53 protein-coding genes, 2 tRNA genes and 1 pseudogene (2 of these 56 cut by a window edge) are annotated in these 56,243 nt (G+C 67.9%); 22 read left to right on the top strand and 34 right to left on the bottom strand.

Annotated elements, in window-relative coordinates:
• The 6 genes in view from ACXYX3_RS16955 to ACXYX3_RS16980 are tightly spaced (at most 45 nt apart) and all read right to left on the bottom strand, a layout consistent with a single transcriptional unit that may run on beyond the window.
• On the bottom strand, window positions 1-228 hold the 5' portion of the coding sequence (locus tag ACXYX3_RS16955) for a DUF4233 domain-containing protein (RefSeq protein ID WP_241206025.1). Its footprint begins 168 nt before the window's first position; only the first 228 of its 396 coding nucleotides appear in the window; the start codon lies at window positions 226-228; its stop codon lies off the left edge, out of view.
• On the bottom strand, window positions 225-1,643 hold the full coding sequence (gene folC / locus ACXYX3_RS16960) for a bifunctional tetrahydrofolate synthase/dihydrofolate synthase (RefSeq protein WP_458608307.1): 1,419 nt from the start codon (window positions 1,641-1,643) through the stop codon (window positions 225-227). The genes ACXYX3_RS16955 and folC overlap by 4 nt, the downstream gene beginning before the upstream one ends.
• Window positions 1,640-4,306, bottom strand: coding sequence for a valine--tRNA ligase (locus tag ACXYX3_RS16965; RefSeq protein ID WP_458608308.1), 2,667 nt, complete (start codon window positions 4,304-4,306; stop codon window positions 1,640-1,642). Before ACXYX3_RS16965 ends, folC begins: the two co-directional genes overlap by 4 nt.
• A gap of 27 nt (window positions 4,307-4,333) precedes the next feature.
• Entirely contained in the window at window positions 4,334-4,921 is a 588-nt protein-coding gene (locus ACXYX3_RS16970; RefSeq protein WP_458608309.1) for a DUF937 domain-containing protein, read from the bottom strand.
• 45 nt (window positions 4,922-4,966) lie between these two features.
• Window positions 4,967-6,223: a saccharopine dehydrogenase family protein gene (locus ACXYX3_RS16975; protein WP_458608310.1), complete on the bottom strand. Its 1,257-nt coding sequence runs from the start codon at window positions 6,221-6,223 to the stop codon at window positions 4,967-4,969.
• Between the two features lie 11 nt (window positions 6,224-6,234).
• Window positions 6,235-8,205, bottom strand: a complete 1,971-nt coding sequence (locus tag ACXYX3_RS16980; RefSeq protein WP_458608311.1) for a S9 family peptidase — start codon at window positions 8,203-8,205, stop codon at window positions 6,235-6,237.
• A 39-nt stretch (window positions 8,206-8,244) separates the two neighbouring features.
• Between ACXYX3_RS16980 and ACXYX3_RS16985 the strand changes: the two genes are divergently transcribed.
• On the top strand, window positions 8,245-9,396 hold the full coding sequence (locus tag ACXYX3_RS16985; protein WP_458608312.1) for an FAD-dependent oxidoreductase: 1,152 nt from the start codon (window positions 8,245-8,247) through the stop codon (window positions 9,394-9,396).
• 6 nt (window positions 9,397-9,402) lie between these two features.
• Here the strand turns inward: ACXYX3_RS16985 and ACXYX3_RS16990 are convergent, their stop codons facing one another.
• The 6 genes and pseudogenes from ACXYX3_RS16990 to ACXYX3_RS17015 form a co-directional block, all read right to left on the bottom strand.
• Window positions 9,403-9,909, bottom strand: a complete 507-nt coding sequence (locus tag ACXYX3_RS16990; protein ID WP_374238388.1) for a transglycosylase family protein — start codon at window positions 9,907-9,909, stop codon at window positions 9,403-9,405.
• Between the two features lie 224 nt (window positions 9,910-10,133).
• Window positions 10,134-10,367 (bottom strand): annotated as a pseudogene (locus tag ACXYX3_RS16995) (transglycosylase family protein); the annotation flags it as partial.
• A gap of 947 nt (window positions 10,368-11,314) precedes the next feature.
• Window positions 11,315-11,929, bottom strand: a complete 615-nt coding sequence (gene mobA, locus ACXYX3_RS17000) for a molybdenum cofactor guanylyltransferase (protein WP_241206018.1) — start codon at window positions 11,927-11,929, stop codon at window positions 11,315-11,317.
• Between the two features lie 46 nt (window positions 11,930-11,975).
• Window positions 11,976-13,052, bottom strand: coding sequence for a 2-oxoacid:ferredoxin oxidoreductase subunit beta (locus ACXYX3_RS17005; protein ID WP_241206017.1), 1,077 nt, complete (start codon window positions 13,050-13,052; stop codon window positions 11,976-11,978).
• Window positions 13,049-14,989, bottom strand: a complete 1,941-nt coding sequence (locus ACXYX3_RS17010) for a 2-oxoacid:acceptor oxidoreductase subunit alpha (protein ID WP_458608313.1) — start codon at window positions 14,987-14,989, stop codon at window positions 13,049-13,051. Before ACXYX3_RS17010 ends, ACXYX3_RS17005 begins: the two co-directional genes overlap by 4 nt.
• A 344-nt stretch (window positions 14,990-15,333) precedes the next feature.
• The gene (locus ACXYX3_RS17015; RefSeq protein WP_241206015.1) at window positions 15,334-16,344 is read right to left on the bottom strand and encodes a LacI family DNA-binding transcriptional regulator; all 1,011 of its coding nucleotides are present in this window, start codon (window positions 16,342-16,344) and stop codon (window positions 15,334-15,336) included.
• 165 nt (window positions 16,345-16,509) lie between these two features.
• Between ACXYX3_RS17015 and ACXYX3_RS17020 the strand changes: the two genes are divergently transcribed.
• The 4 genes from ACXYX3_RS17020 to ACXYX3_RS17035 are packed head-to-tail and all read left to right on the top strand — an operon-like array spanning window position 16,510 to window position 20,505.
• Window positions 16,510-17,664 (top strand): phytanoyl-CoA dioxygenase family protein, encoded by a 1,155-nt coding sequence (locus ACXYX3_RS17020; protein ID WP_458608314.1) that lies wholly within the window; start codon window positions 16,510-16,512, stop codon window positions 17,662-17,664.
• Entirely contained in the window at window positions 17,661-18,677 is a 1,017-nt protein-coding gene (locus ACXYX3_RS17025) for a Gfo/Idh/MocA family protein (RefSeq protein WP_458608315.1), read from the top strand. The genes ACXYX3_RS17020 and ACXYX3_RS17025 overlap by 4 nt, the downstream gene beginning before the upstream one ends.
• The gene (locus ACXYX3_RS17030) at window positions 18,674-19,546 is read left to right on the top strand and encodes a sugar phosphate isomerase/epimerase family protein (RefSeq protein ID WP_458608316.1); all 873 of its coding nucleotides are present in this window, start codon (window positions 18,674-18,676) and stop codon (window positions 19,544-19,546) included. The genes ACXYX3_RS17025 and ACXYX3_RS17030 overlap by 4 nt, the downstream gene beginning before the upstream one ends.
• A complete protein-coding gene (locus tag ACXYX3_RS17035) occupies window positions 19,543-20,505 on the top strand; it encodes a Gfo/Idh/MocA family protein (RefSeq protein WP_458608317.1) in 963 nt (320 codons plus the stop codon). The genes ACXYX3_RS17030 and ACXYX3_RS17035 overlap by 4 nt, the downstream gene beginning before the upstream one ends.
• 10 nt (window positions 20,506-20,515) lie before the next feature.
• Here ACXYX3_RS17035 and ACXYX3_RS17040 read toward each other — a convergent pair whose 3' ends face one another.
• From ACXYX3_RS17040 to ACXYX3_RS17060, 5 genes are all read right to left on the bottom strand, one after another.
• Window positions 20,516-20,665, bottom strand: coding sequence for a hypothetical protein (locus ACXYX3_RS17040; RefSeq protein WP_241206010.1), 150 nt, complete (start codon window positions 20,663-20,665; stop codon window positions 20,516-20,518).
• A gap of 95 nt (window positions 20,666-20,760) precedes the next feature.
• Window positions 20,761-21,240: an SRPBCC family protein gene (locus ACXYX3_RS17045; RefSeq protein ID WP_458608318.1), complete on the bottom strand. Its 480-nt coding sequence runs from the start codon at window positions 21,238-21,240 to the stop codon at window positions 20,761-20,763.
• Between the two features lie 62 nt (window positions 21,241-21,302).
• Window positions 21,303-22,127: an ATP-binding cassette domain-containing protein gene (locus ACXYX3_RS17050; RefSeq protein WP_458608319.1), complete on the bottom strand. Its 825-nt coding sequence runs from the start codon at window positions 22,125-22,127 to the stop codon at window positions 21,303-21,305.
• Between the two features lie 4 nt (window positions 22,128-22,131).
• Entirely contained in the window at window positions 22,132-23,190 is a 1,059-nt protein-coding gene (locus ACXYX3_RS17055; protein ID WP_241206007.1) for an ABC transporter permease, read from the bottom strand.
• Entirely contained in the window at window positions 23,187-24,176 is a 990-nt protein-coding gene (locus ACXYX3_RS17060; RefSeq protein WP_241206006.1) for a substrate-binding domain-containing protein, read from the bottom strand. The genes ACXYX3_RS17055 and ACXYX3_RS17060 overlap by 4 nt, the downstream gene beginning before the upstream one ends.
• A 171-nt stretch (window positions 24,177-24,347) precedes the next feature.
• On the opposite strand from ACXYX3_RS17060, the gene ACXYX3_RS17065 reads away from it, so the two are divergent.
• Window positions 24,348-25,130, top strand: coding sequence for a TIM barrel protein (locus tag ACXYX3_RS17065; RefSeq protein WP_458612125.1), 783 nt, complete (start codon window positions 24,348-24,350; stop codon window positions 25,128-25,130).
• A 4-nt stretch (window positions 25,131-25,134) separates the two neighbouring features.
• Here ACXYX3_RS17065 and ACXYX3_RS17070 read toward each other — a convergent pair whose 3' ends face one another.
• On the bottom strand, window positions 25,135-25,866 hold the full coding sequence (locus ACXYX3_RS17070) for a GntR family transcriptional regulator (protein ID WP_241206043.1): 732 nt from the start codon (window positions 25,864-25,866) through the stop codon (window positions 25,135-25,137).
• Window positions 25,867-26,015: 149 nt separating this feature from the next.
• On the opposite strand from ACXYX3_RS17070, the gene iolC reads away from it, so the two are divergent.
• The 5 genes from iolC to ACXYX3_RS17095 are packed head-to-tail and all read left to right on the top strand — an operon-like array spanning window position 26,016 to window position 31,814.
• The gene (gene iolC, locus ACXYX3_RS17075) at window positions 26,016-26,981 is read left to right on the top strand and encodes a 5-dehydro-2-deoxygluconokinase (protein ID WP_458608320.1); all 966 of its coding nucleotides are present in this window, start codon (window positions 26,016-26,018) and stop codon (window positions 26,979-26,981) included.
• Window positions 26,974-27,858, top strand: coding sequence for a Cgl0159 family (beta/alpha)8-fold protein (locus ACXYX3_RS17080; protein ID WP_458608321.1), 885 nt, complete (start codon window positions 26,974-26,976; stop codon window positions 27,856-27,858). Before iolC ends, ACXYX3_RS17080 begins: the two co-directional genes overlap by 8 nt.
• Window positions 27,855-28,724, top strand: coding sequence for a 5-deoxy-glucuronate isomerase (gene iolB, locus ACXYX3_RS17085; RefSeq protein WP_458608322.1), 870 nt, complete (start codon window positions 27,855-27,857; stop codon window positions 28,722-28,724). Before ACXYX3_RS17080 ends, iolB begins: the two co-directional genes overlap by 4 nt.
• Before the next feature lie 2 nt (window positions 28,725-28,726).
• Complete coding sequence (gene iolD / locus ACXYX3_RS17090; RefSeq protein WP_458612126.1) at window positions 28,727-30,670, top strand: 3D-(3,5/4)-trihydroxycyclohexane-1,2-dione acylhydrolase (decyclizing); 1,944 nt, start codon at window positions 28,727-28,729, stop codon at window positions 30,668-30,670.
• 55 nt (window positions 30,671-30,725) lie between these two features.
• Window positions 30,726-31,814, top strand: a complete 1,089-nt coding sequence (locus ACXYX3_RS17095) for a YncE family protein (RefSeq protein WP_458608323.1) — start codon at window positions 30,726-30,728, stop codon at window positions 31,812-31,814.
• Between the two features lie 77 nt (window positions 31,815-31,891).
• On the opposite strand, the gene ACXYX3_RS17100 is transcribed toward ACXYX3_RS17095, so the two are convergent.
• A complete protein-coding gene (locus tag ACXYX3_RS17100) occupies window positions 31,892-34,069 on the bottom strand; it encodes a glutamine synthetase III family protein (RefSeq protein ID WP_458608324.1) in 2,178 nt (725 codons plus the stop codon).
• A gap of 192 nt (window positions 34,070-34,261) precedes the next feature.
• Here ACXYX3_RS17100 and fdhD point away from each other — a divergent pair, with 192 nt between their 5' ends.
• Window positions 34,262-35,086: a formate dehydrogenase accessory sulfurtransferase FdhD gene (fdhD, locus tag ACXYX3_RS17105; RefSeq protein WP_458608325.1), complete on the top strand. Its 825-nt coding sequence runs from the start codon at window positions 34,262-34,264 to the stop codon at window positions 35,084-35,086.
• Between the two features lie 40 nt (window positions 35,087-35,126).
• Here the strand turns inward: fdhD and ACXYX3_RS17110 are convergent, their stop codons facing one another.
• From ACXYX3_RS17110 to ACXYX3_RS17120, 3 genes are all read right to left on the bottom strand, one after another.
• The gene (locus ACXYX3_RS17110) at window positions 35,127-36,389 is read right to left on the bottom strand and encodes an IS30 family transposase (protein WP_458608326.1); all 1,263 of its coding nucleotides are present in this window, start codon (window positions 36,387-36,389) and stop codon (window positions 35,127-35,129) included.
• 94 nt (window positions 36,390-36,483) lie between these two features.
• Window positions 36,484-37,764, bottom strand: a complete 1,281-nt coding sequence (clpX, locus tag ACXYX3_RS17115) for an ATP-dependent Clp protease ATP-binding subunit ClpX (protein WP_241205998.1) — start codon at window positions 37,762-37,764, stop codon at window positions 36,484-36,486.
• 284 nt (window positions 37,765-38,048) lie between these two features.
• Window positions 38,049-38,324: a hypothetical protein gene (locus ACXYX3_RS17120; protein WP_458608327.1), complete on the bottom strand. Its 276-nt coding sequence runs from the start codon at window positions 38,322-38,324 to the stop codon at window positions 38,049-38,051.
• A gap of 93 nt (window positions 38,325-38,417) precedes the next feature.
• On the opposite strand from ACXYX3_RS17120, the gene ACXYX3_RS17125 reads away from it, so the two are divergent.
• Entirely contained in the window at window positions 38,418-38,861 is a 444-nt protein-coding gene (locus ACXYX3_RS17125; RefSeq protein ID WP_458608328.1) for a TIGR03618 family F420-dependent PPOX class oxidoreductase, read from the top strand.
• Window positions 38,862-38,864: 3 nt separating this feature from the next.
• Here the strand turns inward: ACXYX3_RS17125 and ACXYX3_RS17130 are convergent, their stop codons facing one another.
• The 4 genes from ACXYX3_RS17130 to ACXYX3_RS17145 all read right to left on the bottom strand — a co-directional run bounded on the left by ACXYX3_RS17130 (window position 38,865) and on the right by ACXYX3_RS17145 (window position 41,846).
• Window positions 38,865-39,545, bottom strand: a complete 681-nt coding sequence (locus tag ACXYX3_RS17130) for an ATP-dependent Clp protease proteolytic subunit (protein WP_241205995.1) — start codon at window positions 39,543-39,545, stop codon at window positions 38,865-38,867.
• Entirely contained in the window at window positions 39,542-40,144 is a 603-nt protein-coding gene (locus ACXYX3_RS17135; RefSeq protein WP_241206041.1) for an ATP-dependent Clp protease proteolytic subunit, read from the bottom strand. Before ACXYX3_RS17135 ends, ACXYX3_RS17130 begins: the two co-directional genes overlap by 4 nt.
• A gap of 124 nt (window positions 40,145-40,268) precedes the next feature.
• The gene (gene tig / locus ACXYX3_RS17140; RefSeq protein ID WP_458608329.1) at window positions 40,269-41,729 is read right to left on the bottom strand and encodes a trigger factor; all 1,461 of its coding nucleotides are present in this window, start codon (window positions 41,727-41,729) and stop codon (window positions 40,269-40,271) included.
• A 40-nt stretch (window positions 41,730-41,769) separates the two neighbouring features.
• Window positions 41,770-41,846: transfer RNA gene (locus ACXYX3_RS17145), tRNA-Pro, on the bottom strand.
• Between the two features lie 152 nt (window positions 41,847-41,998).
• Here ACXYX3_RS17145 and ACXYX3_RS17150 point away from each other — a divergent pair.
• A tRNA-Gly gene (locus tag ACXYX3_RS17150) sits at window positions 41,999-42,072 on the top strand.
• 17 nt (window positions 42,073-42,089) lie between these two features.
• Here ACXYX3_RS17150 and ACXYX3_RS17155 read toward each other — a convergent pair.
• Window positions 42,090-42,938 (bottom strand): NAD(P)-dependent oxidoreductase, encoded by an 849-nt coding sequence (locus ACXYX3_RS17155; RefSeq protein ID WP_458608330.1) that lies wholly within the window; start codon window positions 42,936-42,938, stop codon window positions 42,090-42,092.
• 116 nt (window positions 42,939-43,054) lie between these two features.
• Here ACXYX3_RS17155 and ACXYX3_RS17160 point away from each other — a divergent pair, with 116 nt between their 5' ends.
• From ACXYX3_RS17160 to ACXYX3_RS17190, 7 genes are all read left to right on the top strand, one after another.
• Window positions 43,055-43,969: an MBL fold metallo-hydrolase gene (locus ACXYX3_RS17160; protein WP_458608331.1), complete on the top strand. Its 915-nt coding sequence runs from the start codon at window positions 43,055-43,057 to the stop codon at window positions 43,967-43,969.
• A 64-nt stretch (window positions 43,970-44,033) separates the two neighbouring features.
• Entirely contained in the window at window positions 44,034-44,888 is an 855-nt protein-coding gene (locus ACXYX3_RS17165; protein ID WP_458608332.1) for a helix-turn-helix transcriptional regulator, read from the top strand.
• A gap of 114 nt (window positions 44,889-45,002) precedes the next feature.
• Entirely contained in the window at window positions 45,003-45,983 is a 981-nt protein-coding gene (locus ACXYX3_RS17170; RefSeq protein ID WP_458608333.1) for an SDR family oxidoreductase, read from the top strand.
• A 293-nt stretch (window positions 45,984-46,276) separates the two neighbouring features.
• On the top strand, window positions 46,277-47,380 hold the full coding sequence (locus tag ACXYX3_RS17175; RefSeq protein WP_458608334.1) for a hypothetical protein: 1,104 nt from the start codon (window positions 46,277-46,279) through the stop codon (window positions 47,378-47,380).
• A 112-nt stretch (window positions 47,381-47,492) separates the two neighbouring features.
• The gene (locus ACXYX3_RS17180) at window positions 47,493-48,185 is read left to right on the top strand and encodes a Crp/Fnr family transcriptional regulator (RefSeq protein WP_458608335.1); all 693 of its coding nucleotides are present in this window, start codon (window positions 47,493-47,495) and stop codon (window positions 48,183-48,185) included.
• A 149-nt stretch (window positions 48,186-48,334) separates the two neighbouring features.
• Window positions 48,335-48,568, top strand: coding sequence for a hypothetical protein (locus tag ACXYX3_RS17185; RefSeq protein WP_458608336.1), 234 nt, complete (start codon window positions 48,335-48,337; stop codon window positions 48,566-48,568).
• Window positions 48,569-48,675: 107 nt separating this feature from the next.
• On the top strand, window positions 48,676-49,476 hold the full coding sequence (locus ACXYX3_RS17190) for an MBL fold metallo-hydrolase (protein ID WP_458612127.1): 801 nt from the start codon (window positions 48,676-48,678) through the stop codon (window positions 49,474-49,476).
• Window positions 49,477-49,480: 4 nt separating this feature from the next.
• On the opposite strand, the gene ACXYX3_RS17195 is transcribed toward ACXYX3_RS17190, so the two are convergent.
• Window positions 49,481-49,936, bottom strand: a complete 456-nt coding sequence (locus ACXYX3_RS17195; protein WP_458608337.1) for a DUF4383 domain-containing protein — start codon at window positions 49,934-49,936, stop codon at window positions 49,481-49,483.
• A 126-nt stretch (window positions 49,937-50,062) separates the two neighbouring features.
• Between ACXYX3_RS17195 and ACXYX3_RS17200 the strand changes: the two genes are divergently transcribed.
• Window positions 50,063-50,890 carry a DUF1542 domain-containing protein gene (locus tag ACXYX3_RS17200; protein ID WP_458608338.1) on the top strand — a complete coding sequence of 276 codons (828 nt, stop codon included), beginning with the start codon at window positions 50,063-50,065 and terminating at the stop codon, window positions 50,888-50,890.
• On the opposite strand, the gene ACXYX3_RS17205 is transcribed toward ACXYX3_RS17200, so the two are convergent.
• The 6 genes from ACXYX3_RS17205 to ACXYX3_RS17230 form a co-directional block, all read right to left on the bottom strand.
• The gene (locus ACXYX3_RS17205) at window positions 50,887-52,575 is read right to left on the bottom strand and encodes a cation:proton antiporter (RefSeq protein WP_458608339.1); all 1,689 of its coding nucleotides are present in this window, start codon (window positions 52,573-52,575) and stop codon (window positions 50,887-50,889) included. The genes ACXYX3_RS17200 and ACXYX3_RS17205 overlap by 4 nt on opposite strands.
• Window positions 52,576-52,617: 42 nt before the next feature.
• Window positions 52,618-53,418, bottom strand: a complete 801-nt coding sequence (locus ACXYX3_RS17210; RefSeq protein ID WP_458608340.1) for an Fpg/Nei family DNA glycosylase — start codon at window positions 53,416-53,418, stop codon at window positions 52,618-52,620.
• Between the two features lie 102 nt (window positions 53,419-53,520).
• Entirely contained in the window at window positions 53,521-53,994 is a 474-nt protein-coding gene (locus tag ACXYX3_RS17215) for a ribose-5-phosphate isomerase (RefSeq protein ID WP_458608341.1), read from the bottom strand.
• Window positions 53,995-54,113: 119 nt separating this feature from the next.
• The gene (locus tag ACXYX3_RS17220) at window positions 54,114-55,073 is read right to left on the bottom strand and encodes an isopenicillin N synthase family dioxygenase (RefSeq protein WP_458608342.1); all 960 of its coding nucleotides are present in this window, start codon (window positions 55,071-55,073) and stop codon (window positions 54,114-54,116) included.
• Complete coding sequence (locus tag ACXYX3_RS17225; RefSeq protein WP_241206039.1) at window positions 55,070-55,507, bottom strand: nucleoside deaminase; 438 nt, start codon at window positions 55,505-55,507, stop codon at window positions 55,070-55,072. Before ACXYX3_RS17225 ends, ACXYX3_RS17220 begins: the two co-directional genes overlap by 4 nt.
• A 14-nt stretch (window positions 55,508-55,521) precedes the next feature.
• On the bottom strand, window positions 55,522-56,243 hold the 3' portion of the coding sequence (locus tag ACXYX3_RS17230) for a purine-cytosine permease family protein (protein WP_458608343.1). 670 nt of this gene lie beyond the right edge of the window; 722 of the gene's 1,392 nt are visible here — the last part of the coding sequence; its start codon lies beyond the right edge, outside the window — the gene reads right to left on this strand; its stop codon occupies window positions 55,522-55,524.

A 56,243-nucleotide genomic window follows, 5' to 3' on the forward strand; every position in this document is an offset into this window, starting at 1 on the left:
CACGCCGAGATTGGCCCAGATCGCCCACGGGCGGCCCTGCACGCCGGCCATCACCAGCAGCAGCACCGCCACCCCGACGACGTAGCCGATCGACACTCCGGTCAGGCCGCCGCCGACGGCGCCGACCACTGGAAGCGCGAGCAGCACCACGATGGCCTCGAGGATCAGCGTGCCGGCCATGACACCGCGGAAGCTCTTCCACGGATCGGGTGGCGTCGGGGCGCTCATGCCGGGTCCTTTCCGAACAGCGTGCGCGCGGCGCCTGCGGTCACGACCGAGCCGGTGATGACGATGCCCGCGCCGCTCATGCCCCCGGCGCCGTCGACGTCGCCGCCCGAGTCCTCGACGAGCGCGGTGGCCGTCTCGATCGCGTCGGGCAGCGTGGCCGCGGTGACGACCCGCTCGGGACCGAAGATCTCCTCGGCCTTGACGGCGAGGGCGTCGACCTCCAGGGCGCGCGGTGAGCCGTTGGTGGTGACCACGATCTGGTCGAACGCGGGCTCGAGGGCGGCCAGCACCCCGTCGACGTCCTTGTCGGCCATCACCGACACCACCCCCACGAGGAAACGGAAGTCGAACTCCTCGGCGAGTGCGGACGCGAGCGCCGCCGCCCCCGCCGGATTGTGCGCGGCATCGATGAAAACCGTTGGTGCGCTGCGCATCCGCTCCAACCGTCCGGGGGATGCGACGGACGCGAACCCGGCGCGCACGGCGTCGACGTCGAGTTGACGTTCCGCACCGGCGCCGAAGAACGCCTCGACGGCGGCGAGCGCCAGGACGGCGTTGTGGGCCTGATGTTCGCCGTGCAGCGGCAGGAAGATCTCCGAGTAGCGACCCCCGAGCCCCTGCAGTTCGAGCATCTGCCCACCGATCGCCACCTGGCGGTCGAGCACCGCGAACTCCGAGTCCTCGCGTGCGACGGCCGCGTCCGCGCGCACCGCGGCAGCCAGCAGCACCTCCATCGCCTCGGGCAGCTGTCGGCCGATCACGGCGACGGTGTCCGTGGGCACCAGGTCGTCGGCCTGACGGGTGATGATGCCCGCCTTCTCGCCGGCGATCTCGGCGATCGTGTCACCGAGGTAGTCGGTGTGGTCCAAGCCGATCGGCGTGATCACCGCGACGGGTGCGTTGACCACGTTCGTGGCGTCCCAACGTCCGCCGAGACCGACCTCGACGACCGCCACGTCGATCGGCGCGTCGGCGAACGCGGCGAATGCCATGGCGGTCACCACCTCGAACTTCGAGCAGCGCGGCCCTCCCCCGGCCTCGGACTGGCGATCGACCAGTTCCACGAAGGGCTCGATCTCCCGATAGGTGTCGACGTAGGTGGCCGGGCTGATCGGCCGGCCGTCGATCGAGATCCGTTCGACGGCCGACTGCAGGTGCGGGCTGGTGGTGCGCCCGGTGCGGCGGTGCAGCGCGGTCAGCAGCGCGTCGACCATCCGGGCGACCGACGTCTTGCCGTTCGTGCCGGCGATGTGGATCGACGGGTAACCCTTCTGCGGCGAGCCGAGAAGTTCGAGCAGCGCGGCGATCCGGGCCGTGCTGGGTTCGATCTTGGTCTCCGGCCAACGCTGGTCGAGCAGGTGCTCGACCTGCAGCAGGGCTGCGATCTCGTCGGGCGCGGGTTCGGTCGAGCTCACGTCAGGGCGGCCAACCGTGCCGAGATGCGGTCGACTTCTTCTCCTGCGAGCTGCTGGCGCGCCCGGATCTTGTCGACGACGTCCGTCGGGGCCTTGGCCAGGAACGCCTCGTTGCCCAATTTCGCCGAGGTCCCGGCCAGTTCCTTCTGGGCCGCCGCCAGATCCTTTTCCAGCCGGCGGCGTTCGGCGTCGACGTCGACGGTGCCCGACGTGTCGAGCTCGACTGCCACGGTGCCGCCGGAGAGCCGGACCTCCACTGACGCCGAGGCGGTGAAGTCGTCGGCCGGCGGGGTGAGCCAGGCCAGCGCCGTGACGGCGGGCACGTGGGCGGTCAGGCCCGCCGCGTCGACCTCGGACAGCCGCGCCGGTACCTTCTGCCGGTCGCCCAACCCCTGGTCGCTGCGGAAGCGGCGCACCTCGGTGATCAGCTTCTGGATATCGGCGATCCGTTGCGCCGCAGCATGATCGAGTTCCACCCCGCTGGCGGCCGGCCACTCGGCGATCACCAGTGACTCACCCCCGGTCAGGGTCTTCCACAGCACCTCGGTGACGAACGGCATCACCGGGTGCAGCAACTTGAGCAACGTGTCGAGGACGGCCGCGAGCACCGCCGTCGTGTGTGAAACACCCTCGCCGAGCTGGACTTTCGCCAGTTCCAGGTACCAGTCGCAGAATTCGTCCCACGCGAAGTGGTAGAGCGCCTCACACGCGCGGCTGAATTCGTAGGCGTCCAGCGCATCGTCGACGTCGGCGCGAACCTCCTCGAGCCTGCCGAGAATCCAGCGGTCGGCGTCGGTCAACTCGGCGACGGGCGGCAACGGAGCCGGGCTGGCCCCGTTGAGCAGTGCGAACCGCGTGGCGTTGAACAACTTGGTGGCGAAGTTGCGCGAGGCGCGGGCGTGGTCCTCGCCGATGGACAGGTCACCGCCGGGGCTCGCGCCCCGGGCCAGGGTGAACCGCAGCGCGTCGGCGCCGAACTTCTCCACCCAATCCAGCGGGTCGATGCCGTTGCCGCGGGACTTGCTCATCTTGCGGCCGTGCTCGTCGCGAATCAGGCCGTGCAGGAACACGTTCTCGAAGGGCACCGGGGCGCTCCGCGTGCCGTCCACCGTGATGGCGGGGTCGCCGGCGACAAAGGTGCCGAACATCATCATCCGGGCCACCCAGAAGAACAGGATGTCGTATCCGGTCACCAGAACGGTTGTCGGGTAGAACTTCTCGAGGTCGGGTGTGTGGTCGGGCCACCCCATGGTCGAGAACGGCCACAGCGCCGACGAGAACCACGTGTCGAGCACGTCGGGGTCCTGTTCCCAGCCCTCCGGCGGGGTCTCGTCGGGCCCGACGCAGACGGTCTCGCCGTTCGGACCGTGCCAGATCGGGATGCGGTGGCCCCACCAGAGTTGGCGCGAGATCGTCCAGTCGTGCATGTTGTCGACCCACGCGAACCAGCGCGGCTCGAGACTCGCCGGGTGGATCACGGTGTCGCCGCTCCGCACCGCGTCACCCGCGGCTTTGGCCAACGACTCCACCTTCACCCACCACTGCAGGCTCAGTCTCGGCTCGATCGGTTCGCCGCTGCGTTCGGAGTGGCCGACGCTGTGTAGGTACGGCCGCTTCTCCTCGACGATGCGGCCCTGTGCGGCCAGCGCCTCGCGCACCGCCACGCGGGCTTCGAAGCGATCCATCCCGTCGAACTGCGTTCCGGTGTCGGCGATTCGGCCCTTGGTGTCGAGCATCGTGGGCATCGGCAGCTGGTGCCGCAGGCCGATCTCGAAGTCGTTCGGGTCGTGCGCCGGGGTGACTTTGACCGCGCCCGTGCCGAATTCGGGGTCGACGTGGTGATCGGCGACGACGATGATCTGACGGTCCAGGAAGGGATGCGGCAGTGTCGTGCCGACGAGGTGGCGGTAGCGGTCGTCGTCGGGGTGCACGGCGATCGCGGTGTCCCCCAGCATCGTCTCGATGCGGGTGGTGGCCACCACCAGGTGCGGTTCGTCGTCGGACATCGACCCGTAGCGGAAGGAGACCAGTTCGCCCTCGATGTCTTCGTATTTGACCTCGAGGTCGGAGATCGCGGTCTCGAGCACCGGCGACCAGTTCACCAGGCGCTCGGCCTGGTAGATCAGCCCGGCGTCGAACAGCCGCTTGAAGATCGTGCGCACCGCTCGGGAGAGTCCCTCGTCCATGGTGAACCGGTCGCGGCTCCAGTCGACGCCGTCACCGAGGCGGCGCATCTGGCCACCGATGGTGCCGCCGGATTCGCGCTTCCAGTCCCACACCTTGTCGATGAACTGCTCGCGTCCGAGGTCCTCTTTGGTCATCCCGTCCGCGGCGAGCTGCTTCTCCACCATCGACTGGGTCGCGATGCCGGCATGGTCCATGCCCGGCAGCCACAGCACCTCGAAACCCTGCATGCGCTTGCGACGGGTCAGCGCGTCCATCAGCGTGTGGTCCAGCGCGTGCCCCATGTGCAGGCTGCCCGTCACGTTCGGCGGCGGCAGCACGATGGAGTAGGCGGGCTTGCCACTGGCGGGATCGGCGGTGAAGTACCCGGCATCCACCCAGCCCTGGTACAGATCACTCTCGACGGCCCCGGGGTCCCACGACTTGGGTAGGGCATCGAGCCCGGAGGGTCCGGCGTTGGCGAGCGGCTGGGAGGTCACCGAGCCATTCTAGGAAGACGGCGCGGGCTACTTCTTCCCGCCCAGAAGGCCGCCGAGGATGTCGCCCATCCCGCCGGGCTTGTCGCCGCCCAGCACGGAGCCCAGGATGCTGCCCAACGGGTTGTTCCCGCCGGGTGCTGAGCCGCCGCCGAGAATGCTGCCCAGGATGTCGCCGATGCCGCCACCGCCCGACTGCCCGGGTACCTGCCCGCCACCCGAGAGCCGCTTGCCGATGTAGGCGAGCACGATCGGCGTGAGGATCGGCAATAGTTTCTGGATCAGGTCACTGTTGCCGGCGCCACCCCCGGACAGCGCCGAGGCCACCTGCCCGGTGTCGTTGCCGCCGAAGATCTTCGCGACAGCGCGGGACCCGTCGGCTTCGTCGACCGCATCGACGCTGACCCCTCCGTCGAGCAGGCCGCTGCGGGCGTGCGAGTCGGCGGCCGAGGCGATGCCCTGTGCGGTGCCGGGATCCTCGGCGTTGCGCTGCAGGCCGCCGACCAGGACGGGCACCAGTGTCTTGACGGCGCCCTCGACCTCGCTCTCGTCGACTCCCAACCGGCCGGCGATCTGCTGGACGGGGATCTGGTTGTACAGGTCATCGAGGCCGCTCATGAGCGTCAGGGTAGACCCGGCACGCGCGGTCCGACCGGCGTTCGGTCAGGCCAGTTTCGTGACGTCCAGGCTCACCCCGGCGGCCGGGAACCGGCCCAGCAGCGCGTCACCCATCGCCGAGGCCGGGGTCAGCACGCCCCGCAGATCGGAGAGCTTGTCACGGTCGGTCGCCAGCGCCAGCGCACTCTCGGAGAGCAGCACCGACGTCGCCTTGTAGCCGGGGTCGCCCTGTTGCGACATCCGCGCCACGTAGCGGGCGCCCGACGAGGTGGTCGTGTAGGTCTCGACGGTGTAGTGGCCGTTCTCGCGGGTCTGCTCGCTGGGCCCGGTCCCGGGCTTGGGCAGGACGCGTTCCAGCGCGCTGCGCGGCACCCGGTTGAGGAACCGGCTGCCCAGCTCGACGACGGCGATGTTCCCGCCGGTGGCCATCGCCGCGGCCAGCGGCGCGAGCACGGACTTGCCGAGGCTCATCTGCTCGGCGTACTCGAATCGCCGGCCGTAGGCGTATTCGAGGAGAGCGTTGCTGCGCCGCACGATGCGGGAGTTGGGTACTGCCATCGCGAACGCGCCCACCCAGTAGCCGTCGAGCTCGGGGGCGATGTCGCGGCCCCGTCGCCAGCGCGCGTCGGGCTGACCGCCCAGCTCGGGTTCGGCGCCCCGGTCCGGGGACAGGGTGTAGGGATCGTTGAGCAGGCGGCGGCTTTCCGGGTCTTCGGCGGCTTCCCGGGCGAGCTCGGCCATCGAGGCGATGGTGCCCCCGGACATGCCGCCGGCGAAACGCCGCACCACGTAGTTGGTGTCACCGAGCTGGCCCGCGCCGTCCTTCTCGGCCTGCCGGTACAACGCGAACACCGTCAGGTCCGAGGGAATGGAGTCGAACCCGCAGGAGTGCACTATGCGGGCGCCGGTGTCGATCGCCTGCTTGTGGTACTCGTCGATCGCTCGGCGGATGAACAGCGGTTCGCCGGTGAGGTCGGTGTAGTCGGTGCCGGCGGCCGCGCAGGCGGCGACCAGAGGAAGTCCGTACCGCAGGTAGGGGCCCACGGTGCTGATCACGACGCGGGTGCTGGCGGCCATGGCTGCCAGCGATGACGGATCGGAGGCGTCGGCGGTGATCAGCGGCCACGACTGCGCCGAGGCCGGCAGCGTCTCGCGCACCGCGAGCAGCCGGTCCGCCGAGCGGCCCGCCAGCGCGATGCGGGCATCACCGGCCGCGGAGGCGAGGTAGAGGGCGGTCAGCTTGCCGACGAATCCTGTCGCGCCATAGAGGACGATGTCGTGGTCGCGGTCCGATGCGCTCATGTCGCCCGACGCTACCCGAGGGTTTCGGGCAGGTCGGTGTCCTGCCCGAGGACGTGACGGGACAGGAATGCGAACACCACCTCGTACCAGAGGGTGGCGTGCGACGGGCTCAACACCCAGTGGTTCTCCGACGGGAAATAAAGGAAGCGGTGCTCGGTGGTGCCGTCCTCGGCCGCGGGCAGACCCGACGAGCTGAGCAGCTCGTACCAGAGTCGCAGCGCCTCTCCGATGGGCACGCGATAGTCCCGATCGCCGTGGATGACCAGCATCGGCGTCACGATGTCGGAGACGAACCGGTGGGGCGAGTTCGCGGCGGTCATCTCCGGGGTCATCTCACGTGACCACCAGTAACCGCCGTCGGTGGTCCCGCCGAACTGGTCCAGTGCCCAGAGGCTGGCGTGAGTGACGATCGCGGCGAACCTGTCGGTGTGGCCGGCGATCCAGTTGGCCATGTACCCGCCGAAGGAACCGCCCATGGCCGCGGTCCGCGTCGCATCGACCCCGGGGTGCTCGCATGCGGCGTCGGTGGCCGCCATGAGGTCGGTGTACGGGGCGAATCCCCATGCTCCCCAGCCACGTTGGATGAAGTCTTGACCGTAGCCGGTGGACAGCGCGGGGTCGGGCAGCAGCACCGCGTAACCGCGGGCCACCATCAGCCACGGATTCCAGCGCCAGTGCCAGGCGTTCCAGCTCGCCAGCGGTCCGCCATGGATCCACAGCACCAACGGTGCTGCGTCCTCGCCGCGGGGCAGCGCCAGCCAGGATCGCACGGGTACCTCGTCCTGGGCGGTGGCGGTCACCTCGGTCAGGGTGCCCGGCAGCACCGGCAGCTCGACACAGGGCAGCACGGTCACGCTGCCGTCGGGGTCGATGCGCACCGGATGCGGCGGCGCGACATAGGAACTGCGCAGCGCGAACACCGCACCGGTCGTGGCCACCCGCACGTCGGTGTAGGTGAAGTCGTCGTCGACCAGTTGCTGGGTGGCGGAGGTCGACACGTCGACGGTGAAGATCGGTCCGCGCCCGGCCTGATCGGCCGTCACGATCAGCGCCGCGCCGTCGGGTGCCCACGCGACCGATGTCGGCCATCGGTCCCAGTCGCCGGTGAGTTCTGTCGGCGGCGACCCGAAGCGCAGCAGCCACAGCGTGATTCGCGGCGCCTGCGTCGGCGTCGAGAACGTCTCGCGGGTGAAAGCGACCGCCGAGCCGTCCGGTGAGATCGCCGGCATCCCGAGGTCGGCGTCGGGGTCATCGACCAGCGTGGTGCGTTCCCCGGTCGCGACGTCGATACGTACCAATGTCGTTCGCACCGCCGCTGCCGGCGCGGGGATCTGCCAGGTCGTGACGACGAAGGTGCCGTCCGCGCTGACGTCGATGTGCGCGTCGCGCAACGCATTCCCGGGGTCTGGAGTCAGGTCTCGGTTGTCGATGAACAGGTGAGGCTGGTCGGGTCCGAGGTCGTGATCCCAGTGGCGCACCGGATATCCGGCGTGCAGCACGGCCGAGATCTTGGCTGTCGTGCGCGCGTCGCGCAGTCTGCGGTCGTCGTCGACGTCTCGCGCGGAGCGCAGAACGGGTGCCGTGACGACGGTGGCATCGCCGCCACGTGCCACCGCCGCGGCATCGACTCCGCCGGGAAAGGCTGCGATCCGGGTCGCCTCTCCCCCGGCCACCGGCAGGCGCCACAGCGCCTTGGGCGGCTTGTCGTCCTTGGCGGTGTCCCTCGATGCGAGGAACAGCAGATCGCCGTCCGGGGTGAGCGCCGGCGCCGTTTCGCCGGTGCGGCCGCGGGTGATCCGGCGCGCCGGCGCGGTGCCGGCGGGGTCCAATTCCCAGATCGCCGAGACGAATTCGGTGCGATCGTCGCTGAGCTCGGACACCGTCGTGACGACGCGTGACCCGTCGGGCGTGATCGCCAGACCGCCCACTCGGGGCAGTGACAGATACGTGTCCAGATCGTCGAACGGCGAATCGGGGGCCATGCCCACTTTCGTAACACAGCCGGCGACTAGGGTCAGGTCGTGTCAGCGCGGTTCATCGTCGTCGGGGCCGGCATCGCCGGACTGGCGAGCGCCGTCGCGCTGAACCGCGACGGTCACGAGGTCCTGGTGCTCGAGCAGCGAACGGACGTCGGGGCCGGCACGGGAATCAGCATCTGGCCCAACGCGCTGGCCGCGTTCGACGACATCGGGATGGGCGACGCGGTTCGCGACGCGGGCGGCCGCGTCACCGCAGGCGCGATCCGCTGGCGCAGCGGGCGGTGGTTACGACGACCGGCCGGCGAGCGCATGGTCACCGCACTCGGGGAACCACTGGTCGTGGTGCGCAGGTCGACGCTGACCGGCCTGCTGGCCGCGGCACTGCCGGTGGGCGCGGTGGTGACCGGGGCATCGGTGATGACGGTGTCGACGACCGGGTCGGGCGTGCAGGTCGCGACGACCGACGGTGATGTCCTCGCCGCCGACGCGGTGATCGGCGCCGACGGCGTCCGCTCGGTGGTGGCGAGCACCCTCAACGGCGAACTGTCGAGCCGCTATGTCGGCTACACCGCGTGGCGGGGTGTCGCCGACATCCCGTTGGACCCGGATGTGGCCGGCGAGACGCTCGGGCCGGGCGTTCAGGTCGGTCACGTGCCGTTGGACACCGAGCACACGTATTGGTTCGCGACCGAGCGGACGCCGGAGGGCGGGCACGCCCCGGACGGTGAGCACGCCCATCTGGGCCGTCTGCTGTCGGGATGGGCCGCGCCGGTCCCGCAGCTGCTGGCGGCGACAGCGCCGGAGAATCTGCTTCGCAACGACCTCTACGACCGCGCGGCGCCGCGACACTGGTCCCGCGGGCCGGTGGTCATCGTCGGCGATGCGGCGCACCCGATGCGGCCGCATCTCGGGCAGGGCGGCTGTCAGGGAATCGAAGACGCGGCCGTGCTCGCGCGGTGCGTGGCACAGGAGTCGCATCTGGCGAGCGCGTTCAGCGCGTTCGCGGCGTTTCGCCGACGCCGGGTGCGCGCGCTGGTGTTCGAGGCGGCAGCCATCGGACGTGTGCTGAACGCGCGGCCCGCCGCGCTGGGCGCGGCCGCGAGCTGGGGTACGGCGCTGCTACCCGAGCGCTTCGTGAGCGCGCATCTGGCCTCGATCGCGGCGCGGTCGGCGTTCGCCGTACCGCTGAGGTGAGACGGCTCAGCGCCCTGCGCGCGGAGTGAGGAACGCCGAGCACATCTTCTGCAGGTTCAGGAAGCCGCCGAGGGCGGACGTCGGGAGGTTCGCGCAGCCTTTGGCCGCCACGGGCACGGTGGCCGGCGCAGCGGTGGCCGGCGCCGGGGTCTTGCCCCACACCTGCGCGGCCTGCATGCCCGCCGCACCGCACTTGGGCCACGCCGCCAGGCCCTGGCTCTGCAGCACGTTCTCCGCGACGCGGATCTGCTCGGCGCGCGACGCCGTCGCCGGGCTGCCGGTGCCGCCGTTGGAGCTCCAGGTGGCCTGCTTGAACTGCAGGCCGCCGTAGTGCCCGTTGCCCGTGTTGATGCTCCAGTTGCCGCCCGACTCGCATTGCGCGATGGCGTCCCAATTGACCGAGTCGGCGTGTGCCGTCGCGGTGGCGCCGTCGAGAGCCATCGGCACGGCGGCGAAGGCTCCGGAGAGCGCGGCGGCCATCAGGCCCTTGCTGACAAGCGAGCGAACGTTCATTTCTGCGGTCCTTCCCCGACCGTTGTGACTCAAGGCCCGCATGCGACGAAGGCGTCTCACGCTGCGGCTGTCTGGTCTGTCGGGTGACGAACATCACCTGTTACCGATGGGAATGAAGTTTTAGACGTTACTTAACTGGTGTAAGAGACCTGTGAGAAAGCTGAGAAAAACGAGGCGGTGTCGACCGAAGTCGACACCGCCTCGCGCGAAGCGTGCTAAAGGGGTCAGCCGCGGCGACCGCACACCGGCCACGCGCCGATGCCCTGCGAGCGCAGCACGTTCTCGGCCACGCGGATCTGCTCTTCGCGGCTGGCGCCGTGCGGCGAGCCGGTGCCGCCGTTGGCCTTCCAGGTGCTCATCGTGAACTGCAGGCCGCCGTAGTACCCGTTACCGGTGTTGATGGCCCAGTTGCCGCCCGACTCGCAGGCCGCGACGGCATCCCAGTTGACGCTGTCCGCATTCGCGGTTCCGGCCCCAAAGCCCGTGACTGCCGCCATGGGTGCCACGGCGAGCGCGCCGGCAATGCTGGCCAGCCCAAACGTCTTGCGGATGTTCTTCAACTTTCGTCCTTTCGCCTAGCGCGCGCCGAAACAGGCCATGCGGACGCACGGCCGTGCTGCCTGTTGCAGGCGGGGATTGTCGGGTCACACCGTCTCGGTCAGGTGCGACTGAAGGAGATCGGGTCGATCTCGCCGGAGATGTCCGGCGCCGGCGGAGGCTGATGCGCCTCTCGTGGCCCACACACGCTGGTTCGTGGTTTTGAGTTATGAGCTCCGTTCAGAAGCTGTTTGGGACCGTACAAAGACGGCTATGCAAAGTCATCTCGGGTGACGGCCGAATTGCCGTCAGATCACGAAACGATCACGACGCCATATTCGAGAGTCCGTGCTGGTCGCGGCGACGTTTGACGCCGGCGTCGGAGACTGCGCAAGAAGTCGTGCAGGTGAGCCAAATCACGGCGATTTTGTGACCCCCGACACCCCGGCTCGACCTCCCCTCCGGCAGCCGGCGTGCCCTATGGCGAGAGCACAGTGCGCGACCGCGCCTCGGCGTCTTCGCGCCGTGGCCGCGGCACGGATATGGCTGCGGCACAACCGAAAACGAGTTGAAGAGAAACCATTCTAGAGAGTCACGACTTTTACTCGAGATGACCGTGTCGGCAGGCAACGGCGGGCCGCCGGTGAGCGGGTACTTAGTGCACCTCAATAGTGGCCCACACAAGACACTTTCATCGGCTCCTACTGCAACATTGTTGCAGCACAACGCTTTTGGAGACAGCACCGCGAACGTCGCCGACGTCGTCAGATCGTGCCCATCGACGATGATCCCTACGCATTCGCTGAACTCAGCGTGCGAATTGCATACCGCGAATTCGTATTCTTGCCGAAATAATTGCGGGAATATCTCAGTGAATTCGCTGCGAGAATTTCGGCGGAACCAATGCCGACAGGTCGGCTTCGGTGTTGACGTTGGTCAGCGCCACCTGCTCGGCCATGACGATCCGCTGCGTGTCCACCGCATCGACGAGCGCACGCATGCTGCGCTGCCCGGACCTGATCAACTCATCGACCGCGTCGTGCAGCCCCGTCCGGTAGATGCCCGCCAGATAGTGGTCCCGACCGTCCCATGGCAGCACGACGTCGACACCGAGCCGCTGGGCGGGACCGGCGAGCGTGTCGATGATCGCGACCGTCAGCTCCGGCATGTCCACCGCGCACACGAACGCGTGCCCGAGGCCCGCCTCCGCCGCCGCCCGCAGGCCCCGCCCGGTGGCCAGCAGCGGGCCCACCCCGCGGACCTCGTCACGCACCACTGTGGCGTCCACCTCGGGCAACGCCTGACCCGGCGCGGCGATGACGAATACCGGTGCGCAACGGCTGCTCACGATCGACACCATGCGCTGCAGCAGCGTGGTCTCTCCGTCGGGACCGCTGACGGGAACGGCAGCCTTGTCCCGGCCCATGCGGCGGGACGCGCCCCCCGCGAGGATGACAGCGGCCAACGGCAGCGGTGACGTCACACCGCTGACGTTAGCTCAGCATGGCGGGCAGATGCCCGAAGAACGGTCAGTCGACCGACCAGGTGTCCTTACCGCGCAGCAGCGCCTGCAGCGCCGCGGTGTCGTGCGCGCGGGCCTCACGTGCAGCTGCGACCTGCTGGCGTGCGGCATCGTCATAGGTCGGCTTGCTGACCTTGCGGAAGATGCCCATCACCATGTGGTCGAGGTTCTGCTCGGACAGCCGCGACAGCGCGAACGCATACGCCGGGTCGTCGAGCTCCGCGTCGTGCACCACGATCTGATCGGCCGCGACATCGGCGGTCTTGGCGACCTCGAGCCCGAAGCCGGACTTGACCACGCAGTACTCGCCGTCGCTGCCGAACGTGATCGGCTCGCCGTGGCGCAGGTTGATCAGCCGCTCCTCCGCGCCCTCCTTCCGGAGAGCGTCGAAGGACCCGTCGTTGAAGATCGGGCAGTCCTGCATGATCTCGACCAGCGCCGCGCCCCGATGCTCGGCCGCACCGCGCAGCACCTCGGAGAGGCCCTTCCGGTCGGAGTCGAGAGCGCGCCCGACGAACGTGGCCTCCGCACCCAGCGCCAGCGACACGGGATTGAAGGGGTAGTCCAGCGAGCCCATCGGCGTCGACTTGGTGACCTTGCCGACCTCGGAGGTGGGCGAGTACTGGCCCTTGGTGAGGCCGTAGATCCGGTTGTTGAACAGCAGGATCGTCAGGTTGACGTTGCGGCGCAGCGCGTGGATCAGGTGATTGCCGCCGATGGACAGCGCGTCGCCGTCACCGGTGACCACCCAGACCGACAGGTCCTCGCGCGCCAGCGCCAGTCCGGTCGCGATCGTCGGCGCGCGGCCGTGGATCGAGTGGAATCCGTAGGTCTCCAGGTAGTACGGGAAGCGGCTAGAGCAGCCGATGCCGCTGACGAACGCGATGTTCTCGCGCTTGAGCCCCAGCTCGGGCAGGAAGTTGCGGATCGTGTTGAGGATGACGTAGTCGCCGCAGCCCGGGCACCAGCGCACTTCCTGGTCGCTGGTGAAGTCCTTGGCCTTCTGCGGCTGGTCCGTGGTCGGGACCAGGCTCATCTTGGTCAACGGTGTCAGTCCGAGGTCGGTGCCGATCACGTCGGTCATGCGTTCACTCCAGTCTCTACAGTGGCCGCCGCCAGCCGCGCGAACTTGGCCTTCTCGTCTTCCTTCTCGGCCAGTGTGCCGTCCAGCGCGGCGTCGATGATGCCTTCGACCTCGTCGGCGAGGAAGGCCATTCCCTCCACCTTCGTCACCGACTGCACGTCGACGAGGAACTGGCCCCGCAGCAGCAGCGCCAGCTGACCGAGGTTCATCTCGGGTACGACGACGCGGGAGTAGCGGCCCAGCACCTCGCCCAGATTGGCCGGGAACGGGTTGAGGTGACGCAGCTGCGCGTGGGCGACCTTGATGCCCTTGCGTCGGGCGCGCCGGCAGGCCTCACCGATCGGTCCGTAGCTGCTGCCCCACCCCAGCATCAGCAGGTCGGCGTCACCGGTCGGATCGTCGACCTCGAGGTCGGCGACGTCGATGCCGGCCACCTTCTCCTGCCGCAGCCGCACCATCAGGTCGTGGTTCTTGGGCTCGTAGGAGATGTTTCCCGACCCGTTGGCCGATTCCAGCCCGCCGATGCGGTGCGCCAGCCCCGGGGTGCCGGGGACCGCGAACTGGCGGGCCAGCGTCTCGGGATCGCGCGCGTAGGGCTGGAACGGTTCGCCTTCCTTGGCGAAGGTGTGCTCGATCGGCGTGAACGTACTCACGTCCGGGATGCGCCACGGCTCGGAGCCGTTGGCGATCGCGCCGTCGGACAGGATCATCACCGGCGTGTGGTAGTTGATCGCGATGCGCACCGCCTCCACCGCGATGTCGAAGCAGTCCGACGGCGAGCGGGGAGCCAGGATCGCCACCGGCGATTCACCGTTGCGACCGAACATGGCCTGCAGCAGGTCGGCCTGCTCGGTCTTGGTGGGCAGGCCGGTCGACGGGCCGCCGCGCTGGACGTCGATGACGATCAGCGGCAGTTCGGTCATCACGGCCAGGCCGATGGCTTCGGACTTCAACGAGATACCGGGGCCCGAGGTGCTGGTGACACCGATCGCGCCACCGTAGGACGCGCCGATCGCCGCTCCGATGCCGGCGATCTCGTCCTCGGCCTGGAATGTCAGGACATTGAAGTTCTTGTGCTTGGACAGCTCGTGCAGGATGTCCGAGGCCGGGGTGATCGGATAGGTGCCGAGCACCACCTGCAGATCGGACAGCTGGCCGGCGGCCACGATCCCGTACGCCAGCGCGGTGTTGCCCGAGATCTGCCGGTACTCACCGCTTTTCAGCTTCGCCGGCGCGACCTCGTAGGTGGTGCCGAACGCCTCGGTGGTCTCGCCGTAGTTCCAGCCGGCCTTGAGGGCCAGCACGTTGGCCTCGGCCACCTCGGGCTTGCGGGCGAACTTCTCCCGGATGAAGGCTTCGCTGTGTTCGAGCTCGCGGCCGTACATCCACGACAGCAGGCCGAGCGCGAACATGTTCTTTGCTCGCTGGCCGTCCTTCTTGCTGGCGCCGATCGACTCCACGGCGCCCAGGGTCAGCGTGGTCATCGCCACGGGCTGGACCACGTAGTCCGAGAGCTCGTCGGTCTCGAGCGGGTTGGCGTCATAGCCGACCTTCGCGAGGTTGCGCTTGGTGAACTCGTCGGAGTTGGCGATGATCAGACCACCGCGGGGCAGGTCGGAGACGTTGGCCTTGAGCGCGGCCGGGTTCATCGCCACCAGCACGTCGGGACGGTCCCCCGCGGTGAGGATGTCGTAGTCGGCGATCTGGATCTGGAACGACGAGACGCCGGGCAGTGTGCCCTGTGGGGCGCGGATTTCGGCGGGGTAGTTCGGTTGGGTGGCAAGGTCATTGCCGAACAGGGCCGCTTCCGAGGTGAATCTGTCGCCGGTGAGCTGCATACCGTCGCCGGAGTCGCCGGCGAAGCGGATGACGACCTTTTCGAGCTTCTGCCGGGGCGCGCCGGGCGCGCTCGCACTCACGGTGCCGTTGTCTGCCACTCGCTTGCCTTCCGTGTCGTTCTCGGTCCGTCTGTGCGCTCGCCGATCTCGCGTCCGGTGACGCTTCTGAGCGAATGCCCATCGCGTCGCCACCCATGCGGTGCGCCGTCAATGGACACCCGTCAAGAATTTGGTGTCACCGGCAGTACCGATTATGGCACTTCTCTTAGGGCCGCCTATACCAGGCCCGCAACCGACGCGCAGGTTGCGATTCGACGAACATCCAGTTCAGACACCGTCGGCCGGGCGGGGACCCGACACGAATGTGGTTTTCGTCACGTTAGGGGGGCCGCGCCGGGCCCCGGCGAGTCTCTTCGAAAAGGTTACCGATCAGTAGCGATCAGCTAGCACTGCGCGGGCAGGTTGAAGGGCGTGATGACCTGGATGGGTACTGGCCGAGCGACCTCGGCCGGCAAAGCACCGCGCTCGTGCAGGATCAGCCGAAGGGCCAGCCTGGCGTCGGCGCGCAGATCGTTGTGCAGGACCGCCGACAGCTTGCCTTCGCCCAGCAGGCGGCGATTGTCGGCGTCGAGATCGTGCGCGACGAAGACCCGGCAGCGGCGACCGAGCTTCTCGAACGCCGCGACCGTGGCGACGTTGCCGCCCCCGACGGAGTACACGGCCTCGATCCCGGGATTGGCCGTGAGCGCCTCCAGCACCAGCCGCTCGTTGCTCGCGTCGATGCCGTCGCTGCCGCTGACCTCCACGATGGTGCGGCCGGACGCACGCAGCGCCGACCGGAAGCCGACCTCACGCTCTCCCTCGCCGCGGAACACCGCGCGACTGAGCGTGATCAGCACGTCCGATGGCGATTCCCCGAGCCACTGTTCCATCAGGTAGGCCGCCGTGACCCCGGCGCCGTGGTTGTCGATGCCCACGTAGGCGCCGCGCGCGCTGGCGGGGATGTCGGTCGTGTAGGTGACGACCGGAACCCCCGACTCCACCAGCCGGTCCACCGCGTCGGCGACCTGAGGCTCGTCCTGCGCCTTGAGGATCACGCCGTGGCTGCCGCGAATCCGGCCCAGGGTGTCGACCATCTGCGCCGTGGAGCCGGCCTCCCAGAGATGGAAGCGGGCCCGCAGCATCGCGGGGGCGAAGGCCGGCAATTCGGCTTCGACGGCGGCGCGGAAGGCGTCGGAGAACCGCCGCGGGGTCTGCATGACGACGTCGACGAGGTAGCGGCGACCGTTCAACCGCAGCTGGGCGCGCTGCTTGTCCAGGTCCGCGATCGCCTGCTGGACCTCGGCGATGGTGGTTTCCCGGACCCCGGGCCGGCGGTTGAGCACGCGGTCGACGGTCGCTTCACTCAGACCGCTCTGCTGGGCGATCTCCCGGATCTTGTACCGATGCGCCACCGATGCGCCCCTGTTTCTCCCGGCTTCTCCCGGCGAACAGACGCGGACTCGAGTGATTCTCCCCGCGTGTCGCTCGAGTTCATGTCTGTTCGCGGGCTGTGGTGAGGTGTTTTTGATGGGTTTTTGCCGTTGATTGCGGTGCCGATCACAGCAAGACTAACCGGCATGGCCACCTCCCTGCACCCTGCCGCATGGCTCGGCGAAGCGGACTGCGATCTCGACGAGTTCCGGGCGCAGGTCGAGCAGCAGACCGATCCCGCCGACTACCCGCACGCCCGCGAGGTGCGCAGCAATGTCCTCGTGTACTCGACGGATGTCACCTCCGACGATCGGCGCGCACTGCAGGCCGAAGTGATCCGCGCCCTCACCGACGGTCCGGGGGTGGTGGTGTTCGCCGGGGCTTTCACTCATGAGGTGGTGACACGGGCCAACGACGCGTTCTTCGCCATCGTCGAACAGGAGCGCCGCGGCGACCGCACCGCAGGGGATCACTTCGGTGCGCCCGGCGCCAACGACCGCATCTGGAATGCAGCGCAGAAGCTGGCGCTGCGCGATCCGCGGACATATGCCGAGTACTACGCCAATGACACGCTGGCGCTGGTGTGCCAGGCGTGGCTGGGCCCCCGCTACCAGGTCACCTCACAGGTCAACATCGTCAATCCCGGTGGTGCAGCCCAGGTTCCGCACCGGGACTATCACCTTGGCTTCGTTCCCGTCGAGCACCTGGAGCAGTACCCGGCCCACCTGCACCGCATGTCGCCGGTGCTGACCCTGCAAGGCGCCGTCGCGCACTGCGACATGCCTGTGGCCAGCGGCCCGACGATGCTGCTGCCGTTCTCGCAGCGCTTCGCCGGCGGCTACCTCGCGTTCCATCGCCCCGAGTTCATCGACTACTTCGCCCAGCACCACGTGCAGATTCCGCTACAGACCGGCGACGCGGTGTTCTTCAACCCCGCCCTCTATCACGGTGCGGGAGCGAACATCTCGGACGACATCCGCCGCATCGCGAACCTGCTGCAGATCAGCTCCCCGTTCGGGCGCGCGATGGAGGCGGTCGACCGCGCCGCGATGGTGCGCGCCGTGTACCCGCAACTCCGCCAGATGCGCGCCGCCGGCCGATCCGCACACGAGGTGCGCAACGTCGTGATCGCCACGGCCGAGGGCTACGCCTTCCCGACCAACCTCGACCGCGATCCCCCGGTCGGGGCACTGGCGCCCCGCAGCCAGGTCGACATCGTCCTCGACGCCCTGCACGACGACCTCACCGACGAACAGCTCGAGACCGCGCTGAACGACTACCACGATCGGAGAATGCCATGACCACCCTGGGTCTGATCGGCCTCGGCCGCATCGGCGCCTTCCACGCCGAGACCTTGACGAACCTGCCGACTGTCGACCGTCTCGTCGTCACCGACGAGCGGCCGCATGTCGTCGCCGAGGTCGCCACCAAATACGGTGCCACACCCGCGGATTCGGTCGCCGACCTGCTGGCGTCAGGGGTGGACGGCGTCGTCGTCGCGGCGGCGACTCCGGCGCACGCCGAGCTGGCGTTGGCCGCCGTCGAGAAAAGCCTGCCGACGTTCTGCGAGAAGCCGATCGCATCGACGGCGACCGAGAGCGCCCGCGTGGCCGACATCATCGCGCGCTCCGGAGTACCGGTCCAGGTGGGCTACCAACGGCGCTTCGACGCCGCGTTCGCCGCGGTCAAGCACTCCGTCGACACCGGTTCGCTGGGACTGCTGCACACGGTTCGCAGCACCACGATGGACCCCGCTCCCCCGCCCATGGACTACATCCGCGGATCCGGCGGCATCTTCCGCGACTGCGCCGTCCACGATTTCGACGCGATCCGCTGGGTCACCGGCCAGGAGGTCGTCGAGGTCTACGCCACCGGAAGCGTCCAGGGCGATCCACTGTTCGCGGAGTGCGGCGACGTCGACACCGCGGTGATCACCGTGCGTTTCGACGGTGGCGCCCTCGGCGTGGTCTCCGCAGCCCGCTACAACGGTCGTGGATATGACTGCCGTCTCGAGGTGCACGGTTTCGAGGACACGATGGTCGCCGGCTGGGATGACGGCGTCCCGGTCGTCAACGGCGACCCCGGCACCGCGTTCCCGACCGGTCAGCCACACCACTTCTTCATGGACCGATTCACCCAGGCGTTCCGGGCCGAGCTCGGCGCGTTCGTCGACGTCGTCGGTGGCGCCCCGATCCGAGGCGCAACCGTCGCCGACGCGGTCGAGGTCGCATGGATCGCCGAGGCCGCCACCGAATCCCTGAGGCGAGGCGCCCCGGTCACCATCGACTCGATCAAAAAGGAGGCACAGCGATGAAGCTCGCGGGAGCTCCGATTTCGTGGGGAGTGTGTGAGGTACCCGGTTGGGGGTATCAGCTCCCCCCGGACCGGGTGCTGGCGGAGATGGCCGGTGTCGGGCTCACCGCGACCGAACTCGGCCCTGAGGGCTTCCTCCCTTCGGACACCGCGGGGCTGGTTGCGACGCTCGAACGTTTCGGGCTGCAGTGCGTGGGCGGGTTCGTGCCCGTGGTGCTGTTCGACGAGACCCACGATCCGGTGGACGATCTCTGCGGACCCCTCGAGTCCCTGGTGGCCGGCGAGGCGGGCGTGGTCGTTCTCGCCGCAGCCACGGGTGCCGACGGCTACGACAGCCGTCCGGAGTTGACGCAGCGGCAGTGGGAGACACTGCTGACCAACCTGGACCGGCTCGCCGAGGTGGTCGCCGAACGCGGATTGACCGCGGTGCTGCATCCTCACGTCGGCACCATGGTGGAGAACCGCGCCGAAGTCGATCGCGTGCTCGCCGGCTCGCGGATCCCGTTGTGTCTGGACACCGGACATCTGCTCATCGGCGGTACGGATCCGCTCCAGCTGGCGCGGGAGGTGCCCGAGCGCATCCAGCACACCCATTTGAAGGACGTGAACGCCGCGTTGGCGGCGCGGGTGCAGTCCGGCGAGCTGACCTACACCGACGCAGTCGCCGCCGGCATGTACGTGCCGCTGGGTCAGGGCGATGTCGACATCGCCGGGATCGTGACGGCGTTGCAGGACAGCGGGTTCGACGGGTGGTACGTGATGGAACAAGACACCATCCTGACCGGGGCACCCGAGGGCGACGGACCATTGGCCGACGTCCGTGCGAGCGTGGCCTTCGTGACGGAAGTCGTCGCGGGCGTCACGGCGTGAGCCTGCGGATCGGCGTTCTCGGCGCATCGCGCATCGCCGAGAACGCGATCGTCGGACCGGCCCGCGAACTGGGCCACCGTCTGGTCGCGGTCGCGGCCCGAGACCCGTTGCGCGCGCGCATCTTCGCCGAGAAGTACGGCGTCGAGCGGGTGCTCACGTCCTATCAGGAAGTGGTCGACGACCCCGAAGTGGACGTCATCTACAACCCGTTGGCGAATGCCCTGCACGCGCCGTGGAACCTGGCCGCAGTGGATGCGGGCAAGCCGGTGCTCACCGAGAAGCCGTTCGCCCGGGACCGTGCCGAGGCGGCCCGCGTGGCGGCGGCCGCAGAGGCGGCGGGCGTCACGGTCATGGAGGGCTTTCACTACCTGTTCCACCCGGTGATGCGCCGTGCACTCGAGCTGGCCCACGACGGGACCCTCGGTGAGCTCAGGCGCATCGAGGTCGCCATGGGGATGCCCGAGCCGGCGGCGAACGATCCGCGGTGGTCACTGGACATGGCCGGCGGAGCACTGATGGACCTGGGGTGCTACGCGCTGCACATCATGCGCCGCTTCGGATCACCGCAGGTGGTGTCCGCGACCGCGGTGCAGCGCACTCCCGGCGTCGATGAACGATTCGACGCCGAGTTCGTGTTCGATTCGGGCACAACGGGATTCACGCGGAACTCGATGGTCGACGACGAGTACTCGTTCACCCTGCGGGTGATCGGGTCACGCGGAGACGTGCTGGTGCACGATTTCATCAACCCGCGCCGCGACGACGGCCTCACGATCACCACCGAGCGCGGAGAAACCGTGGAGCACCTGGGCACTCGAGCGTCCTACACCTACCAACTGGAGGCGTTCGCGGCCCATGTCGAACGGGGAGACGCCCTGCCGGTGGATCTCGCCGACGCGGTGGCGAACATGGCCCTGATCGACGAGGCCTACCGCGCCGCGGGTATGTCTCCGCGCTGAGCAGCGTTCGTCAGTCGCGAGCGGGCTGACCCGCGCCCGCTGCGCGCCTTTCATGCCAGCGCAGCCGCAACATCAGCAGGCCGCGGTGCGCGCGCCATCCCGCCGACAGCGGATCACGCCACGCCGGAGTACCCACCGGTGCCTCGAGTTCCCTGTCCATGAGCTCCATTGTGCCGTGACGAGGCGGCTCGGGCTCGCCGCGGCGAGCAGCGAAACGGTGTCGATCGTGTGAATGTTCATAAAGCGCCGGGTGGCTCAGTGCCCGTCGTAGAACCGCTCCGCCAGCCCGGCCAGGGTGGATTCGATGCCTTGGGCGTTCTTGTTGTGGTAGCCCATCAACTCGATCGCGATCGGCAGCTTGGCGGTGGAGTAGTCGAACGTCTCGGTCACCTTGGTCACTCCCGGCCCGACGGCGGCGAGTTCCCAGCGCCAGCGGTGACCGAGCGGGTGCTGCCATTCGACGAGCTGGTCGTCCTCGACGGCGGTGGCACGAGACGTGATCGCGTAGGGCACGCCGAACTGCTTCATCCCGACGGTGAACTTGTCGCCCTTCTGCAGCCGGTGCGGCCCCTTCACCTGGGTGTCGCGCACGGTGCCCGATCCGTCGATCTCGTGATGGCGGTGCGGGTCGACCAGCAACGCGAAGATCTCTGCCGCAGGGGCGCTGACCTGCACACTGCGGCTCACGGTGTGGCGGCCGGCATCTTCTTTCTTGACCGGTGTCGTGGTAGCCATGAGCCGTTCATACCCGTCAGCTCCGCCGGTCAATCGACCGGCGGAGCATCGGGTCGCCCACGTCAGCCCTTCGCGCCGCGCAGCTCGTGGGACAGCGCCTCGAGTTCGTCGCCGCCCGCCATCTCCTGGGTCAGGTGCTCGAGCGTGATGTCCTGATAGGTGCAGTCGAGCTTCTGACGACCGCGGTTGAGAAGGACGAAATGGTCCCCCACCATGTGGGCGTGGTGCGGGTTGTGCGTGATGAACACCACGCCGAACCCCGCCTCCTTGGCGGCGGTGATGTATTTGAGCACCACCCCGGACTGCTTGACCCCCAGCGCCGCGGTGGGCTCGTCGAGGATCAGCACCCGCGCGCCGAAGAACACGGCCCGGGCGATCGCCACGCACTGGCGCTGGCCACCCGACAGCGAGCCGATGGGCACGTCGACGTCCGGCAGGTCGATACCCATCTTCGACAGCTCGGTCAGTGTGGTGGCCCGCATCGCGTTGGCGTCCAAGGTGAACGGAAACGACCTGCGCCGCAGTTCCTGGCCGAGGAAGAAGTTGCGCCACACCGGCATCAGCGGCACGACGGCCAGGTTCTGGTACACGGTGGCGATGCCCTTGCCCAGCGCCTCGGCCGGCGAGCTGAACTTCGTCGGCTCACCGTCGACGAGCAGCTCGCCCTCGGTCTGCTGGTGCAGCCCGGCGATGATCTTGATCAAGGTCGATTTGCCGGCGCCGTTGTCGCCGAGGATTCCGGTCACCTCGCCGGCGTGCACCCGCAGACAGATGTCTTTGAGAGCGGTGATGTTGCCGTAGGACTTGCCGACGTTGCGCAGCTCGACCAGCGGCACCTTGCCGCCGGAGGGGGTGTCACTGCTGGGCTTTTCCATCGAGATCGTCATCTGGTCACTTCTTTGCGGCGTAGTTGCGGAAGGCGTTGTTGGCGATCACCGCGAACAGCAGCATCGCGCCCAGGAAGAACTTGAACCAGTCCGGATCCCAACCGGCGTACACGATGCCCTGGTTCGTCATGCCGAAGATGAACGCGCCGATCGCGGCGCCGACGGCCGTGCCGTAGCCGCCGGTGAGCAGGCAGCCACCGATGACCGCGGCGATGATGTAGAAGAACTCGTTGCCGATGCCCTGGCCGGACTGCACGGTGTTGAACGCGAACAGCAGGTGCATGCCGACGAACCAGGCGCAGAAGCCGACGAACATGAACAGGCCGATCTTGACCTTGGTGACCGGAACGCCCACGGCGCGTGCGCTGTCGGCGTCACCACCGACGGCGAAGATCCAGTTGCCGATCCGCGTCTTGAACAGCACCCAGGTCGCGATCGCGGTGAAGACGAGCCACCACACCACGGTGATGCGGATGCTGACACCGAACAGCGTGAACGACGAGGCGAACACCTTCTGCGCCGAGTCGAAGCCGGCCATGTCGCTGACGCTCTGCGTGGCCACCTGTCCGGCGACCAGCTTCGTGACGGCCAGGTTGATGCCGGCCAACATGAAGAAAGTGCTCAGGGTGATCAGGAAGCTGGGGATCTTCGTCCGCATCACCAGCCAGCCGTTGAAGAAGCCGACGACCAGCGCGAGGATCAGGGCCAAAGCCGCACCCACCCACAGATTGAGGTGCAGGTTGTAGGCCAGCATCGACGCGGCGAGCGAGCTGAACGTGACCGCGACACCCGACGACAGGTCGAACTCACCGCCGATCATCAGCAGCGCGACACCGCAGGCCATGATGCCGATGGTCGAGCTGGCGTAGAGCACGGTGGCCAGGGACGCCGCCTCGCGGAACGGTCCGGCGACGACCAGGAAGAAGACGAAGATCCCGATCGCGCCGATGCCGGCGCCCATCTCCGGCCGAATCAGGATGCGCTGCATCCGGTTTCGTTCCTTGACGCGTTCGTCGCGCACCACCGTGTGGCCGCCGACGTCGAGCGCCTCCTTCGTGGTCATCGGGTCCCGCCCTTCGCATAATCGGCCACCGCGTCGATGTTCGACTTGTCGATGAACGCGGGCCCGGTCAGCGTCGGCTGCCCGCCGCCGATCACGTTGCCGTTGGTCAGGTACAGCCACAGCGAGTCGACGGCGAGGTAGCCCTGCAGGTAGGGCTGCTGGTCGATGGCCCACTGGACGGTGCCGTCCTGAATCGCCCCGACGAGGGCGGCGTTGGTGTCGAAGGTGCCGATCTTGGCCTTGCTGCCGGCGTTTCCTGCCGACTGCACCGCGGTCAGCGCGAACGGGGCGCCCAGGGTGACGACGTAGTCGACGGCCGGGTCCTGCTGCAGCTTGGCGGTGATGGTCGACTCGACCGACGGCATGTCCTTGCCGTTGACGTTGAGTGTCTCGGTGGCAGGGAACTTGTCCTTGACGCCGGCGCAGCGGGATTCCAGCCCGACGTGACCCTGCTCCTGGATCACGCAGATCGCCTTCGTGGCACCGTCGGCCGTCAGGCGCTCACCCACGGCCTGGCCGGCGATGAACTCGTCCTGGCCGAAGAACTCCTTGACGCCCATGCCCTTCCAGGCGTCCGCGCCGGCGTTGAAGGCCACCACCGGAATGCCCTTGCCCTCGGCGGCTTTGACCGCGGCCTGCATGGCGTCGGGTTTGGCCAGCGTCACCGCGATGCCGTCGACGCCGCTGTCCACCGCGTTCTGCACGAGGTTGGCCTGGCCCGGCGCTTCCGGATCATTGGAGTAGCGCAGCTCGATGTTGTCCTTCTTGGCCGCGGTTTCCGCGCCCTTGCGGATCAGATCCCAGAACGAGTCGCCCGGCACCTCGTGGGTGATCATCGCGATGGTCTTGCGCGGGGTGTCGACGGTGCCCCCGCCGCCACCGCCCTCGCCCGAGCTGGCGGGCTTTCCGCCCGTCGACGAGCACGCCACGAGTCCGATCGCCAGAACGCCGGTCCCGGCGAGCGTCGCGAGCCGCTTGAACGTCATCACATCTCCTTGTCATCCAGGTCTCCCGGCGCCGGGCGTCTCGAAGTGCCGCGCGCCACGCCACTGGATTGATGTAATACGGCTCACAGCCGAAAGTCAACACTTTGTCCTGACATTAGGACTGCATGTCATAGTGTGGGCACTCCTGCCCCACGACGAAAGGCCGCCGCGATGGGTTTCCAGCTGTCGGTATGTGCGGAGATGGTGTTCCGCGATCACCCGATCACCGAGCGGGTCAAGCGGATTCACGAGCGCGGCTTCGCCGTGGAGATCTGGAGCTGGCACGACAAGGACCTCGCCGCGCTGGCTCGCACCGGGGCGACGTTCACCTCGATGACCGGCTATCTGCAGGGCGATCTCATCGACCCGGCGAGCTGCGGCGACGTCGTGCGCACGGCACGGCAGAGCATCGACGCCGCGGCGACTCTCGGCGTCACGCGGCTGAACGTGCACACCGCCGAACTGGTCGACGGGCAGGCGGCACGTCCTCGCGGACGGGCCACGGGACAGATGTGGCTGACCGCTGCGCGCACTCTGCAGCGCCTCGGCGAGCTCGGCGCCGCTGCGGGCGTGACGTTCGTGGTGGAGAACCTGAACACCATCGTCGACCACCCTGGCGTGCCCCTGGCGCGCGCCAAAGACGTTCTCGCGCTGGTCGACGACGTGGCCCACCCCAACGTGAAGATGATGCTCGACCTGTATCACGCCCAGATCGGCGAGGGGAATCTGATCGAATTGCTGCGCCGCTGTGGTGACGCGATCGGCGAGATCCAGGTGGCCGACGTGCCGGGACGCTGCGAGCCCGGCACCGGCGAGATCAACTACCCGGCCGTGGCCCGAACGCTACGGGACATGGGGTACACCGGAACCATCGGCATGGAAGCGTGGGCGTCAGGCGCCGGCGACGCGGGCAGCGAGGCGGCCCTCGCGGCCTTCCGTACCGCGTTCGCCTGACGGCTCAGCGGTCGACGACCGTGGTGTCGAAGTAGTAACGCGACGCCCGATAGCCGTGATTACCGAACTCGACCGCGGCGCCGGAATCGTCGAATGCGGTGCGCGCCATCGTCAACAGCGGCGCATTCGGTTTCTCGTCCAGCAAGTGCGCCTCGGCGCGGGTGGCACCGCGGGCGCCGATTCGCTGGCGCGCCAACCGGATGTGCACGCCGCGCGCCCGCAACGACTGATACAGCCCGCTCTTCTCCAGTTCCTCGGCGTCGGGGGCGATGTCGACGGGCAGGTAGTTGGTCATCACGGCCAGCGGCTCGCCGTTCGCGCACCGCAGCCGGTGGATCGAGACGACCTCGCGGTCATGCGTGAGGTTCAGTTCGCGTGCGACGTCCTCGTCCGGGGGCCCGACGCGGTAGTCCAACAACGTGGTGCTCGGCTCCTGTCCGGCGCGCGCGAGATCGTCGAACAGACTGGTCAATTCGACGCGGCGATGAACGGGATTCTGAACCACCTGGGTGCCGACGCCGCGTTTGCGGACGAGCAGACCCTTGTCGACGAGCTCCTGGATGGCCCGCCGCGTCGTCGGCCGCGACAGCGCCAGCCGCTTGGCCAACGCGAGCTCGTTCTCGAAGCGGTCCCCCGGAGCGAGTTCGCCGTCGCGGATCGCAGCCTCGATTGCCTGCGCGAGCTGGTAGTAGAGGGGCACAGGACTCGACCTGTCGAGCTCCACGGTCAGCGGCACGTCGACTCCGATCTCGAGTTTGCCGGATGCCGGAAGCCTAACATCGAATGCCACAAAGATAGAATGTCAGGACAAAGTATTGACTTTCTGTAGTGAGCCGGGGCACAGTCGAAGCCAGCCACCCACACCCTTCTCGTCGGAGTGACTTGATGACTTCTTCCTACGACGTCCTCGCCATCGGGCGCAGCGGCGTCGACGTGTACCCACTGCAGACCGGCGTCGGCCTCGAGGACGTCGAGACCTTCGGCAAGTTCCTCGGAGGCAGCGCGGCCAACGTCGCCGTCGCCGCGGCCCGGCTCGGCAACCGCACCGCGCTGATCTCGGGAGCGGGCGATGATCCGTTCGGCCGGTTCGTGCGCGCCGAACTCGAACGCCTGGGTGTCGACAACCGCTTCGTCGCCACCCACGACCGATTCCCGACCCCGGTCACCTTCTGTGAGATCTTCCCGCCCGACGATTTCCCGCTGTACTTCTACCGCAAGCCGAGCGCACCCGATCTGCAGATCACCGTCGACGACATCGACGTCGACGCCGTGCGCGACGCGCGGCTGTTCTGGGCGACCGTGACCGGCCTGTCCGAAGAGCCGAGCAGGAGTGCACATTTCGCTGCCCTCGCGGCACGCGACCGCAAACTGCTGACGGTGCTCGATCTCGACTACCGGCCGATGTTCTGGGACTCCCCCGCCGCTGCCTCCGAGCAGGTCCGAGCGGCGCTGAGGCACGTCACCGTCGCCGTCGGCAACCGCGAGGAATGCGAGATCGCCGTCGGGGAATCCAATCCCCACAAAGCGGCCGACGCCCTGCTCGATCTGGGGGTGGAGCTCGCGATCGTCAAGCAGGGCCCCCGCGGTGTCCTCGGGAAGAGCCGCCGGACATCGGTGACCGTGCCGCCCAACGAGGTCGACGTCGTCAACGGCCTCGGCGCCGGCGACGCCTTCGGCGGAAGTCTGTGCCACGGGTTGCTGCACGACTGGCCGTTGGAGAAGACGTTGCGCTACGCGAACGCGGCCGGCGCCATCGTCGCCGGCCGGCTCGAGTGCTCGACCGCGATGCCGACGGCCGCCGAGGTCGCCGACCTGGCCGAACAGACAGCTACGGAGGCCGTCAATGTCTGACACCGCGGTGTGCGCCGACTATTCGGCGATCACGGAAGTGCGTGCCACCGACCCGGGTGCGGTCGCACGGGCCTGGCAGAGCCGGACCAGCCGGCCCACGGTGCGCGGCAACGGCCGCCTGATGATCGTGGCGGCCGACCATCCGGCCCGCGGCGCGCTGGCTGTCGGGTCCCGCCCGACCGCGATGAACAGCCGCACCGATCTGCTCGACCGCCTGCGCGCAGCGCTGGCCGACCCGGGTGTGGACGGGGTGCTGGCCACCGCCGACATCCTCGATGACCTCCTGCTGCTGGGCGCGCTCGAGGACAAGGTCGTGTTCAGCTCGTTCAACCGCGGCGGACTGGCCGGCTCGTCGTTCGAACTCGACGACCGGATGACCGGCGCCACTGCGGCGTCCACCGCGGCCGCGCGGATGAACGGCGGAAAGATGCTGTGTCGCATCGATCTCGACGATCCGGGCACCGTCGCGACATTGGCCGCCTGCGCGCAGGCGGTCGACGAGCTCGCCGCCCACGGCCTGATCGCGATGCTCGAGCCGTTCATGTCGTCGCGGGTCGACGGCAAGGTCCGCAACGACCTGTCGCCGGACGCGGTGATCAAATCGGTGCACATCGGCCAGGGGCTGGGCTCGACGTCGGCCTACACGTGGATGAAGCTGCCCGTCGTCGACGAGATGGACCGGGTGATGGAGTCGACCACCATGCCCACCCTGCTGCTGGGCGGGGACCCGACGGATCCCGACGAAGCATTCGCGAGTTGGGAGAAGGCGCTGGCCCTACCCTCGGTGCGCGGCCTGATCGTCGGGCGCACCCTGCTCTACCCGCCCGACGACGATGTCAGCTCGGCCGTCGCGACCGCGGTGGCGATGGTCCGATGAACTCCACGCTCTACATTCCCGCGGGCAGCGCCGAGGCACCGTTCACCGTCGCGATCACACCCGAAGACGCCGGCTGGGCCGAATCCTCCCTGCACGTGGTCGATCTCGGCGACGGCACCGAGGTGTCACTGACCACCGACGGCACCGAGGTGATGATCCTGCCGCTCGCCGGCGCCGCGACCGTCGACTGCGACGGTGAGGTGTTCCCACTGTCGCCGCGGGTCTCGGTGTTCGACGGCCCCGCCGACATGGTCTATCTCGGTGTCGGGCGGCAGTACACGCTCGCGGGCCGCGGCCGCATCGCGATCTGCGGGGCGCGGGCATCGACGTCGTTCCCCAACCGGCGGGTGGCCGCCGCCGACGTGCCGGTCGAGCTGCGGGGCGCGGGCAACTGCAGCCGGCAGGTGCACAATTTCGGCACCGCAACGGCATTCGAGGCCGATTCGCTGATCGCGTGCGAGGTGATCACCCCCGGCGGCAACTGGTCGAGCTACCCGGCTCACAAACACGACGAGAACACCGATGTCGAGACCCAGCTCGAGGAGATCTACTACTTCGAGATCGACGACAGTCCCGCCGGCACGCCGGGTTTCGGATACCACCGGGTGTACGGGACCCCGCAGCGCCCCATCGAGGTGCTCGAGGAGGTCCGCACCGGTGACGTCGTTCTGGTTCCGCACGGTTACCACGGGCCGTCCATCGCCGCGCCGGGCCACCACATGTACTACCTCAACGTGATGGCCGGCTCCGGCCCGAACCGGGCCTGGCTGATCTGCGATGACCCCGCCCACACCTGGCTGCGTGCCAGTTGGGAGCACCAGCAGATCGATCCCCGTCTTCCGTTCACCCCGAGCAGAGGAGAGTGACCGTGGTCTCCACCGCGCCCAAGTCGGCAGACAAGCTCGCCGACACCGAGCCGACCGTGCGCCTGACCGTCGCCCAGGCGACGGTGCGCTTCCTGGCCAACCAGTACGTCGAGCGAGATGGGCAGCGGCACAAGTTCTTCACGGGGTGCCTGGGAATCTTCGGCCACGGCAACGTCGCCGGTGTCGGACAGGCGCTGCTGCAGGACGAGATCGACGCCCACGAGCGCGGGGCCGAACCCGGGCTGAAGTACGTGCTCGGCCGCAACGAACAGGCCATGGTCCACACCGCTGTCGCCTACGCCCGTCAGCAGGACCGGTTGCAGGCATGGGCCGTCACGGCCAGCATCGGCCCGGGATCGACGAACATGCTGACCGGCGCCGCCCTGGCCACCATCAACCGGCTGCCCGTCCTGCTGCTGCCGTCCGACACGTTCGCCACCCGCGTGAGTTCGCCTGTGCTGCAGGAGTTGGAGCTGCCCGCCAGCGGCGACGTGACGGTCAACGACGCGTTCAAGCCGCTCTCCCGCTACTTCGACCGGGTGTGGCGCCCCGAACAACTGCCTTCGGCGCTGCTCGGCGCGATGCGGGTGCTCACCGATCCCGCCGAGACGGGCGCCGCGACGGTGTCGCTGCCGCAGGACGTACAGGCCGAGGCTCACGACTGGCCGGAATCGCTGTTCGCCGAGCGCACCTGGCACATCGCCCGCCCACTGCCCGAACGTTCGGTGATCGCCCGGGCCGCCGATGTGATCCGCTCGGCACGCACACCTCTGATCGTGGCCGGCGGCGGGGTCATCTACTCGGGCGCAAACGATGCGCTGGCTGCATTCGCCGCGCAGACCGGCATCCCGGTGTGCGAAAGCCAGGCGGGTAAGGGATCTCTGCTCCACGAACATCCGCAATCGGTGGGTGCCGTCGGCTCCACCGGCACGACCGCGGCCAACGCGCTGGCCGCCGACGCGGATGTCGTCATCGGGATCGGCACGCGTTACAGCGATTTCACCTCGGCATCACGCACCGCCTTCAACAACCCCGATGTGCGGTTCGTCAACATCAACGTCACGTCTTTCGACGCCGTCAAGCAGGGTGGCATCAGCGTGGTCGCTGACGCGCGAGAGGCGCTCGAGGCGCTGGCCGATGCGGTCGGCACGTACACGGTCGACGACGAATACCGTTCCCGTACAACCGAATTGATGGCGGAGTGGAACGACACGGTGTCGCAGGCCTATCGCACCTCCGACGATGTCGCGCTGAACCAGAACCAGGTCATCGGGCTCGTGAACACACTGTCGGATGCGCGTGACGTCGTCGTGTGCGCGGCCGGCTCGATGCCCGGGGACCTGCACAAGCTGTGGCGGATGCGCGACCGCAAGGGCTACCACGTCGAGTACGGCTACTCCTGCATGGGGTACGAGATCGCCGGCGGTATCGGGGTACGGATGGCCGCACCTGATCGCGACGTGTTCGTGATGGTCGGCGACGGCTCCTATCTGATGATGGCCACCGAGATCGTCACCGCCGTCCAAGAGGGCGTGAAGATCATCCCCGTCCTCGTGCAGAACCACGGTTTCGCCTCCATCGGCGGGCTCTCCGAGTCATTGGGTTCGCAACGCTTCGGCACGGCCTACCGCTACCGCGGACAGGACGGCCGGCTCGACGGCGACACCCTGCCCGTCGATCTCGCCGCGAACGCGGCGAGCCTGGGCGCCGACGTCATCAGGGTGGCGACGGCCGCCGAGTTCTCCGATGCCGTCAAGGTCGCCAAGGCCGCCGATCGCATCACCGTGATCCACGTCGAGACCGACCCGCGGGTCTACGCTCCCGACAGCCACTCCTGGTGGGACGTGCCGGTCAGCGAGGTGTCGTCGCTGGAGTCCACGCAGCAGGCCTACCAGCGTTATGCGGAGTGGAAGAAGGTCCAGCGGCCGCTGATCACTCCCTCCTGATCCCCGCCACCGGAACGTCACGGAGTCGATCGTCGCGAGTGGGTACCCGGGCGCCATGAGACGTCTGTGGTGTGTGCTCGCGCTGATCTGTGTCGTGACGGCCTGTGAGAGCAGACCGGTCGATCAGGCCGCGCCGTCCACCACGCCATCGGCGCCGAGCAGCACGCCCACCACGACCGGATTGATTCCTCCCGGTGCACCCACCGAGGGCACCCGGCCCCCCACGGGCAGCCTGCCGCCCGCGGCCGAACCTCAGCGCGCCCCCGCACCCCGGCAACCTCCCCCGGGCCGGCAGATCCGTGTCGGATCAGCACCGGAGGGCGTCGTCGTCGACGCCGTCACCCGGACCGTGGCCGTCGCCGCGCGCGAGCCCAACGAGCTGGTGCTGATGAACGCCGACACCGGCGAGATCACGGGGCGCACTCCGCTGCCGGGTGTGGTCAGACACCTGCAGCTGGCGAAACCGGGCGGTCCCGTTCTGGTTCCGGTGGAGAGCGCGAACGCGCTGGTGCGCGTCGAGCTCCCCGGCGGCCGCGCCGAGACGCAGATCATCACCGGCACCGTGCCGCACGACGCGTCGGAGGCGCCCGACGGCACGGTGTTCGTCGCCAACGAACTGGGCGGTACCGTGACCGCGCTGCGCGGCGACGACATCGTGAAGGTGTTCACCGACAGCGTTCAGCCGGCCGGCTTGGCTCCCGTGGGCGATCGGATGGGTTTGCTCGATGTCCGCAAGAACGACCTGACGATCTACGACACCGCGAACCTGACCATCGTGGGCTCGACACCCGCCGGGGACGGTCCCACCCACCTCGTCGCCGACAAGCACGGCCGGATGATCGCCGCGGACACCCGCGGTGATGCGGTTCGCGTCTTCGACACCTCGCCCAGACAGCTCGCCGAGATCGCCCAACCCGGCGGCCCCTACGGCATCACCTACGACCCGACGCGCGACCTGCTGTGGGTCGCCTCGTCGGGCACCAACGAAGTCGTCGGCTATGACATGACCGACCCCATGCCGCGCGAAGTGAAACGCATTGCCACGGTGCAGAACCCGTACACCGTCGGCGTGGACGCGACCACCGGCCGGTTGTTCGTCGCCGGGGTGACCGCCGGGGTCGTGCAGATCATCGACCCCGGCTGAGCCACCCGTGCCGAGTGCGCGATTTCATCCGCGACACGCCGCGCAGGGCGGATGAGAGCACACACTCGCGAAGCGCCTCAGAGGATGTAGAGCATCTCCTGATAGGTCGGCAGGGGCCACAGGTCGTCGGCCACCACACCTTCGAGCGTGTCTGCGGCCGCGCGCACGGCATCCATCGCGGGCAGCAGCACCTTCTGGGCGTGCGTGGCCTCGTCGAGCGCCGACTCCGCCGAGTGATCCGCCAGCCCTGCCTTCAGCGAGGCCAACGCCGCCGTCAGCTCGGCGATCGGGCCAGAAACGCCCTCCAACAGTGTCGTGTCGGCAGCCACGCCGGCCGCCTTGAGCGTGGCGACGTTCTGCGCCAGCTCGGTCTGGTAGCGCACCGCGGCGGGGAGAATGACCGTCGTGCCGAGCTCGAGCGCGAGCTTGGCCTCGACCCCCACCGTCAGCGCGTACTGCTCGAGGCGAACCTCGTAGCGGCTGTGCAACTCTCGTTCGTTGAACACCCCGTAGCGCTCGAACACCTCGACGGCCTCGGGCTTGATCAACTCCGGGATCGCGTCGAGCGTCGTCTTCAGATTCGGCAGCCCGCGCTCGGCGGCCTCGATCTGCCAGTTCTCCGAGTAGCCGTCACCGTTGAACACCACCGCGCCGTGCTCGGTGATGATCTCTGTCAGCAGTTTCTGCACCGCCTGGTCGAAGTCCTCGCCCGCCCCCACGGCGGTCTCCAACACCGTCGCCATGTAATCCAACGAGTCAGCCATGATCGTGTTCAGGATGATCATCGGCACGTTGATGGTCTGCCCCGATCCCGGCGCACGGAACTCGAACCTGTTGCCGGTGAAGGCAAATGGGCTCGTGCGGTTGCGGTCACCCGGATCGGTGGGCAGCTCGGGGAGGGTGTCGACACCGATGATCATCGACCCCTTGCCCTTCGACGACGTCGCCGCGCCCTTGGCGATCTGCTCGAACACGTCGGCCAGCTGCGCGCCGAGGAAGATCGAGATGATCGCCGGCGGAGCCTCGTTGGCGCCGAGCCGATGGTCGTTGGTCGCCGAGGCCACCGAGACGCGCAACAGTCCGGCGAACTTGTGCACGGCGCGGATCACCGCGGCACAGAACACCAGGAACTGCGCGTTCTCGTGCGGGGTGTCGCCGGGCACCAGCAGGCTGCCGAACTGCGCGTTGCCCATCGAGAAGTTGACGTGCTTGCCCGAGCCGTTGACGCCGGCGAAGGGCTTCTCGTGGAAGAGGCACTCCATGCCGTGCTTCTTGGCCACGTTGCGGAAGATCGTCATCAGCAGCTGCTGATGGTCGGCGGCGATGTTGGCGCGCTCGAACATCGGCGCGATCTCGAACTGGCCCGGCGCGACCTCGTTGTGCCGGGTCTTGGCCGGGATACCGAGCTTGAACAGCTCGCGTTCGGTGTCCATCATGAAGCCGAGCACCCGCTCGGGCACCGAGCCGAAGTAGTGGTCGTCGAACTCCTGGCCCTTGGGCGGCTTGGCGCCGAACAATGTGCGGCCGGCGTTGATCAGGTCGGGGCGGGCAAGGAAGAAGTGCCTGTCGACGAGGAAGTACTCCTGTTCGGGACCGCAGAACGAGACGATGTTGTCGAAGTTCTTGTGGCCGAACAGCTTCAGGATGCGCTCGGCTTGCGTTCCCATCGCCTGCTGGCTGCGCAGCAGCGGGGTCTTGTAGTCCAGCGCCTCGCCGGTCATCGACACGAATACCGTCGGGATGCACAGCGTGTTGCCGTTGGGGTTCTCGAGGATGTAGGCCGGGCTAGTGACGTCCCATCCGGTGTAGCCGCGCGCCTCGAACGTGCTGCGCAACCCACCCGACGGGAAGCTCGATGCGTCGGGCTCACCCTGGATCAGTGTCTTGCCCGCGAACTCGGCCAGCGTCTGGCCGTCGGAGACGGGTTCGAGGAAGCTGTCGTGCTTCTCGGCGGTCAGCCCGGTCATCGGGTAGAAGACGTGCGCGTAGTGGGTGGCGCCCTTCGACAGCGCCCAGTCCTTCATCGCCGAGGCCACCGAGTCGGCGACGGCCGGGTCGAGTTTGGCGCCCTTCTCGATGGTGGCGACGACGGACTTGTACACCGACTTGGGCAACCGCAGCTGCATCTCGGCCTTGGTGAACACGTTGGACCCGAACACCTCGCCGGGCGCCTCGGCGGGGTCGAAGCTGATGGCCGGCGGGACGTAGGCTTCGACGTTGTTGATGGCCTGCAGGCGTACCGAGTTACCGCTCAATGGACTTCCTTATCCGCTGCGTCGTCCGCTTCTTTTTCACGGAACGATTGACCGGCCAACAGTAGGAACATCCGATGCCGATCCTGTTACGCGAACGTCAACGTCGCAAGACACGGGTTACAGGCGGCCGTCGTGGCCGTCGTCGCGCGAACAGACCACAATGGGAGAGATGTCGCGACGAGAGGTGAATCCGTGGGCCGAGTGACCTCCCGTCGGCGAGCCCACCATGTGACCGCCGAGGGCGCCACGGCTCGGCCCGAGACGTTGGCCGTCGAGGAACCGCTGGAGATCCGCGTCGACGGGCGACCCCTGACGGTCACGATGCGTACCCCCGGCTCCGACGTCGAGCTGGCGCAGGGCTTCCTGCTCACCGAGGGTGTGGTGACGGGTCGGGAAGACATCGCCGCCGTGCGCTACTGCCGCGGCGCCGACGAGGACGGTGTGAACACCTACAACGTCTTGGACGTGACGCTGGCGCCCGGGGTCGCGCCGCCGGAGGTGGACCCGACACGGAACTTCTACACGACGTCGTCGTGCGGTGTGTGCGGCAAGGCGTCCCTCGACGCGGTGCGGCTGGTCAGCAAGCACGCCCCGGGCGACGACCCGGTGGCCGTCGAGACCGACGTCCTGGCGGACATGCCCGCGGAGTTGCGCCGTCGGCAGAAGGTGTTCGCCGCCACCGGCGGACTCCACGGCGCCGGCCTGTTCGACCCCGACGGGCAGCCGCTGGTCGTGCGGGAGGACATCGGCAGGCACAACGCGGTCGACAAGGTGATCGGCTGGGCCCTGGAACAGCACCGCATACCGCTGGGGGGCACGGTGCTGCTGGTGAGTGGCCGGGCGTCGTTCGAGCTCACGCAGAAGGCGGTGATGGCCGGCATCCCGATGCTCGCCGCCGTCTCCGCGCCGTCGTCACTGGCGGTGGACCTGGCCGCACAGTCAGGGGTGACCCTGGTGGCCTTCCTGCGGGGCGACTCGATGAACGTCTACACCCGCCCGGACCGCGTCCTCAACTGACCGCGAGTGTGCATCGCGATCCGCCCTGACCGGCTTGAGTTCAAGGGGTCGATGCAACAGTTGGCGGTTTGGACAGTAGTTGGTTAAGGGCTTCGGCTGGGGTTTTCCAGTCGAGGGTTTTGCGGGGTCGGCCGTTGAGTTCGGCGGCGACGTTGTCGAGGTAGCCGGGCCCCCACAGCGATAAGTCGGTGCTTTTGGGGAAGTACTGGCGCAGAAGCCCGTTGGTGTTCTCGTTCGTGCCGCGTTGCCAAGGCGAGTGGGGATCGCAGAAGTAGATGTCGAGATCGGCGGCCGCGGCGATCGCTGCGTGATTGGCCATTTCGCTGCCCTGGTCCCAGGTCAGCGAGCGACGCAAGTGCTCGGGCAGCTCGCTCATCTTGGCCACGATCGCGTTCTGCACGCTCAGCGCCGTGTGATCCTCGGGAAGGTGCAACAGCATGACGAACCGGGTGCTGCGCTCGACGAGAGTGCCGATCGCCGAGGCTGAGGCGGTCGACCCCAAAATCAGATCGCCTTCCCAGTGCCCGGGAACCGCTCGGTCGGCGACCTCGGCGGGACGCTGGCTGATGTTGATCATGCCGGGGATACGACGACGACGGGCTCCTGCAGGGCGCTGAGGGTGTCGGATCGCGCGCTTGGTGCGTAGGCAGCGGTGCAGCTCTTGCCGTAGCGACCCACGCCCTTGCACGTAGATGGCCTGGTAGACCGCCTCGTGTGACACCCACATCTCCGGATCGTCGGGAAAATCGCTGCGCAGCCGCCTCGCGATCTGTTGAGGACTGTGGTGCAGCTCCAGTCGAGTCTGCACCTCCTGGCGCAGGGTGTCATCGCAGGCCAGTCGGCGCTGCTTGGGCCGACGGGCGCGTTCGGCCGAGCGGTCGTGAGCAGCTGTGGCCAGATAACGCACCGACGAGGCATTGCCGCTCTGGCGGGCACCGACGGCGTGTTTGCGTCGATACCCCGATTTACGGCCCTGGTGGCGGTTCCGCAGCTCGCTGTTGTTGTCGATTTCGCGTTTGATCGTCGATGCTGGCCGACCTAATCGTCGGCCGATGGATCGCAACGACTCACCGGTGCACACACCCACCTGAATTTCGATGCGATCGTCCAACGTCAGCCGCCGACGAGGGCCACTCGGTTTCGCTTGGGATGTGGCTGGTTTCACGCCGCCAGCCTCACGGAACCACCGCTTCCCACAGCCGTCGGACACGCCGACAGCCACACCGGCCTCAGCCGGACTCAGACCCGCCCGGACATGCTCCCAGAACGTCGGCATCCGCGACCACAACGGGACTCGACCCATCGCAACACTCCTCAATCACACGGGGTGTTGCATCGATCGCTTGAATCCGCCCGGCGAGTCGCGGATGAATCCGCACACTCGCGGCGCGAAGCGGCTAGGCGGTCTTGTCGCGGCGCTCGTTGCGCTGCGGCTTGCGCGGCACGATCGTCGGCAGGACGTTGTCCTCGACGGTCTCCTTGGTGACGACCACCTTGGCGACGTCGTCGCGGCTGGGGATGTCGTACATCACCGGCAGCAGGACTTCCTCCATGATGGCGCGCAGGCCGCGGGCTCCGGTGCCCCGGTGGATGGCCTGGTCGGCGATCGCCTCGAGGGCGTCCTCGGCGAACTCCAGCTCCACACCGTCCATCTCGAACAACCGGGTGTACTGCTTGACCAGGGCGTTCTTCGGCTGCGACAGGATCGACACGAGCGATTCCTTGTCCAGATTGGTTACCGAGGCGACCACCGGCAGACGGCCGATGAACTCCGGGATCAAGCCGAACTTGATCAGGTCCTCGGGCATGACCTCGGCGAAGTGATCCTGGGTGTCGATCTCGGCCTTCGAATGCACCTCGGCGCCGAAGCCCAGGCCACGCTTGCCGACGCGATCGGAGACGATCTTCTCCAGCCCGGCGAAGGCACCGGCGACGATGAAGAGCACGTTCGTCGTGTCGATCTGGATGAACTCCTGGTGCGGGTGCTTGCGCCCGCCCTGCGGCGGCACCGACGCCTGCGTCCCCTCGAGGATCTTCAGCAATGCCTGCTGCACGCCCTCACCGGAGACGTCGCGGGTGATCGACGGGTTCTCGCTCTTGCGGGCGATCTTGTCGACCTCGTCGATGTAGATGATGCCGGTCTCGGCGCGCTTGACGTCGTAGTCGGCGGCCTGGATCAGCTTGAGCAGGATGTTCTCGACGTCCTCGCCGACATAGCCGGCTTCGGTCAGCGCTGTGGCGTCGGCGATCGCGAACGGCACGTTGAGCATCTTGGCCAGCGTCTGCGCGAGGTAGGTCTTGCCACAGCCGGTCGGGCCCAGCATGAGGATGTTGGACTTCGCGAGCTCGACGGGCTCGGAGCGCGAATCGCGGCTCTTCTCCCCCGCCTGGATGCGCTTGTAGTGGTTGTAGACCGCGACGGCGAGGGTGCGCTTCGCGGTGTCCTGACCGATGACGTAGCTCTCCAGGAAGTCCCGGATCTCCGCAGGTTTGGGCAGCTCGTCGAGCTTGACGTCGTCAGCGTCGGCCAGCTCTTCCTCGATGATCTCGTTGCACAGATCGATGCACTCGTCGCAGATGTAGACGCCCGGTCCTGCGATGAGCTTCTTCACCTGCTTCTGGCTCTTGCCGCAGAACGAGCACTTCAGCAAGTCACCGCCGTCTCCAATGCGTGCCATGGTGCAGGGGTCCTACTTCCTCTTGCTGTTGCACATCGATCGATTCGGTGGGTCGCACCGCAACGTTTCCGACGCTACCCGCATCTTCCGGCCCAGTGCGACCGATGAGCCCGAATAGCGCCGCTGATATTCACGTGTGGTTGCGACAACATATCGCCTGACCGTCCGGCGATGGCCGTGGAACGCACCACCGTGTCTCTGGCGTGTCGCCGCTGTTACTGGACCGAGAGTACCTACCCGCGCAGAGCAGGTTCGGTGTACCGCCTGAGACGTCGGCGCCGGCGTCAGCGACCGGGTCCCAGCGGGCCCGGTCCGACGGGTCCGGGGCCGACCGGGCCGGGCCCGACGGGCCCCACCACGCCGCCCACCCCGACGGGGCCGACGGGCCCCACAACGGGGTTCGGCGGGTTGACGTAGACGTTGACAGCGACGCACTGGGCGATCGCGGCGTCCCAGTACGTCCCCGCCGGACACACCGGATCCTGCGCGTGCGCGACGGCCGGAGCGAGGGTGGCGGCCGCGCCCGCAGCCGCCACTGCCAGCAGCAGAGTCTTCCCCATGACCAACCCCCTCGATATTGACGGACAGGTAGATCACAGCCTGGCACGGCCGAGGTCGCCGCGTGGTCTTTTGCTCGCCGTAGCCTTCTGCAAATGACCACCCTCACGGACGCGGTCGCGCTGGCCCGAGAAGAGAACGGCCTCGCTGTCGTCTCGACGCTGCGCGCCGATCTCACGATCCAGGCGTCGCTGATCAATGCCGGCGCGCTCGCCCACCCCGCCACCGGAGACCCGGTGCTGGGGCACGTCACCTACGGAAAGGTGAAGCTGGCCAACCTGCGCGCGCGACCGCAGACAGCGGTCACTTTCCGGAAGGGGTGGCAGTGGGCGACGGTCGAGGGGCGCGCCGAGCTGGCCGGTCCCGACGACGCACAACCGTGGCTCGAGTCAGAGCAGATGCTCGCGCAGCTGCTCCGCGACGTCTTCACCGCCGCGGGCGGAACCCACGACGACTGGGACGCCTACGACGCGACGATGCGCGAGCAGCGCCGCACCGCCGTGCTGGTGACCCCCACGAGGGTCTACAGCAACGGCTGAGCGTCAGGCGTTCTGCGCCGAGAGCTTGCGGTACTGCAGCACCGTGTCGATGATGCCGTAGTCCTTGGCCGCCTCGGCCGTCAGGATCTTGTCGCGATCGGTGTCCTTGCGGATCACGTCGGCAGGCTTGCCCGTGTGCCGCGACAGCGTCTCCTCCATCAGCGTGCGCATCCGCTCGATCTCCGCGGCCTGGATCTCCAGATCGGAGAACTGACCCTGGATGACACCGCCGAGCGCGGGCTGATGAATCAGCACACGCGCGTTCGGCAGCGCCAGACGCTTGCCGGGAGTACCCGCGGCCAACAGCACCGCCGCCGCCGAGGCGGCCTGCCCCAGGCACACCGTCTGGATGTCGGCGCGCACGTACTGCATGGTGTCGTAGATCGCCATCAGGCTGGTGAACGAACCACCCGGCGAGTTGATGTACATCGTGATGTCGCGATCCGGGTCCAGCGACTCGAGCACCAGGAGCTGGGCCATGATGTCGTTCGCCGACGCGTCGTCGACCTGTACGCCGAGGAAGATGATGCGTTCCTCGAACAGCTTGTTGTACGGGTTGGACTCCTTGACGCCGAAGCTGGAGTGCTCGATGAACGACGGCAGGATGTAGCGGGCCTGCGGCTGCACTCGGGGGTCCAGGGACGGGTGAACGGCCGCCGGGTGACGAGAAGTGTTGTCGGTCATTTGTCGAGTCCTGCTCCTGGTCCGTCGCCATTGAGGGTGACGCTGGTGATGATGTGGTCGACGAAGCCGTATTCGAGTGCTTCCTGCGCCGTGAACCACCGGTCACGGTCCGAATCGGCCTCGATGCGCTCGATGCTCTGCCCGGTGAACTCGGCGTTCAGGCGGAACATCTCCTTCTTGATGCTGGCGAACTGCTCGGCCTGGATCGCGATGTCCGCGGCGCCGCCGGTGATGCCGCCGAGCGGCTGGTGCATCAGGATGCGGGCGTGCGGCAGGGCGTACCGCTTGCCCTTGGTGCCTGCGGCGAGCAGGAACTCGCCCATGGACGCGGCCATGCCCATCGCGTAGGTCGCGACGTCGCAGGGGGCCAACACCATCGTGTCGTAGATCGCCATCCCGGCGGAGATCGAGCCACCGGGTGAGTTGATGTAGAGGTGGATGTCCTTGGTGGGATCCTCGGCCGACAGCAGCAGGATCTGGGCGCACAGCCGGTTGGCGATGTCATCGTCGACCTGGGAGCCCAGGAAGATGATGCGCTCGGCCAGCAACCGCTCATACACCGAGTCGACAAGGTTGAGGCCCGAGGAGGCGCCACGCATGTCAGTCACGACTGGATACCTGCTTTCTTCTGTGTACTTCCGACGCGGTGACCGGTCTTACGGACGACACTAACCAACCCGCGCCGCTGGGGAGTCCCCAGACGCCGCGCGTTCGCTCAGAGCATCACTTGGTGTCGTCGTCCCCGGACGCTTCAGTGGCGCCGGTCTCGTCAGCGGCCTCGGTCTCGTCAGTGGTCTCGGTCTCGTCAGTGGTCTCGGTCTCGTCGATGGTTTCGGTCTCGCCGTCCGCGACGGCCGCGTCACCGGAGGGCCCGAAGAACTCGGTGGTGTCGATCTCGGTGCCGTCGGTGTCGGTCACGGTCGCGCCGTGCACGACGGCCGCGACGGTCAGCCCACGACGCACATCGGCGAACATCGCCGGCAGCTGGTTGTTCTGCTGCAGCATCTGGATCAGCTGCTGCGGCTCGATGCCGTACTGACGCGACATCAGCACCAGCCGCTCGGTGATGTCGTTCTGCCCCACCTGGATGTCGAGCTTGTCGGCGATCGCATCCATCAGCAGCTGGGTCTTGATGGCCTTCTCCGCGTTGGTGCGGTTCTCGGTGTCGAACTCCTCGCGGCTGCTGCCCTGTTCGGCGAGCGACTCGGCGAACTTCGACTCGTCGTGGTCGAGGCCGTGGATGGCGTTGTGCAGGGTGTCGTCGACCTGGGCCTGCACGACAGCTTCGGGCAGCGGCACCTCGACCTGGGTCAGCAGCTCCTCGATGGTCTTGTCGCGGATGGCCTCGGCCTGCTGCACGCGCTTGACGCGGGCGACCTTTTCGCGCAGGTCGGCCTTCAGCTCGTCGATCGTGTCGAATTCGCTTGCCAGCTGGGCGAATTCGTCGTCCAGCTCGGGCAGCTCGCGCACCTTGACCGATTTCACCGTGACGGTGACCTCGGCCTCCTTGTCGGCGTGCTCACCGGCGACCAGGGTCGTGGTGAACGTCTTCGACTCGCCCTCCTTGAGCCCGACGATCGCCTCGTCGAGGCCGTCGATGAGCTGGCCGGAGCCGACCTCGTGCGACAACCCCTCGGTGGCGGCCTCCGGCACGTCCTCACCGTCGACGGTGGCCGACAGGTCGATGGAGACGAAGTCGCCGTTTTCAGCGGCACGCTCGACGCCGGTCAGGGTGCCGAAGCGCTTCTGCAGCGAATCGAGCTCGGCCTCGACGTCGGAGTCCTCGACGCTGATCGGGTCGACAGTGACCTTGAGCGTGCTCAGGTCGGGCAGCTCGATCTCGGGACGGATGTCCACCTCGGCGGTGAACACCAGCTCGTCGTTGTCCTCGAGCTTGGTGACCTCGATCTCGGGCTGGCCGATGGGCTGCAACGACTCGGACGTGATGGCCTCGCTGTAGCGGGTGGGCAGCGCGTCGTTGACGACCTGCTCGAGCACCGCGCCGCGGCCGACGCGCGCCTCGAGCAGCTTGCGGGGCGCCTTGCCCGGGCGGAAACCGGGCAGCCGGACCTGCTTGGCCAGCTGCTTGAAGGCGTTGTCGATCTCTGGCTCGAGTTCGGTGAAGGGCACCTCCACGTTGATGCGCACCCGGGTCGGGCTCAGCTTCTCGACGGTGCTCTTCACTTCGGTACTCCTCTATTGCTTTTCGTCTGATGGGTCGAACTGGTCGGGGTGACAGGATTTGAACCTGCGGCCTTCCGCTCCCAAAGCGGATGCGCTACCAAGCTGCGCTACACCCCGGTCGTCGCTGCCGCCTCACGCTCACGCGCAGCGTCAGACCACCGGCGATCCTACGTCCTGACCTGAGCAAAGCCACATCCAGATGGCGATTGGATTCTCGGGGGGCGGGGCCGGTATCCTCTGGCGGTACTGCAGCGGCGCTGCAGTGACACGCGGGCGTAGCTCAATGGTAGAGCCTCAGTCTTCCAAACTGATTACGCGGGTTCGATTCCCGTCGCCCGCTCCAGGCAGCTCAGAACCAGCTCAGAATCCGAAATACACCGCGGCCATGTCGTCGTCGCCGTGTCCGGCGGTGCTCGCGCCGTCGAACACCGCGCGGACGCCGTCGATGAGCGCCGTCGACACCCCGGACTCGGCGAGCGCGGAACGGATCAGCCCGGTGTCCTTGCGCACCCCGTCGACGCTGAACTGCGGTGCATAGGAGTCCTCGATGATGGCGGTGCCCTTCATCTGCAGGTAGGCGGAGTTCGCCGCCGACCCGTCGAGCGCCTCCAGCACCTGCCGCTGATCCACGCCGAGGCCCTTCGCCAACGCCATCGACTGCGCGGTCGCCGCCGCGATCGAGGCGATCCACGCGTTGCACGCCAGCTTCAGCTTGGACCCCGCGCCCGGTTCCTCGCCGACCCAGATCGTCTTGGACCCGACCGCGTCGAAGGCCGGCTGCACCCGCTCGCGCAGGGCGGGGTCACCGGAGGCCAGCATCACGAGCTTGCCCTGCTCGGCGGGCGCCTTCGTGCCCAGCACCGGGCAGTCGAGGAACGCCACCCCGTGCGTGGCGGCCAGCGACGCGGTCTGCGCCGCACCCTCCACGCCGACCGTCGCGCACTGCACGAACACGGCGCCGTCGCCGAGGTGCGGCAGCACGGTCTCCATCACCGACACCGTCGACTCCATGTCGAAGAGCATCGAGAACACGACGTCGGCGTCGGCGACGGCCGCCACCGGGTCCAACGTCACCTCCGCGCCGTCGTCGGCCAGCGGCTCCGATCGCGCCGGCGTGCGGTTCCACACCGTCACGTCGAAGCCCTCGCGCAGCAGTGACTGCGCCATTCCGGCACCCATGGCACCTGTTCCCAACACCGCGATCCGCATGGTCGCCATTGTGCGTCATACGAATTGCGGACCGCTGCGGGTCACGATCTGCTCGCATCCTGACGAGCTGGCACGCTGGGAAGAGGTAGCACCACCCGACACCGCGAGGTCCTTCTATGGCAAGCACGATCGGCAGGATCGGCGACCAGTCATCGATACGACGCCTGACCGACGGCGAGGTGACCTTCACCTACGTGGTGGACGGTTCCCTGTGGCTGGCGGCCGACGTGTTCCTGCCCGCGATTCCGCGGTCCTACTGGGAGGGGCACCCAGAGGAGATCGGTCCCGACGGTCGCATCGCCATGTCCGCGGGCGGGCTGCTGGTCGAGTTCGCCGACACCACACTGCTGATCGATGCGGGCATGGGTGACGTTCGGACCGAGAACGAAACCGGACGCACCGACTGCGGCGCATTCCTGGCCACCTTGGCGTCAGTGGGCGTCCGCCCGGAGGACATCGACGTGTTCGCCCTGACCCACCTTCACGTCGACCATGCCGGATGGGCCTTCGTCGACGGCGAGGACGGCCGCAGAGTTCCCACGTTCCCCAACGCGCACTACGTGGTCGCCGACCTCGAACTCCAGCCGTTCCAGCGCGGCGAGCGCCCCGTGGGAGCATGCGATCACGACTCGATCGTCGCACCGATGGAACGTCTTTCGACACTGCGGCGCGTGACCGACGGCGAGGAGATCCTGCCGGGCGTCACCGCGCTGATCACCCCAGGCCACAGCGCCGGACACACGTCCTACGTCATCACCTCACCGTCGGGCCGGCGGATGGTCGCCTTCGGCGATGCCTTTCACACTCCGGCGCAACTGCGCCACCCCGCATGGGGCTCTGCTCCCGACGCTGAACCCGATCGGGTACCGGAGGCACGCACTCGCCTTCTCGAGGAACTCTGCCGACCCGAAACCGCAACGTTCGCAATCCATTTCGGAGATCAACCGTTCGGCCATGTCGTCCGCGACGGCAGTGGCGCTGCGGCCTGGGAGCCCATCGACACCGAGGTGATCGGCGCACCACCGCGGTGAGGGCGAGAGGCCGATAGCAGCTTCGCCCGCGGGTGAGGCGGCGCGTGTCGGGAAGAATGGGTCCATGGAGCAGGCCCAGTTCGCAGATTTCCTGCGCCTTCGGCGTCAGGCACTCACCCCGGAAGACGTCGGGTTGCCGACAGGATTGCGCCGACGCACCACCGGTCTGCGCCGCGAAGAAGTCGCGGCACTGGCGATGATCTCGACCGACTACTACAGCAGGATGGAGCAGCGGCGCGGTTCTGCGCCCTCCGCGGAGGTGGTGTCCGCCCTGGCCGAAGCGCTCAGACTCTCGCCCGATGAACGAGACCACCTGTTCCGGCTGGCCGGTCACAACGCGCCGGCCCGCACGCCGGTCACCGACGATGTCAGTCCTGCGATGATGCGCATACTCGACCGGCTGCAGGACACCCCGGCACAGGTGATGTCTACTCTCGGCGAAACGTTGGTGCAGACCCCGGCCGCGCGCGCCCTGCTCGGTGACGAGACCCGGCACCAGGGAATGGCGCGAAGCGTGCTGTACCGCTGGTTCACCGACGAGCAGAGCCGTCGGATCTATCCGGACGAAGACCACTCGGCGATCGGTCGATCGTATGTCGCCGCCGCGCGGTTGGGTTATGTGCGAGACGGACCCGGCTCACGCGCTGCCCGCATCGTCGAGCATCTGCTCGGCTGCAGCCCGGAATTCGCCGCTCGCTGGGAGCAGCACGATGTCCAGGTGCCCCACGAGCTGTCCAAGCGGGTGGTGCACCCGCGGCTGGGAGTGCTCGACCTCCACTGCCAAGTGCTGCATGACGTCGAGCGGCTGCACACGTTGCTGGTGTTCACTGCAGAGCCGGGAACCGCCAGCCACGCCAAACTCGCCGCGCTGGGGGCTGACCCGGTGGCGCACTCGCGTGCCGACGAACTGGATGCGTGAACCCGCTTTGACGAATTCCCACGGGGGGACGGATCGTCCCTGGACAGCTTCGCCCTGAACGCTCCGCCGCGTCCGTGACACCGTCGACGGAGCAACCAACACGAGGAGTACGAGATGGCGGCAGGGTCAGGGCGCACGGTGGTTCCCGACATGGCGGGCCGGCTGGTCGTGATCACCGGGGGCAGCGACGGTATCGGTTTCGCGCTGGCTGATCGGCTGGCAGCCGCGGGCGCCGAGCTGATCCTGCCGGTGCGCAATGCCGACAAGGGTCGGCTGGCCCTCGAGCGGATCCGCATCAACACTCCGACCGCGCGCGTCAGTCTGAAGTCGCTGGACCTCTCGTCATTGCAGTCGATAGCCGACTTGGCCGGTGAACTGACCACCGAGGGACGGCCTATTCATGTGCTGATCAACAATGCCGGTGTCATGAGCCCGCCCAGCCGGCAGACCACCACCGATGGTTTCGAATTGCAATGTGGCAGCAACCATCTCGGACACTTTGCCCTCACCGCGCGGATCCTTCCCCTGTTGATCGCCGGGAAGGCGCGGGTCACCACGCAGACCAGCATCTCCGCGAGATTCAATGCGATCAACTGGGCGGACCCCAATTTCGATCGGTCCTACTCGGAGTCGAAGGCGTACAGCCAGTCGAAGATCGCCAACTTGATGTTCGCGCTGGAGCTGCACCGTCGCAGCCGGGCGAATGGGTGGAACATCACCAGCAACGCGTCACACCCGGGCGTCACACCGACCAATCTCCTTGCGGCTCAACCGGGCCTCGGCCGGGAACGGGATACGACCGGCCTGCGCATGGTGAGGCTGTTCGCCCGCCTGGGACTGGTCAACCGATCTGCCGAAGACGGGATGCTACCGGCGTTGTACGCGGCCACACACCCGGAATCTCGTGGTGGAAAGCTATACGGCCCCAGCGGTTTTCAACATCTCTCCGGCCCTCCCGCCGAGCAGCAGGTGTACAAGCCCGCGCGCGACATCGCCGATGCCGCCACATTGTGGAGCCTTTCCGAGAAACTGGTCGGGGTGCGGTTCGACGGGTCGCAGAACCCCTCCCCACCGCAGAACCTGACGCCTTCGTGACGATACTGGCAAATCCTCGCGACAGAACAGCGGAATCAGCACAGTGAAGAAGTGCGCGCCTCGGCTGACGTTCGCATAACATTGCGGACGACGAATGGGGGGGCCATATGTCGCCAGCTAGGTGCGTGGACTCACGCGTCTATTTCTCTGCGCAACCGCTTGCCGACGCCCCGTGCTCCCGCCAGGCGGGCATCAAAAAGGGCGTCGATCAGCGATTGAAACAGCGCGCGTTGGGCAAACCTCCACCTCGAGCGGTCGGGGCCGCTTCCTCACAGTCGACAAGGACGGCAACCATGAAGAAGATCATCGCCAGCGTTCCGTTGATCGCATCCGCGGCGCTCCTGTCCGCGACGCCTGCAATGGCAGACGTCGCCTACATGACCGGCCTGTTCGGCGCCAACGTCGACTACGCCAGCATCAAGGCGCCCGCCGGGCAGGGCTGCGATCCGAGCGCAGGCTGTGACCTCATTCCCTATGCCAACTTCAGCGTCAACGCGGCGAGTTTGAGGCGGGGCGTCCAAGCGATCGAGGACTACGTCGCCGCACACCCCGGCGAGAACACGATCTGGACCTACTCCGACTCCACCGACGCCGCCATCGAGTATCTGAACACTCATCCCGAGGACACCACCACGAAGTTCTACCTCCTCGGTGCGCCCAGCACGCCCGGCAACTTCAACGCCTTCAGCTTCTTCAGTCGCCATCCGACGTTGGCCGACGGCGTCGGCTCCAACGCGACCTTCGTCCTGCGTCAGTACGACATCGTCGCCGACGTTCCGGCGGGGACCAGGAACTTCGCCCGGTACAACCTCAGTCAGCGGGTGCACCGCGACGGGTACAACGGACTCGATCTCTCCGATCCGGCGGTCTCCTACACCGACCCGCGAACCGGGTCCACCACCCAGTACTTCCTCACCTATCCGCTGCCGTTGATCTACCCGGGGTGGAAGACGCCCGAGCAGATCGCCGCCATCGACCAGGCGAAGCGACCGGGCATCGAAAGCCAGTACTACCTGCCGGGCCAGGTCCAGCGTCCGGTCGTGCTGCCTGCCCCGACCTACCCCGCCACCCCGACGGCCACCCAGGTCGCAGCGACGACCCCCGACGCCAGCGTGGCGGCGGAGACGGCGAGTCAGAGCGAATCACCGCGTCCGCTGCGCAAGCTGTTCTCCCGGCTGGCGGAGCGCCGGCAGTCGACCCAGGTCGACACGGCGGCTGCCGGCGAGGCGGTTGCCGACAAAGCAATCTCCACCGAGGTGACCTCCGACAAGGCGACCTCCACCAAAGCAACTTCCACCGAAGCGACCTCCACCAAGGCGACCACCAAGACCAAGAAGGAGCGCCCGCGTCTGCGCGATCGCATCGCACAACGGCAGGCCGAGCGCAGCGCGTCCTGATCGCTGCGCGGCGAACACATCGCAGCGAGAACGCGCGAACTTCGTCGATCACGCGTAGACGCTCTCCGACCGGGTAGCAGGCAGGACCTTGCCGGCACTTTGGGAGGACACCATGATCGACGCGTCGACCGCGGTACTAGATGCAACGATTGCTGGACCGCAGAGCGGACCTCCCACCGGCCGGACGAGATGGCGTGCGGGTGAGGTGATCTTCGCCGAAGGCGACGAGGACACCTGCCTGTTCGTGATCGACTCCGGCACGGTGCGCGTCGGGGTGAACAGGGACACCGATCACGAGTGCCTGTTCCAGGTGCTGGGGCCGGGCGAGATGTTCGGCGAGGACTCCGTCTTCGATCCCGGCCCGCGCGGCACCTGTGCCGTCGCCATCACCGATGTGCTGGCCACCAGGCTCGAGCGCCGCGAGCTGATCACGATGATGACGGCTCAGCCGGAGATGGCCCAGCGGTTCCTGCGCATCCTCGCCCGCCGGATACGCGCCACGTCCAGCACGATCACCGACACGGTCTACGCCAGCGTCTCGGCCCGCGTGGCCAAACACCTGCTCGGGTTGGCGCAACGCTTCGGTGTTCAGGAGCACGGCGCGATGCGGGTGCCCATGGACTTGACGCAGGAGCAGTTCGCACACCTGGTCGGGACGTCGCGCGAGTCGGTGAACAAAGCGCTGTGCGACTTCGCGACGCGCGGCTGGATCGTCATCGAGAAGGGCAGCATCGTGATCCGGGAATCGGAACCGCTTGCGGCTCGCATGCACGGTGCCCGTCGCGCGCACCTGGCCCGGAAGTGACGGTCGGCTGATCCCGGCGTCACTGATCGGCGACGCTCGAGCTCCGAAATCTGCTGGCTCTGCGTGTATCACGCGCCGACCCGGGTAGTCGGTCCCGCAGACGTACCGGCGACCGAGGCTGCCGGCGGGGCACCTCAGGAGGGACCATCATGACGCGAATCGAGCTGAGCTACGGACTACTCACGGTCACGGCGATCGCGGCAGGCGCTGTGGCCACCGCTCCCGCGGCGGTCGCGCGACCCGACGACAACAGGGTGCAGTGCCAGTCCGCCGCCCCCAACAGCAGCATCGTGCGATGCACGAAAGACGGACACGCCCGCATCTTCGCGACGCCCCCGGACGTGTCCCCGCCCTTCGCCAACATGCCCTACGAAGGCGCGTGATCGAACCCGCCGGCGCGAGCACACCGTAATCACGAGAGAGAGGCAACGACGTGGACGAGGCAGTCGGTACGGGGGGTGCGCAACCCGCACGCTCCGGCAACACGGGCATGGATCTGCGCATCACGTTCATCGGCAACGCCACGACCCTCATCCAGTGCGGTGACATCACGGTGCTGACCGACCCGAATTTCCTGCATCAGGGGCAGCGTGCCTATCTCGGCTACGGATTGTGGTCCAAGCGACGTCAGCCCCCCGCGCTGACCGTGGAGCAGCTGCCCCCGCTGCACGCCGTCATCCTCTCCCACATGCACGGCGACCACTGGGACCGCGTCGCCGAACGCGGCCTCGACCGCGATGTACCGATCGTCACGACACAGGCAGCCGCACAACGTTTGCACAGCAAGGGTTTTCACGCAGCCCATGGGTTGAATACCTGGCGCACGTCTCTCATCGAGCAGGGACGCTACCGCTTGACGGTGACCGCGCTACCGGGTCGGCACGCCCCCATGCCGCTGCGGCGCCTGCTTCCCCCTGTGATGGGTTCGATGTTGGAGTTCGACGACGGCACCGAACAGTGCCGGCTCTACGTCTCGGGCGACACCTTGCTCATCGACGAACTCGCCGAGATTCCCACCCATTTCGACGCCATCGACGCCGGGATTCTCCATCTCGGCGGAACCCGGCTGCCGGCGGGCGGCAAGTTGCCGTTGGGCGTGACGGTCACGCTGGACGGCGTCGCCGGTGCCGAAGTCGCGCATCGGCTGGATCTGCCGCGGGTGATTCCCGTGCACTTCGATGACTACGGCGTCTTCGCGTCGCCGCTCGGCGACTTCACCGCCGCCATGCACCACCGCGGCCTCGGTGACCGTCTGATCCACATCGAACGGGGCCAGACGGTCACCGTCTGAGGGGTCAGTGCCGCCCGGCGTCCTTCACCCGGCGGCCGAGCAGCACGCCCGGCGCGATCATGCCCACGGCCAAGACGAGGTGCAACCAGTTGTCGGCGTTGTTCACCGGCACGAAGTTCATGCTGCTGTCCCGGTCGATGATCAGCCCGTACAACCACAGCACCGCATAGACGATCCCACCCACGATCAGGTACGACCGTGCGGCGGTGACACTGCGCGCGAACAGGATTCCCGCGATCCCGAACAGGAGGTGGACGATGTTGTGCAGCACCGACACCGCGAAGATCCCCAGCAGCATGGCCCCGGAATGATGGCCCGCGAACGTCAACTCGCCGTAGTCGGTGGTCACACCGGGGATGAACCCGGCGATGCCGACGATCAGGAACACGACTCCGACGATCAGCGAGGCCCACTGGGCCTGGGATCGGGGTGTCGAGGTGCGAGTCGTGGGCGAGCTCATCGGTGTGTCACGTCCTTTCGTGTCGTGCGGCGCCGAGGGCGCCAACGGTCGACGGCCCTGCTACCCGGGGGCGAGGGCCTGAAACGACACCGGCTTCCTGGCTGACCTGTCGGTACGCTGTGAGCCATGGAAGGCGTTCTCCTGCTCCTCATCGTGCTGGTGGTCGCGGCGATCGGAATCGCCGTCTACGCATCGTCGAAGGCATCCGGTCAGCGCAGCGCGGCTTCACTGGCCGACGCCAAGGCCGACGCCCGTCGTGTCATCGAGCGCCTCGGCGGTCAGGTGTTCGCACTCAGCGGAACCGACGACGCCTCCAAGCAGGCGTTGGCCGACGCGTCCGAGCGGTTCACCGCGGCCTCCTCGCAGATCGACCAGGCCACCACCGTGAAGCAGGCCGCACTGGCCAAGGAGAGCGCTGTCGAAGGGCTCTACTACGTGCGAGCGGCACGGACCGCGATGGGAATGGATCCGGGGCCGGACCTCGAGGCACTGTCCGGTCAGCGCGCGGCCGGTGTCGTCACCGAGGACCGCCGTGTCGACTTCGACGGCCGACAGATAGAGGCGTCGCCGACACCGTCGCAGCGCACGCCCAACTACTACCCCGGCGGCCGGGTCGCCGGACGCCCGGTGCCCGCCGGCTGGTATTCCGAGCCGTGGTGGAAGCCCGCCCTGGTGGCCGGTGCATGGGGCATCGGCTCGGCGCTGCTCTTCAGCTCGCTGTTCTCCGGCATGGCCGGGGTCGGCTATGACGCGAACGCTTTCGAGAACGGCTACGGCGACGGATTCGCCGACGGGATGGAACAGGGTCAGCTCGACGGCGCAGGCTCGGACGGCGGGTTCGACGGTGCCGACACCGGCGGCGGCTGGGACGGTGGCGGCGGAGACTGGAACAGTGGCGATTTCGGCGGCGGCGATTTCGGTGGGGGTGACTTCGGCGGCGGGTTCGACTTCTAGAACCGGCTCTCCAGCCGGGCCGACACACCGGCCTCCTGGAGGTCCAACCGCTCCAGCATCGCCCGCACCGCCTCGTCGTCGATACGCCCCTCGTCGCGCTCGGTGATCAAGGCGTGCCGTTGAGCCGACAGCACGTCGCGGTAGAGCTGGGCGAACACCTCGGCGCGCGGTGTGTGAGCATCCGGGTCGGGCATCTCGTCGGCGTCGTGGGAGTGCCGGGCGACGACCGCCCGGATCTCCGCGAGGACCCGGGGGTCCAGACCGACGGGCGGATTGGCCCGGAAGTCGGCGAGAACGGACGCCGCCGCGGTGTGCACCACCTGCTCGGCCTTCTGTGTCTCAGCTGCCGTGTAGGCCTGGTCGGCGTCGGCGGACAGCTCGAGGCGGCGGATCAGCAGCGGCAGCGTCGCGCCCTGCAGCAGAAGCGTTCCGACACTGACGACGAACGCGATGGCCTGTATCGTGGCGCGCTCCGGGAACGGGTCACCCGTCACCGTGGTCACCGGGATCGCCGCCGCGGCAGCGAGAGTCACCACCCCCCGCATGCCGGTCCACGACACCACGACGTTCTCCGGCCAGCTCAACGCACGGTTGTCGATGCGTGAGCGCCACCGCGGCGGGACGGCCGCACGGCGACGGGTGCCCAGTGCACCCCGGCCGCCCTGCTCGGGAACGGGCACGCTGAGCCGCTTTTCGACCTGTCGGGACAGCACTCCCCTGCTGAACATCGCGAAGACCGACAGCGGCCGGATCACGAGCACGATCAGCAAGACGAGCGCCGACGCGACGGCCACCTCCATCAGCGACTCGTGGGCCTCGCGCAGATCCTCGAGCACGAACCGCAGATGCAGGCCGATGTAGGCGAACACGAACGCCTCGAGCAGCACGTCCACCGAGTTCCACACGTACCGCTCCTGCAAGCGGGTCTGGTAGCCGGCGTCCACGGTGCCGCTGCCGACCACGAATCCGGCGACGACCACGGCGAGTACCCCCGACGCGTGCAGCTCCTCGGCGACGATGAAGGCCGCGAACGGCACCATCAGCCCCTGCACCGTCTCCAGCGCGGGGTTGGCGAGGCGACGCCGAATCCACAGGGTGACGTAGCCGAGCGCCGCCCCGACCAGCGGCCCGAGCACGGCGCTGTAGCCGAACAGCAAGACCGGGTTCTCGATGAACGTGCGGCTGCCGGCCACCTGCGCGACCGCCACGGAGAACAGCGCCAGCGCCGCCGCGTCGTTGATCAGGCTCTCCCCGGTGAGGATCGACATGACCCGCTTGGGCAGCCCCAGTTTGCGGCCGACGGCCACGGCGGTCACGGCATCGGGCGGGGCCACGACGGCGCCGAGCACCAGCGCGGTGCCGAACGTCAACGGCACAACCACCAACCACGACGACACGAGCGCGACGGTGAACGCGGTGACGACGACGAGCCCCACACCGAGTCCGAGGATCGGCTTGATGTTGCGCAGGAACGTCGGGAAGGAGAAGTCCAGGGCGGCCGAGTACAGCAGCGGCGGCAACACCACCGACAGCAGGATGTGTGAATCGAGTTCAGGCGCTTCGAAACCGGGCAGGAACGACACCGCGATGCCGACGACGACGATGATCAGGGCGGGTTCGAGCCCGCGGCGGTGCGCCACGGCGGTGACGACGATGGCTCCGACGACGACCAGGATCAGTTCCACCCGGCAATTCTCCCGGGTCGCCCGGCCAGGCGCCCGCCGGAGTCAGGTTTGGCAGGTCGGGCACCAGAACAGGTTGCGCCCTTCGAGCACCTCGGTCCGGATCGACGTCCCGCAGATGCGGCACGGGTCACCGGCCCGGCGGTACACGTAGGTGCGCGGCCGGCGCGGCCGGTAAGGCGGAAGGCCGTGGTCGTCCTCGGGTCGGATGGTGATGATGCGGCCCTTGCGCACACCCACGTTCATCAACTCGACGAGGTCGGTCCACGCGTCGTCGAACTCGTTCTCCCCCAGCTTGGTTCCGGGTCGGTGCGGGTCGATGCGGTGGCGGTAGAGCAGCTCGTTGCGGTACACGTTGCCGACTCCGGCGAGCACCGACTGGTCCATCAGCAGCGCGCCGATCACTCTGCGCGACTTGTGGATTCGTGTCCATGCCGTGCTGGGGTCGGCATCCTTGCGCAACGGGTCGGGGCCCAGCCGGGCCAGGATCTCCGAGACCTCTGCTTCGGTCACCACCTCGCAGGCCGTGGGCCCGCGCAGATCGGTGCCTTTTTGGGTGCCGACGATGCGCATCCGCACCTGGCCCACCGGATCGGGGACACCGTCGGTGACGTCGAAGACGTTGAACTTGCCGTACAGGCCGAGGTGAACGTGGACGATGCGGCCACCGGCGTAGTGGTGGAACAGATGCTTGCCGTAGGCGCTGGCCCTGGCGAAGACCTTGCCGTTGACCGCGTCGGCGCCGTCTATGAAGCGGCCCTGCGGGCTGCTGACCGCGACATGCTGCCCCTTGAACATGCGCTGGTGCTGTCGCGCGAGGCGATGAATGGTGTGACCTTCGGGCATCGGACAAGTCTGCGGCACCGTACCCGCGACCACGGCAACCGGCCGGGCGCCGTAATGACTGACGTCGATGCTTGCGCCCGATTCGTCACATCTTCGGGGGGCTCAGGCTCCCGGCACGGGCGGTGAGACGTGTGTGTTCTCGTACTCGGCGAGGATGTCGATCCGGCGCTGGTGACGCGGCGCTTCCGACCACTTCGCCGCGAGAAACGCGTCGATGATCGCGAGCGCGTCCTCGGTGCTGTGCATACGACCGCCGATGCCCATCACCTGCGCGTTGTTGTGTTCGCGGGCCAGCTGCGCCGTCTCTGTGCTCCACGCGAGCGCACACCGGACGCCCGGCACCTTGTTGGCGGCGATCTGTTCGCCGTTGCCGGAGCCGCCGATCACGATGCCCAGACTGCCGGGGTCGGCGACGGTCTTCTCGGCTGCGGCAATGCAGAACGCCGGGTAGTCGTCCTCGGCGTCGTAGGTGAAGGCGCCACAGTCGACCGGCTCGTGACCGGCCGCGCTCAGGTGCTCGATGACGGCCTGCTTGAGCTCGTATCCGGCATGGTCGGCGCCGAGGTAGACACGCATGGCCGATACCCTACTTCCTCCCGACTTCACCCCGCCCAAACGTCGGGTTGGGCGCGAAAAGCCCCTGATATCGCGCCCGAATGTCGGGTTGGGCGGGTTTCGAGGCGCGGTGTGGAACCTCAGCCGATGGTGATCGCGTCGAGCCGTTCTTTGATGAAGTCCGACGTCGTGACCGGCGTCAGTCCCGCGACCCGGCCGACGGGCGGCGCGAGCGGGCTCACCACCGCGTCGTGATTGGCCTCGTAGAAGTAGATCAGCGACACGAGATCCTCTTCCGGAGCGTGCGGCTGCGGCGGCAGCACCCGGTGCCGGCCCGACGGCCATCGCCGGCCGCTCCAGTACTCGAGCAGATCCCCGATGTTGACGGTCAGCGCCGCCGGATCGTACGGCGCGTCCTCCCAGCCGGCCTCCTCGCTGAACACCTGCAGCCCGCCGGCGCCCGGCTCGCGATCGAGGATCGTCACGGTGCCGAAGTCGGTGTGCGGGCCGATGCGGAACTGGCCCGGCTCAGGGTCGCCGACCACGCTGACGGGCGGATAGTGGTTGATGTTCATGGTCCACGTCGGCATGCTCGCCAGCTCGGCAAAAGGGTTGACCGGCAACTGAAGTGCATGGGCGAACAACGCCAGCAGATCGTCGGCGACGCGGCGCATCTGCCCGGTGTATTCGTCGACCAACCGATGCAGTTCTGGCGTCTCCGACGGCCAGACGTTGGGCGCGAACCAGATTCGATCGACGTCCGGGTCGCCGGTGGCGGTCTCGGCGCCCAGACTGAAGCTCTCCTTCAGATCCGGCGGGGTTTCGGTGCCCTCGGCGTAACCGTTGGCCTCCGCTCCCGGGCCGATCCACCCGTGCCCGCCGACCGGTACCGCGTAGCGGCCCTTCACCGGCGCAGGCAACGCGAAGAACTCGCGGGCCGCAGCGCGCACATCGGCGGCCAGCTGCGCGTCAACGCCATGCCCGGTCACCAGGATGAAACCCGCCCGCTGCAGACCCTCATCCACCTCCGCGGCCACCGCGTCGGCGTCCGCGCCACCCTGGCGCCACCGCGAAAGATCAACGCTTGCAATCACACTCACTCTCCGATGTCCTCCGCCCACAGTTCGGGGTGCGCCGCGATGAAGTCCGTCATCATCGTCTTGCACCGCTCGTCATCGAGCACGGTGACCTGCACGCCGTGCTCGGCCAGCCAGTCGTGCCCGCCGGTGAACGTCGCGCTCTCCCCGACCACCACGGCACCGATGTTGAACTGCCGCACCAGCCCGCTGCAGTACCAGCACGGCGACAGCGTGGTCACCATGGTCGTCGTGGCGTAACCGCGCTGCCGGCCAGCGTTGCGGAACGCGTCGGTCTCGGCGTGGATCGACGGATCGTCGCGCTGCACCCGTTGGTTGTGTCCGCGGCCGAGCACCGTGCCGTCGGCGGCAAACAACGCCGCCCCGATGGGTATCCCGCCTTCCGCCAACCCTTTTCGTGCTTCCTCGACCGCCACGTCGAGCATGGCGTCCAGCATGTCCTGCGGTGGTGTCACGGCGTGGGGGTGGCGATCGTTTTCCGGCACAGCACCCAGTATGCGGCCCCGGCGAGGACGAAACCGACGAAGAAGGTGATGTCGCCGAGCTGCGGGACCGCGGCCGCCACCACGCCGACGAGCTTCTCCTGGTTGGCGAAGAGCACCACCGAAGCCACCAGGCCGATCAGGAACGCCGCCAGCCCACCCCAGTTCGTGTAGGAGCGGTCATAGAGCAGATGCGCGACGGGCCGACCGCGGCGCAGGTACTGATCGGCGAAGACGACCCCGAGCCACGGACCCACCCAGTACGCGATGATCAGCAGGAACGCCTCGTAGCTGTGCGCGGCGTCGGGCAGCGCCCACCACGCCACCAGGAAGCCGGCCACGCCGAAGAACACCGTCACCAACGCGCGGGCGACATGCGCGGGCAGGGCGATACCGGTCGAGACGAATGCCATCGCGCCGGAGTACACGTTGATGGCGTTGGCCGCGATCGCACCGACCGCGATCGCCAACAGTGTTGCTTTGGCCAGCGGCGAGGCCAGCTCGGCGGTGAACGAGCCGGTGGGGTCGGCCAGCGAGGCCTCGCCCGTCGTCACCGACGCGGCGCCCACCACCTCCAGAACCACGCAGGCGGTGAAAAGCCCAGCGGCGGCGAAGAATCCGGTGCGCGGACCGGACACCGTCGCCGGCAGGTACCTGGTGAAGTCCGCGGCATACGGCGTCCACCCGGCCG

The sequence above is a fragment of the Mycobacterium sp. Panama NTM2 genome (assembly GCF_054355555.1).

What these genes read in the sequence shown, in the direction of transcription:
- ACXYX3_RS16970 (WP_458608309.1), bottom strand. Translation starts at nt 4,921, where the DNA reads ATGAGCGGCCTCGATGACCTGTACAACCAGATCCCCGTCCAGCAGATC.
- ACXYX3_RS16975 (WP_458608310.1), bottom strand. Translation starts at nt 6,223, where the DNA reads ATGAGCGCATCGGACCGCGACCACGACATCGTCCTCTATGGCGCGACA.
- ACXYX3_RS16980 (WP_458608311.1), bottom strand. Translation starts at nt 8,205, where the DNA reads ATGGCCCCCGATTCGCCGTTCGACGATCTGGACACGTATCTGTCACTG.
- ACXYX3_RS16990 (WP_374238388.1), bottom strand. Translation starts at nt 9,909, where the DNA reads ATGAACGTTCGCTCGCTTGTCAGCAAGGGCCTGATGGCCGCCGCGCTC.
- ACXYX3_RS17005 (WP_241206017.1), bottom strand. Translation starts at nt 13,052, where the DNA reads ATGACCGACGTGATCGGCACCGACCTCGGACTGACACCGTTGACCAAG.
- ACXYX3_RS17020 (WP_458608314.1), top strand. Translation starts at nt 16,510, where the DNA reads ATGGCCACCTCCCTGCACCCTGCCGCATGGCTCGGCGAAGCGGACTGC.
- ACXYX3_RS17025 (WP_458608315.1), top strand. Translation starts at nt 17,661, where the DNA reads ATGACCACCCTGGGTCTGATCGGCCTCGGCCGCATCGGCGCCTTCCAC.
- ACXYX3_RS17030 (WP_458608316.1), top strand. Translation starts at nt 18,674, where the DNA reads ATGAAGCTCGCGGGAGCTCCGATTTCGTGGGGAGTGTGTGAGGTACCC.
- ACXYX3_RS17040 (WP_241206010.1), bottom strand. Translation starts at nt 20,665, where the DNA reads ATGGACAGGGAACTCGAGGCACCGGTGGGTACTCCGGCGTGGCGTGAT.
- ACXYX3_RS17045 (WP_458608318.1), bottom strand. Translation starts at nt 21,240, where the DNA reads ATGGCTACCACGACACCGGTCAAGAAAGAAGATGCCGGCCGCCACACC.
- ACXYX3_RS17050 (WP_458608319.1), bottom strand. Translation starts at nt 22,127, where the DNA reads ATGACGATCTCGATGGAAAAGCCCAGCAGTGACACCCCCTCCGGCGGC.
- ACXYX3_RS17055 (WP_241206007.1), bottom strand. Translation starts at nt 23,190, where the DNA reads ATGACCACGAAGGAGGCGCTCGACGTCGGCGGCCACACGGTGGTGCGC.
- ACXYX3_RS17060 (WP_241206006.1), bottom strand. Translation starts at nt 24,176, where the DNA reads ATGACGTTCAAGCGGCTCGCGACGCTCGCCGGGACCGGCGTTCTGGCG.
- ACXYX3_RS17065 (WP_458612125.1), top strand. Translation starts at nt 24,348, where the DNA reads ATGGGTTTCCAGCTGTCGGTATGTGCGGAGATGGTGTTCCGCGATCAC.
- iolC (WP_458608320.1), top strand. Translation starts at nt 26,016, where the DNA reads ATGACTTCTTCCTACGACGTCCTCGCCATCGGGCGCAGCGGCGTCGAC.
- ACXYX3_RS17080 (WP_458608321.1), top strand. Translation starts at nt 26,974, where the DNA reads ATGTCTGACACCGCGGTGTGCGCCGACTATTCGGCGATCACGGAAGTG.
- iolB (WP_458608322.1), top strand. Translation starts at nt 27,855, where the DNA reads ATGAACTCCACGCTCTACATTCCCGCGGGCAGCGCCGAGGCACCGTTC.
- ACXYX3_RS17095 (WP_458608323.1), top strand. Translation starts at nt 30,726, where the DNA reads ATGAGACGTCTGTGGTGTGTGCTCGCGCTGATCTGTGTCGTGACGGCC.
- ACXYX3_RS17110 (WP_458608326.1), bottom strand. Translation starts at nt 36,389, where the DNA reads ATGGGTCGAGTCCCGTTGTGGTCGCGGATGCCGACGTTCTGGGAGCAT.
- clpX (WP_241205998.1), bottom strand. Translation starts at nt 37,764, where the DNA reads ATGGCACGCATTGGAGACGGCGGTGACTTGCTGAAGTGCTCGTTCTGC.
- ACXYX3_RS17120 (WP_458608327.1), bottom strand. Translation starts at nt 38,324, where the DNA reads ATGGGGAAGACTCTGCTGCTGGCAGTGGCGGCTGCGGGCGCGGCCGCC.
- ACXYX3_RS17125 (WP_458608328.1), top strand. Translation starts at nt 38,418, where the DNA reads ATGACCACCCTCACGGACGCGGTCGCGCTGGCCCGAGAAGAGAACGGC.
- ACXYX3_RS17130 (WP_241205995.1), bottom strand. Translation starts at nt 39,545, where the DNA reads ATGACCGACAACACTTCTCGTCACCCGGCGGCCGTTCACCCGTCCCTG.
- ACXYX3_RS17135 (WP_241206041.1), bottom strand. Translation starts at nt 40,144, where the DNA reads ATGCGTGGCGCCTCCTCGGGCCTCAACCTTGTCGACTCGGTGTATGAG.
- ACXYX3_RS17155 (WP_458608330.1), bottom strand. Translation starts at nt 42,938, where the DNA reads ATGCGGATCGCGGTGTTGGGAACAGGTGCCATGGGTGCCGGAATGGCG.
- ACXYX3_RS17160 (WP_458608331.1), top strand. Translation starts at nt 43,055, where the DNA reads ATGGCAAGCACGATCGGCAGGATCGGCGACCAGTCATCGATACGACGC.
- ACXYX3_RS17165 (WP_458608332.1), top strand. Translation starts at nt 44,034, where the DNA reads ATGGAGCAGGCCCAGTTCGCAGATTTCCTGCGCCTTCGGCGTCAGGCA.
- ACXYX3_RS17170 (WP_458608333.1), top strand. Translation starts at nt 45,003, where the DNA reads ATGGCGGCAGGGTCAGGGCGCACGGTGGTTCCCGACATGGCGGGCCGG.
- ACXYX3_RS17175 (WP_458608334.1), top strand. Translation starts at nt 46,277, where the DNA reads ATGAAGAAGATCATCGCCAGCGTTCCGTTGATCGCATCCGCGGCGCTC.
- ACXYX3_RS17180 (WP_458608335.1), top strand. Translation starts at nt 47,493, where the DNA reads ATGATCGACGCGTCGACCGCGGTACTAGATGCAACGATTGCTGGACCG.
- ACXYX3_RS17185 (WP_458608336.1), top strand. Translation starts at nt 48,335, where the DNA reads ATGACGCGAATCGAGCTGAGCTACGGACTACTCACGGTCACGGCGATC.
- ACXYX3_RS17190 (WP_458612127.1), top strand. Translation starts at nt 48,676, where the DNA reads ATGGATCTGCGCATCACGTTCATCGGCAACGCCACGACCCTCATCCAG.
- ACXYX3_RS17195 (WP_458608337.1), bottom strand. Translation starts at nt 49,936, where the DNA reads ATGAGCTCGCCCACGACTCGCACCTCGACACCCCGATCCCAGGCCCAG.
- ACXYX3_RS17200 (WP_458608338.1), top strand. Translation starts at nt 50,063, where the DNA reads ATGGAAGGCGTTCTCCTGCTCCTCATCGTGCTGGTGGTCGCGGCGATC.
- ACXYX3_RS17210 (WP_458608340.1), bottom strand. Translation starts at nt 53,418, where the DNA reads ATGCCCGAAGGTCACACCATTCATCGCCTCGCGCGACAGCACCAGCGC.
- ACXYX3_RS17215 (WP_458608341.1), bottom strand. Translation starts at nt 53,994, where the DNA reads ATGCGTGTCTACCTCGGCGCCGACCATGCCGGATACGAGCTCAAGCAG.
- ACXYX3_RS17225 (WP_241206039.1), bottom strand. Translation starts at nt 55,507, where the DNA reads ATGCTGGACGCCATGCTCGACGTGGCGGTCGAGGAAGCACGAAAAGGG.